The organism is Janthinobacterium sp. SUN073 (assembly GCF_030397665.1).
GTDB lineage: Bacteria > Pseudomonadota > Gammaproteobacteria > Burkholderiales > Burkholderiaceae_D > Janthinobacterium.
The window spans coordinates 113767-157282 of record NZ_JAPUBT010000002.1 but is presented as its reverse complement, the minus strand read 5'-3'; the positions used below and the strand labels follow the sequence as shown (position 1 = coordinate 157282).

At 65.1% G+C, this 43516-nt stretch carries 31 protein-coding genes (1 of these 31 cut by a window edge); 10 read left to right on the top strand and 21 right to left on the bottom strand.

Annotation, left to right across the window (positions count from 1 at the left end; translation table 11 throughout):
- The 4 genes from O0882_RS08645 to O0882_RS08630 all read left to right on the top strand — a co-directional run.
- Positions 1 to 2082: YDG domain-containing protein (locus tag O0882_RS08645; protein ID WP_289947039.1), on the top strand; the 2082-nt coding region annotated here is incomplete at its 5' end.
- A gap of 7 nt (positions 2083 to 2089) precedes the next feature.
- Positions 2090 to 3784 carry a ShlB/FhaC/HecB family hemolysin secretion/activation protein gene (locus O0882_RS08640; protein WP_289947038.1) on the top strand — a complete coding sequence of 565 codons (1695 nt, stop codon included), beginning with the start codon at positions 2090 to 2092 and terminating at the stop codon, positions 3782 to 3784.
- Positions 3785 to 3908: 124 nt separating this feature from the next.
- Complete coding sequence (locus tag O0882_RS08635) at positions 3909 to 5306, top strand: HAMP domain-containing sensor histidine kinase (protein ID WP_289947037.1); 1398 nt, start codon at positions 3909 to 3911, stop codon at positions 5304 to 5306.
- Positions 5307 to 5313: 7 nt separating this feature from the next.
- Positions 5314 to 6015, top strand: coding sequence for a response regulator transcription factor (locus O0882_RS08630; protein WP_289947036.1), 702 nt, complete (start codon positions 5314 to 5316; stop codon positions 6013 to 6015).
- An 84-nt stretch (positions 6016 to 6099) separates the two neighbouring features.
- Here the strand turns inward: O0882_RS08630 and O0882_RS08625 are convergent, their stop codons facing one another.
- From O0882_RS08625 to O0882_RS08570, 12 genes are read right to left on the bottom strand one after another with little or no spacing between them, the layout of a single operon-like run.
- Positions 6100 to 8535 carry a glycosyltransferase gene (locus tag O0882_RS08625; protein WP_289947035.1) on the bottom strand — a complete coding sequence of 812 codons (2436 nt, stop codon included), beginning with the start codon at positions 8533 to 8535 and terminating at the stop codon, positions 6100 to 6102.
- Positions 8532 to 9758 (bottom strand): TIGR04063 family PEP-CTERM/XrtA system glycosyltransferase, encoded by a 1227-nt coding sequence (locus tag O0882_RS08620; protein ID WP_289947034.1) that lies wholly within the window; start codon positions 9756 to 9758, stop codon positions 8532 to 8534. Before O0882_RS08620 ends, O0882_RS08625 begins: the two co-directional genes overlap by 4 nt.
- A gap of 3 nt (positions 9759 to 9761) precedes the next feature.
- Positions 9762 to 11747, bottom strand: a complete 1986-nt coding sequence (locus O0882_RS08615; RefSeq protein WP_289947033.1) for an XrtA/PEP-CTERM system amidotransferase — start codon at positions 11745 to 11747, stop codon at positions 9762 to 9764.
- 10 nt (positions 11748 to 11757) lie between these two features.
- Complete coding sequence (locus O0882_RS08610; protein WP_289947032.1) at positions 11758 to 12960, bottom strand: TIGR03088 family PEP-CTERM/XrtA system glycosyltransferase; 1203 nt, start codon at positions 12958 to 12960, stop codon at positions 11758 to 11760.
- Positions 12950 to 14542 (bottom strand): exosortase A, encoded by a 1593-nt coding sequence (gene xrtA / locus O0882_RS08605; protein WP_289947031.1) that lies wholly within the window; start codon positions 14540 to 14542, stop codon positions 12950 to 12952. Before xrtA ends, O0882_RS08610 begins: the two co-directional genes overlap by 11 nt.
- On the bottom strand, positions 14539 to 15828 hold the full coding sequence (locus tag O0882_RS08600; protein ID WP_289947030.1) for a TIGR03087 family PEP-CTERM/XrtA system glycosyltransferase: 1290 nt from the start codon (positions 15826 to 15828) through the stop codon (positions 14539 to 14541). The genes xrtA and O0882_RS08600 overlap by 4 nt, the downstream gene beginning before the upstream one ends.
- 15 nt (positions 15829 to 15843) lie before the next feature.
- Positions 15844 to 16935 (bottom strand): FemAB family XrtA/PEP-CTERM system-associated protein, encoded by a 1092-nt coding sequence (locus O0882_RS08595; RefSeq protein WP_289947753.1) that lies wholly within the window; start codon positions 16933 to 16935, stop codon positions 15844 to 15846.
- Positions 16935 to 17786 (bottom strand): XrtA system polysaccharide deacetylase, encoded by an 852-nt coding sequence (locus O0882_RS08590; protein ID WP_289947029.1) that lies wholly within the window; start codon positions 17784 to 17786, stop codon positions 16935 to 16937. Before O0882_RS08590 ends, O0882_RS08595 begins: the two co-directional genes overlap by 1 nt.
- Complete coding sequence (wecB, locus tag O0882_RS08585) at positions 17783 to 18943, bottom strand: UDP-N-acetylglucosamine 2-epimerase (non-hydrolyzing) (protein WP_289947751.1); 1161 nt, start codon at positions 18941 to 18943, stop codon at positions 17783 to 17785. Before wecB ends, O0882_RS08590 begins: the two co-directional genes overlap by 4 nt.
- Positions 18944 to 18964: 21 nt before the next feature.
- Entirely contained in the window at positions 18965 to 20494 is a 1530-nt protein-coding gene (locus O0882_RS08580; RefSeq protein WP_289947028.1) for a TIGR03016 family PEP-CTERM system-associated outer membrane protein, read from the bottom strand.
- The gene (locus O0882_RS08575) at positions 20478 to 21329 is read right to left on the bottom strand and encodes an XrtA-associated tyrosine autokinase (protein WP_289947027.1); all 852 of its coding nucleotides are present in this window, start codon (positions 21327 to 21329) and stop codon (positions 20478 to 20480) included. The genes O0882_RS08580 and O0882_RS08575 overlap by 17 nt, the downstream gene beginning before the upstream one ends.
- A gap of 19 nt (positions 21330 to 21348) precedes the next feature.
- Positions 21349 to 22878 carry an XrtA system polysaccharide chain length determinant gene (locus O0882_RS08570; protein WP_289947026.1) on the bottom strand — a complete coding sequence of 510 codons (1530 nt, stop codon included), beginning with the start codon at positions 22876 to 22878 and terminating at the stop codon, positions 21349 to 21351.
- Positions 22879 to 23130: 252 nt separating this feature from the next.
- Between O0882_RS08570 and O0882_RS08565 the strand changes: the two genes are divergently transcribed.
- Both O0882_RS08565 and O0882_RS08560 read left to right on the top strand, forming a co-directional pair.
- Positions 23131 to 23754: an XrtA/PEP-CTERM system exopolysaccharide export protein gene (locus O0882_RS08565; protein WP_141169290.1), complete on the top strand. Its 624-nt coding sequence runs from the start codon at positions 23131 to 23133 to the stop codon at positions 23752 to 23754.
- Positions 23755 to 23953: 199 nt separating this feature from the next.
- Entirely contained in the window at positions 23954 to 24700 is a 747-nt protein-coding gene (locus O0882_RS08560; protein ID WP_289947025.1) for a long-chain N-acyl amino acid synthase, read from the top strand.
- A gap of 1 nt (position 24701) precedes the next feature.
- Here O0882_RS08560 and O0882_RS08555 read toward each other — a convergent pair whose 3' ends face one another.
- The 3 genes from O0882_RS08555 to prsT are packed head-to-tail and all read right to left on the bottom strand — an operon-like array spanning position 24702 to position 30775.
- Positions 24702 to 25469: a serine protease gene (locus O0882_RS08555; protein ID WP_289947024.1), complete on the bottom strand. Its 768-nt coding sequence runs from the start codon at positions 25467 to 25469 to the stop codon at positions 24702 to 24704.
- 11 nt (positions 25470 to 25480) lie between these two features.
- On the bottom strand, positions 25481 to 27988 hold the full coding sequence (locus O0882_RS08550) for a hypothetical protein (RefSeq protein WP_289947023.1): 2508 nt from the start codon (positions 27986 to 27988) through the stop codon (positions 25481 to 25483).
- 3 nt (positions 27989 to 27991) lie between these two features.
- Complete coding sequence (gene prsT, locus O0882_RS08545; protein WP_289947022.1) at positions 27992 to 30775, bottom strand: XrtA/PEP-CTERM system TPR-repeat protein PrsT; 2784 nt, start codon at positions 30773 to 30775, stop codon at positions 27992 to 27994.
- Positions 30776 to 30994: 219 nt separating this feature from the next.
- Between prsT and O0882_RS08540 the strand changes: the two genes are divergently transcribed.
- Both O0882_RS08540 and O0882_RS08535 read left to right on the top strand, forming a co-directional pair.
- Positions 30995 to 32299, top strand: coding sequence for a nucleotide sugar dehydrogenase (locus O0882_RS08540; RefSeq protein ID WP_289947021.1), 1305 nt, complete (start codon positions 30995 to 30997; stop codon positions 32297 to 32299).
- Positions 32299 to 33504: an SDR family oxidoreductase gene (locus O0882_RS08535; RefSeq protein WP_289947020.1), complete on the top strand. Its 1206-nt coding sequence runs from the start codon at positions 32299 to 32301 to the stop codon at positions 33502 to 33504. Before O0882_RS08540 ends, O0882_RS08535 begins: the two co-directional genes overlap by 1 nt.
- A gap of 233 nt (positions 33505 to 33737) precedes the next feature.
- Here O0882_RS08535 and O0882_RS08530 read toward each other — a convergent pair whose 3' ends face one another.
- From O0882_RS08530 to O0882_RS08520, 3 genes are read right to left on the bottom strand one after another with little or no spacing between them, the layout of a single operon-like run.
- Positions 33738 to 35273, bottom strand: a complete 1536-nt coding sequence (locus O0882_RS08530) for a SpoVR family protein (protein WP_289947019.1) — start codon at positions 35271 to 35273, stop codon at positions 33738 to 33740.
- Positions 35270 to 36454, bottom strand: a complete 1185-nt coding sequence (locus O0882_RS08525; protein WP_289947015.1) for a DUF444 family protein — start codon at positions 36452 to 36454, stop codon at positions 35270 to 35272. The genes O0882_RS08530 and O0882_RS08525 overlap by 4 nt, the downstream gene beginning before the upstream one ends.
- 2 nt (positions 36455 to 36456) lie before the next feature.
- Positions 36457 to 38436, bottom strand: coding sequence for a serine protein kinase (locus tag O0882_RS08520; protein WP_289947012.1), 1980 nt, complete (start codon positions 38434 to 38436; stop codon positions 36457 to 36459).
- Between the two features lie 267 nt (positions 38437 to 38703).
- On the opposite strand from O0882_RS08520, the gene O0882_RS08515 reads away from it, so the two are divergent.
- Positions 38704 to 39885, top strand: a complete 1182-nt coding sequence (locus O0882_RS08515; protein ID WP_289947011.1) for a hypothetical protein — start codon at positions 38704 to 38706, stop codon at positions 39883 to 39885.
- Between the two features lie 170 nt (positions 39886 to 40055).
- Positions 40056 to 40391, top strand: a complete 336-nt coding sequence (locus tag O0882_RS08510) for a hypothetical protein (protein ID WP_289947010.1) — start codon at positions 40056 to 40058, stop codon at positions 40389 to 40391.
- A 70-nt stretch (positions 40392 to 40461) separates the two neighbouring features.
- On the opposite strand, the gene O0882_RS08505 is transcribed toward O0882_RS08510, so the two are convergent.
- From O0882_RS08505 to O0882_RS08495, 3 genes are all read right to left on the bottom strand, one after another.
- Complete coding sequence (locus tag O0882_RS08505) at positions 40462 to 41898, bottom strand: catalase (protein WP_289947009.1); 1437 nt, start codon at positions 41896 to 41898, stop codon at positions 40462 to 40464.
- A gap of 264 nt (positions 41899 to 42162) precedes the next feature.
- Complete coding sequence (locus tag O0882_RS08500; protein WP_289947008.1) at positions 42163 to 42855, bottom strand: tetratricopeptide repeat protein; 693 nt, start codon at positions 42853 to 42855, stop codon at positions 42163 to 42165.
- Between the two features lie 55 nt (positions 42856 to 42910).
- Positions 42911 to 43516: the 3' end of a bifunctional 2',3'-cyclic-nucleotide 2'-phosphodiesterase/3'-nucleotidase gene (locus tag O0882_RS08495; RefSeq protein ID WP_289947006.1), read on the bottom strand. The gene runs 1491 nt beyond the window's last position; 606 of the gene's 2097 nt are visible here — the last part of the coding sequence; the start codon falls outside the window, past its right edge; its stop codon occupies positions 42911 to 42913.

The following is a 43516-nucleotide window of genomic DNA, read 5'->3' as shown; positions in this document are numbered from 1 at the left end:
AACGTGGCCTACTCCGGCATGATCGCGGGGGACAATCTCAGCCTGGGCGGCCAGGGTGTCGGGCGCTTCGACAGCAAGGATGCGGGCACGAATAAAACGGTCAGCGTGTCCGGTTTCAGCCTGGGCGGAGTCGATGCCGGCAATTACGTCGTCACGCAACCGTCAGGCTTGACGGCGACGATCAGCAAGGCTGACCTGGTGGTATCTGGCATCAGCGCATTGAATAAAACCTATGATGCGAGCGCCGGCGCGACCTTGAGCGGCACGGCCGCAGTGAGCGGCTTGCTGAGCGACAACGTGTCCGTCGTTGGCACGGGTAGCGGCAGCTTTGCCGACGCCAATGCCGGCAGCGGCAAGAGCGTCGCCGTCAACGGCTATGCGCTGACGGGCTTGGACGCGGCCAACTACAACGTGGTGCAGCCGATCAGCGTGACGGCCACCATCCACAAGGCCGATCTGATCCTGTCGGGCGGCAAGACCTATGATGGCAACACTGCGGTGGCGGGCGGCTCGCTGACGGCCACGGGCGTGGCCGGGCAAACCTTCAGCGTCGGCGGCGTCGGCGATGTGTCCAACCTGGCCAGCAAGAACGTGCAAGCCGGCACGGCGCTAGGCAGCACCACCGGCCTCGTGCTGGGCAGCAGCGGCAACGGCGGCCTGTCCGGCAACTACAATGTGCTGGGCACGGCCGGCAGCAGCTATACGGTGACGGCCAAGGGCATCACCTTGAGCGGCATCGGCGCCGTGGACAAAACCTATGACGCGACGACGACGGCCACCCTGAATACGGCAAACGTGGCGTATTCCGGCATGATCGCGGGGGACAATCTCAGCCTGGGCGGCCAGGGTGTCGGCCAGTTTGCCAGCAAGGATGCGGGCGCGAACAAGACGGTCAGCGTGTCCGGTTTCAGCCTGAGCGGGCTGGACGCCGGCAATTACGTCGTCACGCAACCGTCAGGCTTGACGGCGACGATCAGCAAGGCTGAGCTGGTGGTATCGGGCGTCAGTGCTGCCGATAAAACCTATGATGCCACGACCACGGCGACTCTGAATGCCACGCATGTGGCTTACTCCGGCATCTTCGCAGGGGACAATGTCAGCCTGGGAGGGCAGGGTGTCGGCCAATTTTCGAGCAAGGATGCGGGCGCGAATAAAGCTGTTGCCGTGTCTGGCTACATCTTGACGGGGGCTGATGCCGGCAATTACGTCGTCAGGCAGCCGACTGGCCTGAGCGCCACCATACGCAAAGCCGATCTGTCACTGGCGGGCCTGACTGCCACCGACAAGATCTACGACGCCACGATCACGGCTGCACTGAGCGGTTCCGCCAGTCTTTCTGGTGTCATGGGGAGTGACATCGTTTCGCTCGGTGGTAAGCAAACTGCTACCTTTGCCGATAAAAATGTTGGTAAAAATAAATCGGTGACTGTCAGTGGCTACACGCTGACCGGTAGCGATGCCGGCAACTACAATATCGTCGATCGCAACGTGCTGACCGCCAGCATTACACCGGCATCGATTACGGTCAGTGGCATCACTGCAGCCGATAAAGTGTATGACGGCAGCACGGCGGCCACGGTCAATGCCGGCAATGCCACGCTGGTGGGCAAGTTGGGTTCGGACGTGATTACGATAACCTCGACCGGCCTGTTCTCTGACGCCGCCGTTGGTGGAAGCAAGACGGTTAATCTGAGCAGCGTCTATGGCGGAGCCGATATCGGCAATTACATCATTGCCGGACAATCGCGCGCAGTCGCCAGCATTACGGCAGCGCCTGTCGTCGCGCCCACCACGCCACTCGTGAGCACCACGCAGATGCAGCAAATTCAGAGCGCGGTAACGCAGTTGCAGTCGTCCGTGTTGCCGCCGCAAGCCCTGGCGCAGCCGCAGGCATTGAACCTGTCTTCCACGCTGCTGGTGCAGCAGACTGACGCCGGCACTGCCAGAACCGAGCCTGCGCAGGAAACGGTCGACACCCGCTTGTTCAATACCAGTACCGGATTCGGCACGCCTGCCCCGACGCTGCGAATTCAAAATGGCGGCATGCAATTGCCGCTCGTCGCCAACAGCATCACAGAATAAGACATACATGACCACCATAACCAAGCAGTCCTTCTTGCTCAAGCCCCTGTACGCCGCCTTGTTGCTGGTGCCACTCGATGCGTATGCCGCTGATCCGCAAACGACGCCCAATGCCGGGTCGATTTTGCAACAATTGCAACCGGCAATTCCTGCTGTCGCCAAGCCGAACGCGCCCACGCTGGAGGTCAAGCCGAAAAGCGATGCCAGCTTGCCGTCGTCACAGCCGATGCACGTGACTGCGCTGCGTATCACTGGCAATACCGCTTTTCCCACACAGACGCTGCATGCGCTGGTCGCCGATCAGGAAGGTAAAAGTCTGACCTTGCCGCAGCTCGACGAACTGGCAGGGCGTATTACGGCGTACTACCAGGGCCGTGGATTTCCGATGACGCGCGCCATCATCCCCGTGCAGACGATCACCGACGGCGTCATCATCATCCAGGTCGTCGAGGCACATTACGGCAAAGTCCGGCTCAACAACAGCAGCGAAGTCAGCGACGCTTTGCTCCATGCCAGCCTGGTTCCGCTCAGTGGAGGGGAATTGATTGCCGAGGCCGAACTCGATCGTGCCTTGCTGTTGCTGTCCGACGTACCGGGCGTGCGCGTGAACGCGGTTCTTAAACCAGGCTCGGCAGTCGGCACGGCTGACATGGATGTCGAGACACGTTACAACCGCCTGGCCCTGGCGAACGTTTCGCTGGACAACTACGGCAATCGCTATATCGGGCGCGCGCGCCTGAGCGGCAACTTTAATATCGTCAATCCGTTCCACCACGGCGATATCCTGAGCGCCAACATCATCAGCACGGGTGAGGGCATGAATTATGGCCGGGTGGGCTACGACACCTTGCTCAACGGCCAGGGAACCAGGGCAGGCGTGGCTTACTCGGCATTGCATTACAAGCTAGGCAGTACCGCCAGTGCGCTCGATGCCAATGGGACGGCGACGGTTGCCAGCCTGTGGGCGAAACATCCATTGGTTCGCAGCAAGCGCTACAACATCTATGCCCAATTGCAATACGATGCTAAAAACCTGCGCGATCATATCGATGTCAGCAGCCTGCGTACCGACCGGCATCTGGACAACTGGATCGTGAGCGTGAACGGTGACCTGCGCGACAACCTGCTGGCGGGTGGCATGAGCATGGCAAGCCTGGGCTGGACCAGCGGACGTGGTAGTTTTGATAACTTCTCTGCTGCGGCATCGGATGCCGCTACTGCGCGCACGAGTGGGGGATTTTCCAAGTGGAATGCCAATATTGCCCGTTTGCAGGGGCTGACGCCGCGCGACTCGCTGTACTTCAACTTGAGTGGGCAATGGGCTGACGGCAATCTGGATTCCGCTGAAAAGATGAGCGCCGGTGGTCCCTATACGGTGCGTGCCTATGATATCGGCGCCATTTCCGGCGACAGCGGCTATGCAGGCACGGTGGAAATGCGCCATGATTTGGGCGCGCTGCTATTTGGAAATTGGCAGGTGCTGGCATTTCTTGACACTGCTTATGTCAAAGTCAACCGCCATCCCTGGACCAAGGCAGAAAACAGCGCGACCTTGTCTGGCGCCGGTATCGGCCTGAACTGGGCCGGTCCCGACCAGTGGCGCGCGAGCATGTCGGTGGCAACGCGCCTGGGGGCGGCACCGTCATTGTTGCCCAAGCCGTCGTCGGTGCGTGCCTGGCTGGTGGCGAGCAAGGGCTTCTGATTTTTGCTCATTGCCGATCTGGTAAGATATGCAAAATACTGGTTTCTTGGAAATGTTTGTTGCACGTTAAGCTGGTGCGTTTGACCGGCAGCCCTCTCTTACGCTACCCGAACAGACTGGACCCATGGATCATCAAACAGCCAGCATTGCATTATCCGTGACACAGTTATGTATTTCGGCAACGATGATTGGCGTCTATTTTGCCGCGCCCACGGAACGCTATACGCGGCTGTGGGCCATGTCCGGTGTACTGACCGCCGTTGGCATGACGATCATCATACTGAATGCGTTCCGCCCGCCAGGCTTGTTATTGATGGCGGGAAATGTTGCATTGTTTGCTGGCTGTATCGTTGTGTGGGTCGGATTGAGAGCGTTCTTTGGGACAAAAATAAGCCACTGGGCGTATTTTCTTGTCGCTTTGTTTGCATGTGCGTATTTTTTATTAATAGAAAACAAGGCGGAGTTTTCCGCCCGTGCCTGTCTCAGCAGTGCCAGCCTGATTCTGGTTTTTGTACTGTGTTTGCAAACGCTACTGGCACGACATCCGGAAACGGCATCTGGCAAGCTTGGCTATGCGCGTGAAATGGCGATTGTCGGTCTATTGATGTTGATTACTGCGCATGGCTTGCGCATCGCCGTTTTACTCTATCAACCGGTCGGATTGAGTTCTGCGTTGATGTCCCAGATGAATATAGTGGTTGTCTACCTGGTCCCCTTGGCCGGAACCCTGCTATTTTTCCCGGCCTTGCTGCTGCTGTATTTTGAGCGTATCAAACATCAGTTGCTGCTGTCATTGGAATCCAAACAGGAAGCGCTGGAAAACCAGACCCGATTCGTGGAGATGTTTTCACACGAATACCGTACACCGTTGGCTGTCATCCGGACCAATCTGGATATTCTGCAAAATAAGGAACCGAGCGGCGCTCAGCACTTCGGTTCCAACCTCGAAAAAATGCAGCGCGCCGTATTGCGACTGGTTGAAGTGGCAGAAACCGCACTGCAGAGGGATCAAAATAGTGACGGGAAAGCTGATATCCTCTGCGAAGCGATCTTCATGCCGGATTTTCTGCGCAGTGTTATCGAAGAAGCCTCCGATTTCTGGCGTGAGCGTGCACCACAGCTTGAGTTCCACTATACGAAACCCATCGTCTTTCATGGGGATCGCAAGTTGCTGAAGACGGCATTCCTGAATGTACTCGATAATGCGATCAAATATGGGCCTAAACAAGGGACGGTCCGTGTCCAGTTGAGCAAAAACGATGGCGCATTGCTCCTCACAGTAGACGACAATGGCACCGGTATTCCGGAACATGAGCTGGCTCTGGTGTATGGCAAGTATTTCCGTGGCAGTCGCACCGGTTTTGTCGCCGGCAGCGGCATCGGCCTGTATATGGTACAGCGTATCATTGCTCAACATGCAGGCAGCATACTTCTGGTTAACCGTCCTGAAGGAGGCACTTCAGCGACAATCACCTTACCATTGCCTGTAGAGGAGGCGCAAAGCGGTGCCATCAAAAATTAGAGTGTTATTGGTCGAAGATGATGAAGATTTACGCGATAGCGTGGTGGAATGGCTCGAACTGAATGGCATGCATATCATCGCCGTGCGCAACGCGGCTGAGTTTTATCAGGCTTTGCCAAAATGCGATTGTCAGATAGCCGTGATCGATGTTGGCTTGCCGGATCAGGAGGGTTATGTACTGGCCGAATATGTGCGCGCCAATAGCAATATGGGTATCATTATCCTGACCGCCCGCAGTGCGATAGAAGATAAGCTCAAAGGTTATCACTCTGGCGCGGACCAGTATCTGGTCAAACCGGTGGACTGCCGCGAACTGTCTGCGGTGATTGGCAGTATCGCGCAGCGCGTGCGGAAAACCACCGTAGAGTTGATCGACGTGCCGGATCGATGGACTATTTTTGCTACGCAATGGGAACTGCGTCTTGCCCAAGAGTTTCAGGTCGCACTCAGCCTGAAGGAGTTGATGTTTCTCGAATTGCTGGCAAGCAAGCCTGGTCTGCCGGTACAAAAAAAGACGATTCTGACGAAGCTGTATCAGCGCGATGACTACCATAGCGGCCGCTCGCTCGATTCACTGGTGCGTCGCTTGCGTGCAAAAATCGTCAGCCAGACCGGTGTTGATATCCCGATCCGTACCGTGCATTCATTCGGATATTGCTTCGCAGGCGAGATTGCTCTTGTTGACGGCGAACCCACTTCAAGTGATTAAGCAAGCTGCGTGTAGCCACCATGGAATCGACTGAATAAGGCCCCGGTCGGGCGGATGTCATTCATCGTGCTGCAGGCTGCCCGCCTACGCCACCTCGCTCACCACGTAGCGGTACTTGCCCGACGCTTCCGCCGCGATCTCGTCGACTTCCTCGATGACGATGTCCACCTGCGCGCCCAGCCTGGCCTGGAAACCGGTCACGATGGCGCTGCGCGTGGCGTCATCCAGGCGCGCCACGCAGACCAGCAGCACGCGCGTGCGCAGCAGGCTTTCCTGGATGATTTTAAAACCGCGCACTTGCGGCAGTTCGCGCACGATGTAGACGAGCGCCAGGCCGTGCATGACGGTGCCGTCGACCGCCGTGAGGAAATCCGTGCTGCGCCCTTCGATCTTGTGCAGCAGGGGCAAACCGCGTCCGCAGGCGCAAGGCTGCGTGCCCAGCGCGCCCACGTCGCCCGTGGCGTAGCGGATGAAGGGGTAGTCCCGCGTGGCCAAATGGGTGACGACGATCTCTCCTGTGGCACCAAAGGGCAGCGGCTGGCCCTGGCCATCGACAATTTCCACGATGATGTCTTCGGCCGTGATGTGCATGCCGCCGTCCGGGCATTCGTGGGCGATGAAGCCCGCGTCGCGCCCGCCGTAGCCGTTGGCCACGGGGCAGCCGAAGGCGGCGGCGATCTGCGCGCGCTGCTCGTCGTACAGGCGCTCGGCCGTGACGAACGCCACCTTCACGCCCAGGCCGTCGAGCGGCAGGTCGCGCGCGCCGGCATGGCTGGCGATGCGGCACAGCGCGGACGGATAGCCGAACAGCATGCGCGGACGCCAGCGGCGCAATTGCGCCACGTAGCCGTCAAGGCGCGCGGGCGACATGGCAAACGCGGGCAGCAGGGTGCTGCGCAGCAGCGCATCGCGCAGGCGGCGCAGGCGGTCTTGCGCCTGCAGCTCGATGGGCGAGCCCCACAAGACGGCTTCGCGGTCGCCGATATCGACACCCCACCAGCGCGTGGCGCGCCACTTGGCGGCGATGTCGTGGCTGATCCTGCGCCGTCCCAGGAAAAACTGCAGCGGCTCGCCGCTCGAGCCGCCCGTGGCGAACGGGCGCAAGCCCACGGCGCGGGCGGACTTGAAGCTGTCGCGCGCGCTGGCGATATCCGCCTTGCGCAGCAGCGGCAGGCGCGATAAATCGGCCAGTTGGCGCACCTGTTGCGGGTCGAAGCCGCTGCTGGAAAACAGTGCGCGGTAGTAGGGCACGTGCGCGTCCGCGTGGCGCAGCAGCGCGCGCAGGCGCGCCAGCTGCCACTCTTGCAGCTGCTGGGCGCTCCACCACTGCGAGCGTTCCAGGCGGCGCAGCAGGCGTACGCTGTGGTGGCCTTTGAACCATTCATGCAGGGGAAACAGCCAGCGGGCCACGCAGCGCGTGTAGGCGCCCGGGCGCGGCGCGGCGCGGACGCGGCGGTAATGCGCGGCCAGGCCGGGCGCGATGCCGGGCCAGCCGAAAGTGGCGGCGTGCGCCAGGCCCGCGTCTGCCAGCTTTTGCGCGCGGCTCGGGTCGCGCAGCAGGGCCAGGATGGCCTGCGCCATGGCGGCCGGATCGCCGGGCGGCACCAGCAATGCCGTCACGCCGTCTTGCAGCAGGGCGGGGATGCCGCCCACGTTGGTGCTGACGACGGGCACGCCGCAGGCCAGCGCTTCGAGCACGGAAATGGGCATGTTGTCGGCCAGGCTGGGATTGAGGACGATGTCGCTGGCCTGGTACAGGGCCGGCATGGCGGCATTGTCGACGGGGCCGGCGAAGCGCACGGAGGCAAGAACGCCGAGCGACCTGGCCAGGCGTGCCAGCGCCGCGCGCTGCGGTCCGCCGCCGGCCAGCACCAGGCGCGCCCCGGGATAGCTGTGGCGCACGAAAGCAAAGGCGCGCACGGCGCTGGCATTGTCGTACAGCGGTTCCAGGTGGCGCGCCACGAGGATGCACGGGCCATCCGCGGATGGCACACGCGGTACGGCCGGTGCAAAACGCTGCAAGTCCACCACGTTCGGCACGATGTGGGCCGTATGGCCATATTGTTCGAAAATGCCGGCCAGGTAGGCCGAGGGCACGACGATGGCGCTGGCGCGGCGCAGGCTCAATGCCACCAGGCGCGGCGAACGGGCGAAAAAGGCGGCCGCTTCGCCGCCCCGGTAGTTGAGCAGGGCCGGCTTGCCTTTCAGGCTGGCGATCCACAATGCCGGCGCCGCGTGCAGATGCCAGGACCAGCCGGAATTGGCCATGATGTGGAACAGGTCCACCGTATTGGCAGTGCGCCACAGGCGCCACAGGTGCACGGGCAGGCGTAGCGCCGCGCGCAGGTAGCGGATGCGCGCCAGCCAGGGCGGCAGCACCGGGCCGTTGACGGCCAGCAGCTGCACTTGCGCGCCGTCCTCGCGCAGTAGCCGCGCCAGTTGCGCCGTCTGGTTCGCCATGCCGCCGGCCGGCGGCGGCAGCGGGCCGACCAGCGCGATGCGCAAGCCCGTGAAGATCATGGCACCACTCCCGCCCTGCGCGCCGCGGTCAGGCGCGCATACACGGGCGCATAGCGGCCCACGCTGGCGCCCCAGCTGCGCTCCGTCTCGACAAACGCGCGCGCCTGGCGCCGCAGCGCCGGCCAGCTGTCGGGCGCCAGCAGCAGGTGTAATACCGCCTGCGCCAGTGCCTCGGCGTCGCCGGCGCGAAACAGCATGCCCGTCTTGCCATGTTCGACCAGTTCGCGGTGGCCGCCCACGTCGGACGCCACCACCAGGCGGCCCTGCGCCATCGCCTCTAACGGTTTCAAGGGCGTCACCAGCTCCGTCAGGCGCATGGGCAGGCGCGGATACACGCAGATGTCGACCAGCTGATAATACGCGGCCACCTGCGCGTGCGGCACTCTGCCCGCGAAAACCACGGCGTGCTCCAGGCCCAGCTGCGCCGCCAGCGCGCGCAGCGCCGCTTCCTGCGGCCCGCCGCCGGCCAGCAGCAGCCGCAATGCGGGCTGCGCCGCCAGCAGGCGCGGCATGGCGCGCAACAGCAGGGCCAGACCCTCGTAGGCATAGAACGAGCCGATGAAGCCGATAACCAGGTGACCATGCAGGCCCAGTTTATGCGCCAGCCACAGGTCGCCGGGCGCCGTGACGCAAAAGGCGCCCGCATCGACGGCGTTCGGGATGACGGTGATTTTATGCGCGGGCACGCCGCGCGCGCACAGCTCGCGCCGCAAACCGTCGCAGATGGTGGTGATGGCGTCGGCGCGGCGCAGCGCGTAGGTTTCCAGCGCCCGCGTGAGCCGGTAGCGCAGGCCGCCGGGCCGGCTGCTGCCATGGTCGGCGGCCGCGTCTTCCCAGAAGGCGCGCACTTCATATACGACGGGGATGCCCAGCGCGCGGCCCGCGTTGAGGGCGGCAACGGCATTGAGTGCAGGCGAATGCGCATGCAGGATGTCCGGCCTGGCTTGCCGCGCCAGCTGGCGCAGGCGCACGGCCAGGCCGATGATGACGGCCACTTGCCGCAGCACGGGCAGGCGCGCCCACCAGCGTGCATTCGGCGCCGTGCGGTAGAAATGCCAGCCGTCGACCAGCTGCTGCGGGGCATCGGACGGCCCCTGCTTGGCACTCGTGAGTTGCGTCGTGTGCCAGCCCAGCGCGCGCTGCTGCCGCAGGATAGCCAGGGTGCGAAACGTGTAGCCGCTGTGCAGGGGCAGCGAGTGGTCGAGGATGTGCAGGATGCGCATGGATTAGCCTGGGACAGATGTTGGGGTCAGTCCCTGCGGGAGCGGAATACGGCCCATTGGGCCATATTCCCGCGACGGGTCTGACCCCGTTGCAACCTGGCGCAGGAACGCTTCGAACATCAGCAGCGCCCACAGGGGCGCGCTGTAGTCGCGCCGCCCGCTGGCATGCTGATCGAGCAGCAGGCGCACGTAGTCCATGTCGAACAGGCCGCATTGCGCCAGGGTGGGGCCCAGCAGGCGCTGTTGCAGGCGCTGGCGCAGCGGGCCGCGCAGCCAGTCCGCCAGCGGCACCGAAAATCCCATCTTCTGGCGGTACAGCAGGGTGTCGGGCAGCAGCGGGCGCAGGGCTTTTTTCAGCAGGTATTTGCCTTCGCCGCGCCGCAGCTTGAATTGCGGCGGCAGGCCGGACATCCACGCCACCAGTTCATGGTCGAGCAGGGGTGAGCGCACTTCCAGCGCATGCGCCATGCTGGCCCGGTCCACCTTGGTCAGGATGTCGCCGGGCAGGTAGGTTTTCAGGTCCAGGTACTGTACCTGCGACAGCGGATCTTGCGCGGGGCTGGCCAGCGCGTGGCGGCGCAGCACTTCGACGGCGCGGTAGCCATGCAGGCTGCGCCGCAGCTCGGGGCTGAACAGGCGCGCGCGCATGGCGTCGCCCAGCAGGCTGACGCCGTGAAAATACGCGTCCGTCGTGTCGCGCGCCAGGCCCTCGAAGGTGGTCTTGGCGCGCAGGAAGCGCGGCGCCCAGTCGGCCTTCGGGTACAACCGCCCCAGGGTGCCGAACAGCGACTGGCGCAAGCCGGCCGGCAGCAACGGGTCCATCGCCTTGCGCACTCTTTCTTCGCGCGTGTGCAGGCGGTAGCGCCGGTAGCCGGCCAGGCTTTCATCGCCGCCGTCGCCCGACAGGGCCACCGTGACGCGCTGGCGCGCCAGCTGGCAGACCCGGTACGTGGGCATGGCGGAACTGTCGGCGAACGGTTCGTCGTACAGGTTCGCCAGCAGGTCGATCAGCTCGAAGTCGTCTTGCTCGACCTGGCGCGCGTGGTGCGCCGTGGCGTAGCGGCGCGCCACCAGGTCGGCGTAGCGCGCTTCGTTGTACGCGGGGTCGCCGAACGAGATGGAGCAGGTGTTGACGGGCGTGGCGCTGGCGCCGGCCATCAGCGCCACGACGGCGCTGGAATCGACGCCGCCGGAGAGAAAGGCACCGAGCGGCACTTCGGCCACCATGCGGATGCGCACCGCTTCGCGCAGGCGCGCCAGCAGTTCGTCGGCCGCCTGCGCCTCGCTGGCGGGCGGATTCGGCGTGAATGGAATGTCCCAGTACGCTTGCGGCGCGGGCAGCGGCTGGCCGGCGCGAATCGACAGGGTATGCCCGGGCGGCAGTTTGCGCGCGTGCTGGAAGATGCTGCGCGGCTCGGGCACATAGCCGTAGGCGAAATACTCTTCCACGGCCAGCGGATCGAGCGTGCGCGGCATGGCCGGATGCGCGAGCAGGGCTTTGAGTTCGGAGCCGAACAGCAGGGTGCCGTCCTGCGCCTCGCCGTAGTACAGGGGTTTCACGCCCAGGCGGTCGCGCGCCAGGAACAGCAGATGGCGCCGGCGGTCCCACAGGGCGAAGGCGAACATGCCGCGCAGGCGCCGCACGCAGTGTTCCCCCCATTGTTCCCAGGCGTGGACGATGACTTCCGTGTCGCTGCTGGTGCGGAACTGGTGGCCGAACTGGCGCAGTTCGGCCATCAGGCTGCGGTAATTATAGATTTCGCCATTGAAGACGATGGCGATGCTGCGGTCGGCGTTGAACAGCGGCTGCTGGCCGCTGGCCAGGTCGATCACGGACAATCGCCGGTGCGCCAGGCCCAGTCCCGGCTCGCGGTGCAGTCCACCTTCGTCCGGTCCCCGATGGAGCAGGCTGTGGTTCATGCGCGCCAGCAGCAGCACATCGATGTCGCGCTGGCCCTGCAAATCAAAGATGCCGCTGATGCCGCACATGGGAGGCCTTTCAGGGATAAGTGGACAGGGGAGAGGGCTGGCGCGCGCCCGTCAGGCGGTCGTACACTGCCAGGTAGGCACCGGCCATGGCGGGCAGGCTGTGTTCGGCCAGCACCTGGCGCCGCCCGCGCGCGCCGTGGCGCGGGCCCAGTTCGGGCATGCTGTAGTAGTCGAGCATGGCGTCGGCCAGCATGTCGGGAGAACCGGGTGGCACCAGGGTGCCGCTCCAGCCCGACTGCACCAGTTCCGCATTGCCGCCCACCTGCGTGGCGACGATGGGCAGTCCCGTCGCCATCGCTTCGAGAATGGTGTTCGAACTGCCTTCGGCCAGCGAGGGCAGCACGAACAGGTCCATGGCGCGCAGCAGCTGCGCCACGTCGTCGCGGGCGCCGGGCAGCCAGGCCAGGTGCGCCACGCCGGCCTGCTGCAGCAGGTCCAGGCAAGCCTGGCGGCACGGCCCGTCGCCGACGATGAGCAGGCGCAGGCGCGCGCGGGCACCCGGCTGCGCCAGCAACAGCAGGAACGCCTGCACCAGCGAGGCATGGTCCTTGACGGCGGCCATGCGGCCCACGCTGCCGATGACGAAGGCGCCGTTGCACAGGAAACCGGGCGGCCCGACGGCGGCCGGCGGCCCCAGGCGCGGATGGAATTGCACGCTGTCGACACCATTGCCGATGTGCGATACCTGCGCGGGCGCCGCGCCGATGCTGTCCACCAGCCAGTGGCCCAGGTCGGTGCTGACGGCGATGAAGTGCTGCACCAGCGGCAGCATGCATTTGCGCAGCAGCCGGTATTTGCGGCGGGTGCCGTGCAAGTCGCTCATGTCGCGCCCGTGTTCGCCATGCACGCGCAGGCGCACGCCGGCCAGCCAGGCCAGCAGTTGCGCTTCGAGGCAGCCCAGGTTGCGCGTGTGCACCAGTGCCGGGCGCAGCTGTTTCAGCACGCGGTACAGGCGCAGGTAGTGGCGCCAGTCCTTGCCTTCGAGCTTGTCCAGGCTGATGACATCGACACCGGGCGTGGTCAGGCGCTGGCGAAATGCGGTGGCGTTCTTCAGACAGACGATGGCGTGCCGGTAGCGTTCAGGCGGCAGATGGTTGATCAGGTTCACCAGGCCGTTTTCCAGCCCGCCCACGTCGAGCTGGTGGATCACGTGCACGATCAGCGGGGCGCTGTTGGCCTCCCGTGTGCGGCCAGCATCCGTGTCAAGGGCCATGCGGCAGCTCCTGCAGGCGTTGTTCGATGACGGGCAGCGCCGCCTGCAGGAAGGCGTGCAGGCGCGCGCGCGGCGGCGGCGCCAGCTCGTCGTAGGCGGCAAAGACGAGGATGTCGGCGCCATCCTGGCGTCTGCCCAGCAGCTTGGCTTGCGCCAGCAGCAGCTTTACCAGCACGGGCCGGGCCGTGACGATGCCGCTCTGGCGGTAGATGCGCCACACCAGCAGGCGTTCGCCACCGTGCCCCAGCACGCTTTCGCGCACGGCCAGGGCACGGCTGGCCAGGGAGATGTCTTGCACGCGTTGCGCCAGCGCCATCCAGCGCGCGCCGTATGGCGAGGACTGGTGCGTCAGCAGTTCGGCATCGCGTGCCTGGCGCGCATACCAGCGCAGTTGCAGCCCCACCGGCGCACCGTCGCCGTCCTGGCGCGCATACGTGGCGGCAAAGCGCGCGGGCGTGCCCGCATACGGCGCCTGCCAGGCGGGTGCCACATCGTGCAGGCGCTGCCAGGCGGGCGGATCGGGCAAGGCCAGCACAACGGGGGAACCCGGCGGCACGGCGCCGGCGTCGCGGTGGCTGGCCAGCGCGAGTGCCGGCCACAGCGATGCAAGCAGCAGGCAAGCCACGCTGGCGCGCACGACGGCGTACGGGCTGGCCGCAGCGGCGCTGGCGCCGGGCCGGGCTGATAGGGTGGGCGCTAAGGCGGCGCGCGCCAGCGGCAATTCGCGCCAGCGCGCGGCCAGCCAGAACAGCAGCAGTACCACCAGGCCGAAGAACAGCCAGCCATAGATCAGGTGGTCGACGCCCACGGCCAGGCGCATGTTGCTCAGGTGACCCAGCATCACGATCAGGTAGGCGCGCACGCCATTGGCCAGGATGGGCACGATCAGGGCCGCGGCCATGATGGCCAGGCGCCGCCGCGCGCTGTGGAAGTGCACATGGGCGTACAGGGCACCCAGGGCCAGCGCGGCGATCAGGTAGCGCAAGCCGCTGCACGCTTCCACCACCGACCAGTTACCGGTAGGCAGCGAAAAATTGTTGCCATCGCGAAACACAGGTACGCCCGTCCATTGCAGCGCCGTCACCGTGAAGGCAGCCGTGAAGTCGATCAGGGGATCGAGGAAGACTTCGCCAAACGGCACGGCCAGGAACAGATACGCGAGGGGAAAGGCCAGCAGGCGTATGGCCGGCCAGCCGAGGATGGCCAGCACGCAGGCGGGCAGCATGGCCGTGGCCGCATATTGTTCCACCACGGGCACGTTGGCGGCGTCGGCCAGCAGCCAGGCCAGGCCCAGCGCCCCCAGCAGCAGCAAGCCTAGCCGCGACGGCTGAGGCGCCAGCGCGGCCAGGCGGGCGCGCTGGCGCCAGGCCAGCCAGCAGCTGATGGGCACGATCAGGAAGCCGTGCGCGAAGGTCTGCGAGCGCGACCACAGTTCCAGCATCGACCAGAAGGTGGCGTGGTACAGCAGCACGACGGCGGCCAGGGCCAGCAGCAGGAGCATCATCGCTTGCTGCTGGCCATGTCCGTGTGGCCAGACGGCCGCATCCGGCAAGCGGGCGACCTGGTCGAGCTGCAAGCTCATGTGGATGGCTCCCGCACGGGCAGCGTCGGCATGGCGGCAGTGCTGGTTCCGGCACCGGCCTCGGCAGGCAGGCCCAGCATGGCGCCCAGGCTCCGCAGGTTGCGTTCCCAGTCGTAGTCCTGCAACACCAGCTGGCGCGCCGCCGCGCCGATGGCCGCGCCGCCGCCTTCGGTCCCGCCGCCCCGGGCGTTGCGCAGCACGCGCGCCGCATGGTGGATGAATTCGGCATCGTCGCGCGCCAGCAGCAGTTCCAGGCCCGGCTGGGCGGCGATGCCTTCCAGCGCCTGCGGCGTGGCCAGCACGATCTTGCCCATCGCCATCGCTTCCAGTACCTTGTTTTGTACGCCACGGGCGATGCGCAGGGGCGCCACGGCCAGCGCCGCGCCGGCCAGGTAGGGCCGGATGTCGGGCACCTTGCCCGTCACCACCACGCCTGCCACCCTGGCCAGCGCCGTCACGGCGGGCACGGGCGCGCTGCCGACGATATAAAACTGCACCTGGGGAAACTGGCGCCGCAGCGCGGGCCAGACGTGGCGCACGAACCATTGCACGGCGTCGATGTTCGGCCAGTAATCCATGGCGCCCGTAAATACCAGCGCCTGCACGCCGGGCGGATAGATTGCGCTCTGTGCCGGCATCGGCGCGAAATAGTCCGTGTCGACGCCGTTATTGAAAAATCCCGTCTTGCGCCGCGCCATCGGGGCGCACTGGCGGAACAGGGCCGCTTCGGCGGGCGAGACGAAGCTGGCGGCCGTGAACTGCTGGGCGATATGGCGCTCGTACTGCAGCAGCAGCTGCGCTTCGCGCCGGTACAGCAGCGACAGGGGCCAGGGCTTGCTGTCGCCATACTGGCGCCATTTGTCGGAATCGACGTCGACGAAATCGATCACGCGGTGCAGGGCGCGGCCCGCGCTGCCGTCGATGTATTGGGCCATGGGCCCGGAAAAGGCCAGCGCGTGGCGCACCTTGCCGCTAGACACCAAGCCATCGACCCATTGCAGCAGGCGTGCATCGCGGTAGTACTGCACGCTCATGGCTTGCCGCGACAGCAGCGCCTGCAGGGCGCGCCAGCGGGCCGTGCCGCGCCGCAATTCAATGAAGCGCGTGCTGGCACACAGGGCGGCCACGGTTTTCGCGTGCTGCCAGTCGTCGTCATCGTCGATGAAACAGCCCAGGTGCACGCGGAAATGCCGGCTCAGGTACTGCAGCATGTGCCACGAGCGTATCTTGTCGCCCTTGTTGGGCGGATACGGCAGGCGGTGGGTGAGGAAGAGCAGTTCGCGCATGGTGTGTCCCCTTGCTTAGCCCAGTTGCCGCACGATGTGCGGCCCCAGCAGGTTGGCCAGCGGCAACGGCAGGCGGCGCCAGGCGCGGATGAACAGCGCGTATTTGGGATTCAGTGGATTGATTTCCGGCAAGGCCTTGGCGCGCACCAGCTGGTAGGCGTATGGCAGCGGCTGCGGCGTAAAACCCCAGTTCTTCTTGAAATCCCAGGCGCCCGTGCACAGCTTGCTGCGGCCGAAATCGAACAGGCGGTAGCCGCGCGCGCAGGCGCGGCGCATCGATTCCCAGTACATGAAGTCGTTGGCGCCCGTGCTGCGCGCCAGCGGCGTGCCGCCGCCGTAATACGGCAGTACTTCATCGCGGAAATAGAACAGCAGCACGCTGGCCTGCGCCTGCTGGCCGTGGTACACGGTGAGGATTTCGCAGGCGTCACCAAACACCGCGCGCAGCAGGGCAAAATGGCGGCGCGCGAAGACGGGCGTGCCCAGCCGGTGCACGCTGGCCGCATAGATCGGGTAGAAGCGCTGCAAGTCATAGTCGATGGCGCTGTGCAGGCCGCCGGCCATGGCCTTGCGCACGACGGCGCGCTGCTTGCGGGGAATGGCCAGCAAGTTCTGTTCGGCATCGGGATGCAGGGGGCGGCGGAAGGTCGCGTACAGGGGTTTGTGCAGCCAGCACGCGTTCGCATTTTCCGACGCGTCTTCCTCCACCTCGCGCCAGCGGTATTCCAGGTGCCCCACGCCGAGGCGCCGCGCCAGCGCCAGCGCCGCTTCGTCGAGGGCCAGTCGCACGGCCGGGCTGCCGCCGGCGATGCCGCCGTACACGCAAAACGGCAGCGAGACGAGGGACGAGCCGAACAATCGGCTGCGCACATGCGCCAGCGGCAACACGGCGGCGATGCGCCCGTCCTGTTCCGCGTACAGGAAATGGCTGTCGTGCCTGAAGCCCTGTTCCATGATGGTTTGCCAGCCGGCGCGGTGAAAGAAGGTGGCTTCGGGACAGGCCTCGACAAAGGCATCCCAGCGTGCATGTTCGTGCGCCTGCAGGGACCGCACGGCAATGGCGGCGCTGGACGGCGCCTGGTCGACAGGAAGGCTGGCCTCGTGCATCATGTGCTTTCCAAAAAAATGCGGTCCATGCGGTCCCAGGTGAAGTCGCCCGTCAGGCGTGTCAGCCGCGCTTCCATGCGCCCCAGGTTCAGGTAGTGGCGAAAGCGCGTCTTCGCGCTCAGGCCTGGCGGGCGGGGCTGGCCGGGATCGAGTTCCCAAGGATGAAAATAGAATATGCCAGCTTGCCCGTCGCGCGAATTGATGCGTCGCAAAAGCCAGCGCGACAGTGCATACGGCATCAATCTGAAGTAACCGCCGCCGCCGGCCGGCAGGTTGCGCCCGCGCAAGCGCACGGTGCTGACAGGCAATTCCAGCATGCCGTGCGGCCCCCGTGGGCGCCAGGCGAAGCGGGGAGCATCGGGCATGCCGTAATGGTCGTGGCGGATCGGGTAGATGCTGGAACTGTAGCGGTAGCCCGCTTCCTGCAGCACGTCGAAGGCCCACAGGTTGGCCACGCCGATGGAAAAGCTGGGCGCCCGGTAGCCGTGCACGGACAGCCCCGTCAATTGTTCGAGGATGGTCTTGCTGCGGCGCACATCGTCGGCGAACTGGGGGGCCGGCTGGTCGCACGCGCGCAGGTGCGCATAGCCGTGGCTGGCCACCTCGTGCCCCGCGTCGGCCACGCGGCGCAGCATGGCCGGATAGCGCTCGGCAATCCAGCCCAATGTAAAAAAGGTGGCGTGGATGCGCCGGCTTTCCAGCAGCAACAGGATGCGCTCCATGTTCGCCTCGACCCGGCATTCCAGGCGGGGCCAGTCGGCGCGGGCGATGTGCGGCGCGAAGGCGGACACCTGGAAATAATCTTCCACGTCGATGGTCAGCGCGTTGCGTAAAACCACAGGCGGCGTCATGGCGTGCCCCGGCGCGCCGCCAGCCAGGGCACGATGACGGCGGCGATGCGCTCGGCTGCGTGGCCATCCCACAGGGGCGGAATGCGGCCCCGCTTGCCGCCCGTCTCCAGGATGGCGCGCGCCAGCGCCAGGATGGCGGCCGGCTGCGTGCCGGCCAGGGTATTCGTGCCGGCGCTGACGGTGACGGGGCGCTCCGTATTGGCGCGCAGGGTCAAACAAGGCACGCCCAGGGCCGTGCTTTCTTCCTGGATGCCGCCGGAATCGGTCAGCACCAGGCGCGCGCCTTGCATCAGGCCCAGCATTTCCAGGTAGCCCAGCGGCGGCAGGCAGATGATGGCCTGTCGCGCCAGCAATGGTTCCAGGCCCGCCAGGCGCAAGCCGGCCAGGGTGCGCGGGTGGATGGGAAACAGCAGCGGCAGCTGGCATGACAATTGCCCGAGCGCCTGCAGCAGCGCTGCGAGCTGCGCCGCATCATCGACGTTCGACGGTCGGTGCAGTGTCAACAGGCCATACGCGGGCGGACAGGCGTGGCCGTGGGCGCGCAAGGTGGCGGCGGGCTTGACTGCGCGCGGCAGTTGCTGCCGCAGGCTGTCGATCATGACGTTGCCCGTGAAGTGGATGCGTTCGGGGGCGATGCCTTCGCGCAGCAGGTTGGCGCGCGCGCCTTCCTCGCTGGTCAGCAGCAGATCGGACAATTGATCCGTCAGCACGCGGTTGATTTCCTCGGGCATGCGCCGGTCGCCGCTGCGCAGTCCCGCCTCGACGTGGATCACGGGAATGTTCCGCTTGGCCGCCACCAGCGCGCACGCCAGGGTGGAATTGACGTCGCCCACCACCAGCACGGCGTCGGGCACCAGCGGCGGATGCGCGTCGAGCACGGCGTCGAAGCGGCGCATGATCTCGGCCGTCTGCTGCGCATGGTTGCCGGAGCCGACGTCGAGGGCGATGTCGGGCGCGCGCAGGTCCAGATCCGTAAACAGCTGGCTATTCATGGCCGCATCGTAGTGTTGGCCGGTATGCAATAGCGTCACGCGCACGGCGGGCGTCTGCCGCGCCAGGGCGGCCAGGATGGGCGCCATTTTCATCAGGTTGGGGCGCGCGGCGACCACGCATAGCAGGTGCGCGGGCGCGGCGGACGGTGGCGAAGGATGGGACATGCTGGACATGCTGCTACCTCCTTAGAATTGCATGGTGAGCGTGGCGCTGACGCCGTTTTCGCGGTAGTCTCCACCCCGGTTGCTGGCGTGCCGCATGTGCCGCACATCGATGCTGGCCGTCATGTTCGGCTGCAGGACGCGGCTGTAGCCGGCCGTCACGGTGATGTTGTTGTCGCGCCGGGGCACGCTCAGCGAGCGCACGCCGGCGTAGCCGGCATTGACATTCACGCTGGTGCGCGAACTGGCTTGCCAGTTCCAGCCCACGTTGGCGCCGAACTGGCGCGTGCGGTCTTCGCTGCCGAACTCCATGCCGGGCAGCAAGGCGCTGTCGATGCCGCTGGCCGTTTGCGCCGTACGGTCGACGGCCGTGACGCCGACGACCATCGTGCTTTTGGCCGTGGCGCGCGCCATCGTCAGCTTCAGCTGCTTTTGCAGGAAATAGCGGTGGCTGAAGTAGTTGATGGCGCCCCGTTCCGGCCCCAGGCTGTTGGCGTAGCGCAGGAAGGCATTGATGCGCAAGCGCCTGTCGCGCGCGTTGGGAAAGATGCCGCGCCATAATTGATCGAGCAGCTGGCCCGCGTCGCGGTCGCCCAGGCGCGCAAACTGCGTGGGCATGGTGGTGATGTCTTCGCTGTAGCTCAGTTGCCAGTTGGTATGGCGCTGCAGGAAGTTGGCATCGAGGCTGTAGGTGTGGCCAAAAAAGCGCTTGCCCGTGCTGAAGGCCATGCTGGTGCGCGGCGACGGCGTCCACACGCCGCCCAGCGACCAGAAGCGGCCTTCCGGCGCCTTGCCGCTGCTCGACATATAGCCTTCCTTTTCCATGCCGCCGCTGGCCGTGGCCGCCCATTTTCTGCTGAACGGATAGCGCAGGCCCACGCTGCTGCGCTGCATGCGCACGGGCGCCAGCTTGCTGTCCTGCGTGCGGCGTACATCGTGGCTGGCGTTCCAGGTCCAGCCCTGGCCGCGCGGTTCGCCGCTGAGCAGCAATTCCATTTCATCGCTGTGCACGGACAGCAGATCGCCGCCGCTGGCTACCGTATTGCGCGTGTAGCGCAGCTCGGCCGTGGCCAGGCCGCGGAAGCGGTGGCGCAGGTAGGGGCTGATGCCGGTGGTGCGCACCGTGCTGGTATTGTCCGTGTCGGGCAGCTCATCGATCAATTGCGGGCCGAACGGCGAGATATTGCGCCGGCTCACGCTGGCGTTGGCATCGATGAAGAACCAGTCCTTGACCAGCTCGGCGTCGGCCGAGGCCTGCAGGTCGTGGTTGTCCGTATCGGCACGCTGTCCCGACAGGTATTTATGCCAGCTGTAATCGAGGTGCACGCGCAGGCGCGGGCCCGTGCCGATGAGGGCGATGGCGGGCGCGATTTCCGTGATGAAGTCCGATTGCGCCTGGCTGGGCGGCGCGCGCGTGGCATTGTCCGAATAGCTTTCGCGCAGGCGCAGCGAGGGCTTGACCAGCCAGTCGACAGCAAAGGCCGGCAGGGGCAGCAGCAGGGACAGCAAGGGCAGCAGCGGCAGCGGAACCCGGCGGCTAATCGTAATAGCCATAGCCGTAGTAGTCGTTGCCGGGGAACGATTTGGTCTTGTTGTAGATCAAATGTATGTGTTCGCACGCTTCGATCTGGCGCAGCGCTTCCTTGACGGCGTGCTGGGTCGTCGTTTCCGCCTCGACCACCATCACCACTTGGCCCATCTGCCCCACCAGCGCGTGCGCTTCGCTGGTAATCAGCAAGGGCGGCGAATCGAAGACGACGACGCGGTCGCTATAGCGGCTGGCGATTTCGGCCAGCAGCCGGCTCATGGCCCGGCTGGCCAGCAATTCCGTTGCGTGCTTGTTGCTGCGTCCGGCGGGCAGGATGCGTAGGTTGGCCACGTTGGTTTTCAGGATCACGTCCCCCATCGCCAGCTGCGGGTCGAGCAGCACGTCCATCAGTCCCGGCTCGGGCGGCAGGCCCAGCACTTTCAGCACGGACGGGCGCGCCACGTCGGCATCGACCAGCAGCACCGTGATATCCATTTCCATGGCGATGCTCATGGCCAGGTTGACGGCGCAATACGTCTTGCCTTCGCCGGGCATGGCGCTGGTGACGACGATCAGGTTGCCGTGGCGGATGGCCTCGGCGCCGCTGGCGCGCGCCTGGCGCAGCAGCGGGCGCTTGATGATGCGGAAATCTTCGGCCACCGAACTGCGCCCGCCTTCCTGCGTGAGCATGCCTTGCTCCGCCAGCCGGGCCAGGTTCAGGGGACGGTACCGGGGGGCGGCGGCCGCCGCCGCGCCATCCGCGCCATCCGCACCATTCGTACTATCTGGACCATAGGGCACGCCGGCCTCGGCCACGCCCAGGATCGTGGGTTCCTGCTTGCCGCTGTCCTTGCTGCTCATCGTCGCTCCCTTGGTGGCTCTAGAATTTCAGCAGCGCGGCCGTCATGACCCCGCCGTACAGCAGGAACAGGCTGCCCAGGCAGCCGGCAAAACCATAGCGGGCGCGGCGGCGGCGCACCTGCTGCAGCGGCGTCCAGTTCATCGATACCGTGCCCAGCACATTCAAGCCCGTGGCATCGCGCAGTTCGGCGGGGCTGAGGAAGGTGGGGCGCACCTGGCTGATCAGGAGGGCCGTGGCGACGCCGGCCACCAGGGCCGCGCCCAGCGCCGCGGAAAACAGCAGCGGACGGTTCGGGCCGACAGGCGCATATTGCACCGTGGGCGGGTCGATGATCTTGAAGGCCATCATCTCGGTGGTGGAACTGAGTTCGCCCGACAGCTTGGCCGCTTCGCGCCGGCCGATCAGCTTTTCATAGTTTTCCTTGTTGATGATGTAGTCGCGGTTCAGTTGCGCCAGCTGCGATTCCACCTCGGGTACGGCATTGCTTTGCGCCAGCAGGCGCTCATTGCGCGCGTTGTATTCCTGCACGCGGGCGCGGATGGCTGCCACCTTGGCGTCCGCGTCCGTCAGCGCCACCTTCAGCTGCTGCAGCATGGGGCTGTAATTCTTGCCCGGGTCGCCGGACGCCGTTTTCAGCTTGCTTTCCTCGATCTTGCGCTCTTCCAGCTGGGCAATGAGGCGCTTCGAGGCGATGATGTCGGGATGCAACTCCGTAAATTGCATGCGCAGGGTGTCCAGATTCTTGTTGAGCGAGGCGATGCGCTCATCGAGTTCCGGGTTCGTGATGGCCGCCGCGTTCGGCTCCAGGTCGAGCACGGGTTCGTCGCCTTCGATCTGGCTCAGGATGGCCTTGCGCGCCTGTTCCGCCTCGACCAGTTCCAGCTTGGCATTGTTCAGGCTATCGGATGACATCAGCAGCTGGCTGCCATAGTCGATGCCCTGGCGCGGCAGCAGCAGGTTGTTGCGGATCTTGAATTCCTTCACCAGGTTTTCCGCCGCGCTCAGCTTGTCCTCGTAATTCTTGATCTGCTCGTCGATGAATTGCACGGCTTTCTGCGAATCGCCCTTTTTTCCCTGGAAACTGCCTTCGACAAAGATGGTCAGCAGGCTCTGCACCACGTCGCGCACCAGCTTCGGGTCGCGCCCGCTGTAGCTGATGGTGTAGATATCGTAGGCGCTGGTGCCGCTGATCTTGATGCGGCTCATCAGCTCATCGAGCCGGGCTTCGTGTTCGCGCACGGTCTTCGAATCGAGGTCGAGGTCGACCATGCGCATGACGCGCTCCACGTTCGGGCGGCTGAGCAGGGTGCGGCTCATGATGGCCACTTGCTGTTCCGTGTTCGGCACGCTGGTCATGCCGGCCAACAGCGGCTTGAGAATGGTTTGCGTATCGACAAACACGCGCGCCGACGTCTGGAAGTCGTCGGGTAGCGTAATGACCTTGATGAAGCCACCGATCGCCACCAGCCACGCTACCAGCACCGCATGCCAGCGGTACTTCCAGATGCCTTTCAGGCTGGAAAGCAGTTGCTGTATCAATTCCTCCATGTCGCTTCCTTCAGGTGACGGTGCTGCACGGTCGATGGCTGGGCGGCGCGGACAACGGCGTCTTGCAAGAAATGCTTGCCTGTTGAGTAAGCAAAGTATAGGGCGCTTGTGGAGCAAGATTTCCCAAGATGATTGCTTCTTGATACGCCTCAAGGTTCACTTGCCGGGTTTTAATAATCATAGGAAGTTCGCGGCCCAGGCTGGTTCTGCGGGGCCTGCCATGGACGCGCCATCGACTCGAAGAGGCCCCGCATGAATCCGTTTCGCCGTGCTTTTGTATGCCACACGCTGCTCCTGGCGGGTAGCGCCAGCTTGCTGGGGGGCTGCCGCACACGCTATCCGCTGGCGCCCGCCGACGACAGCGCCCCCATGCACGACTATCTGATCGGCCCGGGCGACTCCGTCAACATCATCGTCTGGCGCAATCCGGAAGTGTCGCTGACGGTGGCCGTGCGGCCCGATGGCAAGATCACCACGCCGCTGGTGGAGGATCTGGCCGCCAGCGGCAAGACCTCGACCCAGCTGGCGCGCGATATCGAGCAAGCCTTGGGCAAGTTTATCCAGCAACCGGTGGTGACGGTCATCGTCACCAATTTCTCGGGCCCGTATGGCGAGCAGATCCGGGTCATCGGCGAGGCGGCCAAGCCGCAGGCGCTGCCGTACCGCCTCGGCATGTCGCTGATGGACGTGCTCATCGCCGTGGGCGGCATCACTGACTTTGCCGCCGGCAACAAGGCCAGCATCATCCGCATGCGCGACGGCAGCCAGCAGCAGCTGCGCGTGCGCCTGGACGACCTGCTCAAGAGTGGCGATATTTCCGCGAATGTCATGATGCGGCCGGGCGACGTGTTGCTGATACCGGAGAGCTTTTTTTAGCAGCGGGCTCGGCAATATTAAAACAGCATTTATATTTGCCTTTTTGTACTTTTTGGCAAATTTCAGCATGCAATTTTGCTATTGAATAGCACTTTCTTCTGTTTTTTTTGCCTGACGCGGGAACTTCTCTGCTTTTTATCTTGTCACAAGGCATTGGCTTCAGTCCGTCTCGACGGCTGCCGATGAACGTGAGGACAAGATGAGCTTTGAAGATGAACCTATTATTTCCTTCGACACGCCCGGTACGTTCAGTGACCTGGTGGTGGGCGAGGGCCAAATTGACCCGGCCATGGAGCACGAGCTCGACCTGCAGCGCTTTCATATCCGCATGGCCAATTCGCGTGGCCGGCGCGAGGCGGCCAGTTTGCTCATCCGCAAGATGTACGGCTGGCGCGGCTATGCCGTCGATCCCGGCATCGCGCATGCGCTGAATAAAATCACCCTGTTTGCGGAAACGGCAGGCGCCACCGTTGGCACCATGACCCTGTGTCTGGACAATGACGAGACGGGCTTGCCCGCCGATGAAAATTTCCGCGACAAGCTCGACGTGCTGCGCGAGGAAGGACGGCGCCTGTGCGAACCGTCGCGCCTGGCCATCGACAAGGGCGTGAGCAAGCGCGTGTTTGCGGCACTGATTCATATTTCTTATATCTATGCCCACAATATTCATGGCTTTACGGATTACGTGATCGAAGTCAATCCACGCCATGTGGTGTTTTACAAGCGCATGCTGGGTTTCAAGGATTTTGGCGGCGAGCGAGAGTGCACGCGCGTGGGGGCGCCGGCCGTCTTGCTGCGCCTGGACCTCGACTACATGGGGGCCCAGATCCGCAAATACGGCGGCATGATGGAACAGCATGGGGGTGAACGGTCGTTTTACCCCTTTTTTTTTCCGACATGGGATGAGCCAGGGATTACCGACCGGCTGCGGCAGGGGCGCAACTGATTCATTTGTTTTTCAGCAAGATCGCCTGCATGTGGCTGCCCGGAATCGCGTAGGTGATGCCGCTGGGCGCGGTGATGGCCGCCTCTTTCAGGCCCTTGACATACACCATGTTGACGATGCCATAGACGAGACCGGTCTCGGGATCGAACAGGGGGCTGCCGCTGCTGCCCGGATACGCCGTCGCGTCCAGCTGGAACACCGTGTACGGCGCTTTTTGCAGTTGCGCCAGGCGCCGGGTGTCGAGGCGCTGCGCGGTGGCGCTGGGCCTGACCACCGGCGTCAGCGACGATACGGTGGCGCGGTGCGTCACGTGGTGCAGACCCAGCAAGGTACCCAGCGGAAACCCGGTAAAGGCCATGGCCTGGCCTTCGCGCACCGTGGCCGCGTCGCCCAGCGCCAGGGCCGGCAGCGGTGCGCCAGCCAGGCGCAGCAAGGCCAGGTCGTGTTCCGTGTCCACCGCCTGGATTTTGGCGGGGCGAAATTGCGCCGCCTCGCCCTGGCCCGTGAGTATGCCGATGGATTCGTCCGGACTGGCGTCGAGCAATTTCTGAACCACATGGGCGCAGGTCAGCACGCTCAAGCCGTCGCCCGCCACGAAACCCGTGCCGAGGAAATTCAAGGGCGGCGTGCGCGTCGCCTGCAGGCTGCCCACGCCGACGACGGACGGCTTCACGCGCGCAATGACTTGCGCCAGGGCTTGGTCGGCGCGGCAGGGCGCGCTGGCCACAGCCAGGACCAGGCAGGACAGCAGGGCAGAAGAGAATGTCAACGGCGGAGATTTCATGGCGGCAGGCTTTCAAGGGGAGGAGGTAACGGGGGCGGCAGCAATGCGCACAGCAGCATCAGATAGCACAGCAGGGCGATGCGCGGCACGTCGAGCAGGCTATCGAACAGGCCGACGACGAGAAAACCCAGCAGGGCGGCGGCGCAGGCCAGCGCGCACTGGTTGCCCGCTGTGGCCTGGCGCAGCAGGCGCAGGCCGGCCAGGGATAACAGGGCCAGCAGGGACAGTGCGCCGCACCAGCCCGTTTCCACCAGCACATGCAGCGCCAGGCTCTTGATATGCCACGGCAAGTGATGGTGGTCGCTGCTGAAAAACCAGTAATTGTTGGCCTGCGTAAAGCGCCCGTTGGCGATCAATTCCTCGCCGCCAGGCGCGCGCAGGCTCAGATTGTCGACGTCGATCACGGACGAGGTGGCCGTGCCGCTGGCCGCCAGTTCCAGCTGCACGGGCGGGCGCAGCAGCCAGGCGCCCGCGCCCAGCCATTTGCTGTCGAACGGCACTTCGTAGTGCTGCCAGGCCGGTACGGGACTGCCAGGCGGTGGCGCTTGCAGGCGCAGGGGAATAGGCACGCAAGCTTGTGCGTACAGCAATTGCCGCTGGCACAGGCGCACCAGCAGCACGGGCATGGGGCCACTTCGGCGCACGTCCAGCGCCAGGGTGTAGTGCGTGTCCGGCTGCAGCGGCAGGCGTTGCAGCAGCCGCAGCAGTTCGCCATAGCCGGCGCTGTAGCCGGGGCTGGCCAGGCGCACATAGGTGTTGGGGGAATTGCCAGGTTGGCCATCTTCTTGCGCATAGGCGATGCTGGCTGGCACTTCGCGCCCCGGATTGTGCCAGTAGTACGTGGCAGGAAAGCTGCCCATGCCCATGCCGAACAGCTGATCGCCCCAGTCGGACTGCTGCATGGCCAGCACTTGCCGCCAATGGCGCAAGCGGCCTTGCATGTCGAAGGCCGTGGTGGCGAAACGTTCGGTGGCGTAATAGCTGGCCGAGACGGGGATGGCCAGCAGCAGCAGGATGCCGGCCGCACCCGCGATGCTCAGGCTGGCCCGGTCCAGCCGCCATAGTGGCGCGCGCAAGCGTCCATTGCACAGCATCAGCATGGCCAGCAACACGACCAGCCCGGCTGGCGCCAAGGCGGGAGCACCGGCCCAGTGCCAGCCTATCCAGACGAGATTGCACGCCAGCATGCTCCACGCCATCATCGCCAGGACCAGCCTGGCCGGGCCTTTGCCGGCAGCGCTGCCCGGCCACAGGGTGCCGGCCAGCAGCGCGCCCGCCAGCAGCACGGTGGCCAGCAGGAACAGGAAATACGGGCCTTTCAGCCAGCCCGCAGCCGGCTGGTAGGCCCCTTCCGGCCACCAGCTGGCAAGCAGCCCCTGCAGGCACAGCGCGCACAGCAGGCTGGCCGGCGCCAGGCGCCACGGCAAGGGCCGCGCCGCCAGCACGAAGCTGGCCGCGAGCAGGACGACGGCGGCGAGCAAGCCCCGGTAGCCGGCCACGCTGAACATGGTCACGAGCAGGACGGTGCCCAGGCCGGCCAGCAGTAGTATCAGCAAGGGTTTGCGCATGGGTCGCCTGCCCGTCGGGCGCCGCGTCGCGCCGGGGGCCGTGCGCAAGGTCTGCCACATGGCCAGCAGCACGGCCAGCAGCACCGCCGCCGCCAGGGCCGCGTACAGGCCCCGTGAAAAGGTGGTACATGCCGCGTGCAGGGCCAGTGCCAGCAGCAGCAAGGCCAGCGCCGCTTGCCAGCGGCTGCGTGCGCGCGCCAGCCACAGGCCTGCAAATGGCAAACTCAGGGCCAGATAGCCGTCCAGCGCGGCGCCGCCCGTGTGCATGGCGGAAAACGGCGCCGTGATGCGGTAGTCGCTGGACAGGTTCGTCAAACCGGGAAACACGGCCCGCTCCCACAGCGCGAACAGCGATACCATGGCCAGCCCGGCCAGCATGCCCGGCAGCGCGTAGCGGCGCAGGGCGGACGGCTCCCCGTCGCGCAGCAGCAGCGGCAGCAGCAGCATGCTCCAGGCCCAGGCCTTGCCCAGTCGCAAGCTGTTGTAGGGGCTCAGGTAATTATCCCAGGCATACACATCGAGGGGCGGCAGCGGCAGCACGCCGCGCAGCAGCGCCGCCAGCCAGGCCAGGCTGCACAGCAGCAGGCAGGCGCGGGCGGCGGGCGAAAGCTGCGCCTGGGCGCTGCGAGCCGGTTCGCCCAGGCGCCAATAGCCGCAGGCTACCGTCAGCAACAGCAGCACGTCGATTTCTTCGAGGAAGAACCAGCCCGTCCACGGCGCCAGGTCGAGCACGGGCAGCAGGGCGGGCACGCAGAACAGCCAGCAGGCAGGACGCCAGCACAGCAGCAGGAAATAGGCGGGCAGCAGGGCGGCAAACAGCAGGCCGGGCCAGCCGTGGCCCAGCGGATAATGGCGCAGGGCCAGCATGCAGGCCGCGCCCGCCAGCAAGGCCAGCAGCCGTGCTGCCAGGCCGGGCGGGGCCGTGTGCGCCGCCATGGCCTAAAGCTGGGTCAGCAAGGCCTGCGCCTCGGCCCGCTGCGGGAACTCCTTGTTGGCGGCAAGCAGCTGTTCCAGTTGCTTGCGCGCCCCCGGCTTGTCGCCCGATTTCGCCAGCGCCGCACCCAGGTGGTACTGGATTTCGGGCAACTTCGGCGCCAGGCCGGCCGCCTTGCGCAGCAGGGTGGTCGCGCGCTTGACGTCGCCCTGTTCCAGCACGATCCAGCCCAGGGTGTCGAGCACGATGGGGTTGTCCGGTACCAGCTTGAGCGCCTGCTCGGCGGTCGCCAGCGCGCGCGGATCTTTTTCCTGCTGGTACGCCCAGGCCAGGTCGTTCAGCGCCGCCACATTGGCCGTATCCTTGGCCACGATGTACTGCAGCTGTTCGATGGCCGCGCCGTATTGCTTTGCCGCCAGCCTCGCGCCGGCCAGGTAGGTGCGCACGCCCAGGTCATCGGGCTTGTCCTTCAGCCAGGCCGCCATGCGCGCATCGGCCTCGCGCACCTGGCCCGCGGCCAGCATGGCGCGGTGCAACTGCACCTGCATGGGGCCGATATTGCTGAGCTGGAGGGCGTGTTGGTACAGCTTGACGGCTTCCTGCGGCAGTTTCTGCGCCATCAGCACGTCGCCTTCGAGCTTGTAGCCGGCCGCCAGTTTCGGCTGCTGTTGCTGCACTTGCCGCGCTACGGCCAGTGCATCGCGCTGGCGGTTCAGGCTCAGCAGCATGGCCACTTCGACCACGCGCGCTTCGAGCAGGGCCGGGTCAAGCGCTTGCGCCCGCTTGACGGCTTGCAGCGCATTGTGGCCGTCGCCAAGTGCCAGGCGCAAGCTGGCGATGCGCATCTGCAGCGGTGCCGACGTCGTCTGCAGACTGGCCAGCTTGTTGTAGCTGTCGAGCGCCGCCTGCATCTGGCCGGCGCCGTATTCGACCTGCGCCCGCAGGGCCAGCGCATCGGCGTCGTCCGGGTGGCCCGACTGCAGGGTGCGCGCCAGTTCCAGCGCCTTGTCGGGCGCGCCCGTCTGCAGGTAAAAGTTACTCAGCAGCAGGGCCGGCGCGACGGCGTCGGGATTGTCGCGGTGGGCCCGCTCCAGCCAGCGCCGCGCCTCGTCCGTCTTGCCTTGCGAGGCGGCCAGCTTGGCCAGCGCCGCGCACAGGTCGGCATTTTTCGGCGCTTTCGCCAGCGCCCGCTCGAAGCGCTGTTTCGCTTGTTCCGGCTTTTTCCCGGCCAGATCGAGTTGCGCCAGGTTGTTCAGGGCGGGTAGATAGACAGGGTCCATCCCCAGCGCCTGCTCGAAACTGGCGCGCGCGGCGGGTACGTCGCGCAAGGCCATGTAGACGCCGCCTTTCAGGTTCAGCAGCAGGGGATTCGTGCCTTTCTGCTGCTGTTCCAGCATCTTGACGGTGGCCAGGGCCTTGTCGTTCTGTTTGTTGCGCAGCAAGGTCAGCACCAGCATGGTGCCCACCTGCGGCGTGCTCTTGTCGAGCATGCTGGCGCGTTCCAGTTCGTCGATGGCACGGCTGTTCTCGCCCAAGCCCAGGCGGGTGATGCCCAGCGCCGCATGCAGCCTGGCCGTGTCCGGCGCCAGGGTATTGGCCTTTTCGAAATACGCCGCGGCCTTGTCGTAGCGGCGCGCGCGCAAATGCGCCTCGCCCGCCAGCGACAGCAGTTCCACGTCGTCGGGAAAGGTGGACAGCACGGGCAGCAGCAGGTCGAGGGCGGCATCCGTCTTGCCGCGCATCAGTTCGATCGACGCCATCATCTTGAGCGCGTACAGATGTTTGGGATAGACGGCCAGGAAGCGCTGCAGATAGTTTTCCGCCAGTTGCGGCGAGCCCAGCTTCAGCTGCACGGCTCCGGCCAGCAGGATGGAGGGCATATGGTCGGGCGCCGCCTTGAGCACCAGTTGCAAGGATTGCAGGGCCGCCTTGTTCTTGCCCTGGCGGAAATCGAGCAGCGCCTGGGCCTGCAGCAAGCCCAGGCTGTTGGGTGCCGTCTTGCGCGCCGTGGCCAGCTGGGCCGCCGCTTCCAGGTAGCGGTTTTCCAGGAGATCGAGGTTGGCCAGGTCGATGTGCGCCTGGGTATTGTCCGGCTTGAGCTTGAGGATCCGCATGTAGGCGAGGCGCGCCGCGCCGTTCTTGCCTTGCAGGCGCTGCAGGTCGCCCTGCAGCCGCAAGGCGTCGAGGTTGGCGGGCGCGCTTTTCAACGCCTGGGCCAGCAGCAGCTCGGCCGCCGACACCTGCTGCTCCAGCGCCGCCAGCCGCGCCAGGCCCAGCAAGGCCTCGACCTGGCCGGGATGGTCTTCGAGCAGGCGCGCAAACACGGCGCGCGCCTCGTCCTGGCGGCCCAGGGCCAGCAAGGCATCGCCGCGCAGGGCCAGCACGCTGGCGGGCTGCGCCGCATCATCGGCGATCTCGGCCAGTACCTTGTCGAACTGGCCCAGCATCAGCCAGGCCTTGCCCAGCAATGGCATCACTTGCTGCGCCGCCAGCCCCAGCGACTTTGCCCTGCGCAATTCTTTCTCGGCCGACAGCGCTTCGCCCGTGTCGATATAGATGCTGCCCAGCAGCAAGCGCGCCGCTGCATTGTCCGGCTCCTTTTGCAGCAGGTTCTTCAACTGGATGATGGCGGCGCGCGCCTCGCCCTTCTGGCGGTACTGCTGCGCGTCGGCCAGCAGGGATTCGCTGCTCTGCGTGCCGTGGCACCCCGTCAGCAAGGGCAGCAGCAGGGTGCAGCACAGCGCGGCAGCCGGCAAGCCGGGGAAAGGGCGGGGCAGGGTACGGGCCATGGAAGTCTCCGGTAGCGGCGTGCGTGAAGGATGGGCATGGCCTAGCTTAAAAAGATGGGCGCCGCTCTCCTTGATTGCGCTCAACAAGCCGCCGATTCTCCGCGCGCCTGCCTGCCGCCGCTCCGTATTCCTTGTTCCTGCTCAAGAATGGCCGGGCCGGCGACCGTAGAATTTCCCGGACGGCGATGCTCAGGCCGCAACCATTGGGAGCACATGCATATGGACAGCAAGGTGGATGGCACGGCGGACGTGGTGGCCGTGGTGGGGCTCGGTTATGTCGGCTTGCAGCTGGCTGTGGCGTTCGGCATGCGCCAGCGCACCATCGGCTTTGACCTGTCGGCACGCAAGGTAGAGAGTTACCGCAAGCATGTCGATCCCACGGGTGAAGTGAGCACGGAACAGCTGCGCGCGGCGCAGTGGCTGAGCGTGGGTTGCGATCCGGCCGAGCTGCAACTGGCCGATTTCATCGTCGTGGCCGTACCCACGCCCGTCGACAGCGCACACAATCCCGATTTCTCCGCCCTTGCCGGCGCCAGCGCGGCCGTCGGCCGCCACATGCGGCGCGGCGCCACCGTCATCTACGAGTCCACCGTGTATCCGGGCGCCACCGAGGAAATCTGCATCCCCATCCTCGAGCGGCATTCGGGCCTGCGCTGGAAGGAAGATTTTCATGTGGGCTTTTCGCCCGAGCGCATCAACCCCGGCGACAAGGACCACACCCTGCACAGCATCCGCAAGGTGGTCTCGGGCGACGACGACGCCACGCTGGACAAGGTGGCCGCCCTGTACGAAGGCGTGGTCGCGGCCGGCGTGCACCGGGCGTCGAGCATCCGCGTGGCCGAAGCGGCCAAGGTCATCGAAAACACGCAGCGCGACCTGAACATCGCGCTGATGAACGAACTGGCCATCATCTTTGACCGCATCGGCATCGATACCCTGGAAGTGCTGCAGGCGGCGGGCACCAAATGGAATTTCCTGCCGTTCCGTCCCGGCCTGGTGGGCGGCCACTGTATCGGCGTCGACCCGTATTATTTGACGCACAAGGCGGAAATGCTGGGCTACCATCCGCATGTGATCCTGGCCGGGCGACGCATCAACGACGGCATGGCCAAATTCGTGGCGGAAAAGACCATCAAGGAAATGGTGCGCGCCGGTTTCAAATTGAAAGGTTCGCACGTCAACGTGCTGGGCCTGACCTTCAAGGAAAATTGTCCGGACTTGCGCAACTCGAAAGTGGTCGACATGATCCATGAACTGCAATCGTACGGCGTGCAGGTGCATGTGCATGACCCCGTCGCCGATGGCCGCGAAGCGCTGGAAGAGTATGGGTTGACCCTGGAAAGCTGGGAACAGCTGCCGCGGGCCGAGGCCATCATCAGCGCCGTCTCGCACCAGGCCCTGCTGGCCCGCCCGCTGGCCGACTTCCAGGCCAAGGTGCTGGAGAGCGGCTGCTTCATCGACATCAAGTCGCATTTCGACCCACGTCCGCTGGCGGACGGCGGCCTGCACGTGTGGCGGCTGTGATGGCGGCCGACGCGTTTGATGCCGCAGCAGATATGGCGCAGGGGTCAGCCGTCGGCGTGGCAGGCCCGGCTGCCGGCGCCTACGCGCACGCGTGTGCGCAACTGGTCAGCGAACCGCGCCGCTGGCTGGTGACGGGCGTGGCCGGCTTCATCGGCTCGCACCTGCTGGAAACCTTGCTGAGCCTGGGACAGGAAGTGCGCGGCCTGGACAACTTTATGACGGGCCACCGCCATAACCTGGAGCAGGTGCGCGCCAGCGTGTGCGAAGCGGCGTGGCGGCGCTTCACCTTCATCGAAGGCGATATCCGCGACCCGCAGGCGTGCGCGCGCGCGTGCGGTGCGCCGGCGCCGGCCGCCCGCAGTGGCGACGGTGAGGCAGATGAGGGCGGCAGCGGCAGCTTGGGCGAGCACGGCCGTGCCGATCCGGGCGGCCCCGTCGCCGTCGATTTTGTGCTGCACCAGGCGGCGCTCGGTTCCGTCTCGCGTTCGCTGGAAGACCCGCTGTTGTGCCATGCCGTCAATGTCAGCGGTTTCCTGAACATGCTGGCCGCCGCGCGCGACGCGGGCGTGCAGCGCTTCGTGTATGCCGCGTCCAGCGCCACCTATGGCGACCATCCGGCCTTGCCGAAAGTGGAAGAGCACATCGGCGCGCCCCTGTCTCCGTATGCCTTGAGTAAATATGTCAATGAACTGTATGCGCAGGTGTACGCGCGCTGCTACGCCACGCAGACGGTGGGACTGCGCTATTTCAATGTCTTCGGCCCCAGGCAAGACCCGCTGGGCGCCTACGCGGCCGTCATTCCTCGCTGGATCGCCGCCATGCTGGACGGCCAGGCCGTGCACATCCATGGCGACGGCGCCACCAGCCGCGATTTCTGCTTTGTGCACAATGCCGTGCAAGCCAATATCCTCGCCGCCACGCGCACCGACCCGGCAGCCGTCAACCAGGTCTACAACGTGGCCGTCAACGCCCGCACCAGCCTGACGCAGCTGCATGCCACGATGCAGCAGATGCTGCTGGCCGCGCGCCCGCAGCACGTGCCACGCGCGCCCCTGCATGGCGAGTTTCGCGCCGGCGACGTGCGCCATTCGCAGGCGGACATCGCCAAGGCGGCGCGCTTGCTCGGTTATGTGCCCACGCACGACCTGGCGCAAGGCTTGCGGCACACCATCGACTGGTATGTGGCGCAGGCGGGCCTGGCGTGAGGGGGGCATCAGATACGCATCAAATGGGCATCAAATACACATCAGATGTAGATCAAATGCGTATTAAATGCACGTCAAGCCCACATCAAGTACGCATCAGCTGCGTATCAGCTGCGCATAGTTGCGCATGATGTCCGCATGAGGAGCCTGCCAGGTGCCCGCACTGAGGGCCGGCGTCCATGCTGCGCCATGCCTGCATCGATACTGTACCGGGCCTGCGCCGGGTTCGCCGCTTAACGCTGCACGGGTGCCGCTGTCTGGGCTGGCGGTGTTGCTGGCTTGGGCGGTTCGGGCACGCCGTCGCTCTTGCTGTGCAGGGCACGGGGCGTGCCTCGGAAATCGGCCGTATGCAGGGTGACGGGGCGGCGCCAGATGCGGGCGATATACGCCAGCACCTGTTCCGCCCGCTCCAGGTCGAGGCCGCGCCCATCGCGCTGGTGATCGTGGCGCAGCACCAGGCTGCCGTCGTCGTTGAGCAAGGTGACGGCGATACACGGCGCGCCATAGTTGTATTTGGGCGCCAGGATGGCTTCGCGGATAGCCCGCAAGTCGCGGCTGGCCAGGCGCGTTTCACCGTCGCGGCGGCTTTCATGCACGAACAGGCCCAGACGGTCAGCCAGCTCCCCGTCCAGATAGTTGCGGATGAAACTGCAGTCATCGTCGTCGCGGCAAATCTGGCGCGCCCGCGCCAGTCCTTCGCGCTCGATGATGTGTTCCCACATGCAAAAGCCCAGGTGATAGGGATTGACGGCCAGCGCCTGCTGGTGCTCGCCCGCGTAAGGGCGCACCACGTCCGAATGCGACTTGATGGCGGACAGATACAATGCGGGGGGCAGGAAGTCGGCTTCGCGCAGCAGCCGCGCATGCCAGTACGAGGCCCAGCCTTCGTTCATGATCTGGCAGGCGTACACGGGATAGAAGTAAAACGACTCTTCGCGCACGGCCAAAAAAATGTCGCGTTCCCAGTCGGCCAGCTCCGGCCCATGCTGTGCGATGAACCATAATAAATCGTACTCGGCTTGCGGCGGCAGGAGCGGACGCTGCGTCACGCGTGCCCGTGCCGCCTCGCGCGCCGCCAGCGTGGCGGCCTCACCGGGCAAGCGCCGGTAGCGCCGGTCAAACGGATCGTCTGCGGCGGCTTTGCCTGGCGTGCCCGCGCCGCCGGCTGGCCCCGATGCCGCAGCATAGGGCGGGCGGTGCAGCTCGGCATGGATGTCGACATGCTGCTCCAGCGCCAGTGCCGCGTCGAGCACGGCTTCCACCTGTTCCTGGCCATGGCGGTGCAGCGCCGCTTCAAGACGCTGCGCCCGCGCCGCGCTTTGTTGCAGGATGTGCTGGCCCGCCATGGCGCCGAAGCGCAGGAACAGGGCATTGCGGCTGGCAAAATCGGCGTGTCCGAGCACATGCGCCGTGACGAGGGTGTTTTCGGCCACGGAATTGTGTTCCGCCATGTAGGCATGGCAAGGGTCGCCGGGAAACATGACTTCGAAAATGTGCGAATTGCCCATCTTCTGATGCACGAGCTGGTGGATGTAGCGCACGCCGAACGACCAGTGGCGCATGCGCACGGGCAAGCCATAGATGGCGATCTCGTTCATGAAATTGTCCGGCACCAGCTCGAACTCGACGGGCGCAAATGCCAGGCCCAGCTCGCGCGCCAGTGCTTCGATGCGCGCCGCGTAGCCGTCCAGGCCCATGGTGTCGACTCTGTCGGCCTTGTCGGCCTGGTCTGGCGCACCGCCGTGGTTCCGCGCGTCAGGCCGCGTCATGATGCGGCCTCCGTGTCGGCCGCTTCGTGCTGGAAAAAGGTGCGGATGGCCGCCCACACATCGTCAGGCTTGCTGAGGATGCTGCTGTGCAAGGGCAAACCCTGCCGTTCCTGCTCGGCGCACAGGCTGTGCATTTCCGTTTCCAGGCTGCGCGGCACGCCGGGCAAGGTTTCCACATAGCCCATATAGCTGAGCAAGGCGGCCAGGTCGCGCAAGGCCAGGCTGGCGGGCGCCCGGTCTTCGCTGAAATTTTCGCCATCGGAGGCATAGAACAGATAGGCGTTATAGCGCCCCGGCGCGTAGTGTTCCTGCAGCAGTTCGCGGCTCAGGCGAAAGGCGGTGGACGCCATGGTGCCACCCATGCCATTGACCTGGAAGAATTCGGCTTCGGAAAATTCCCAGGCCCGCGTCGTATGGGCGATGAAGCGCGTTTCCACGCGCGCATACCTGCGCCGCAAGCCCTGCAAGGCAAAGAAAAAGAAGGATTTGGCCAACTTGCGCTCGGCTTGCGCCATGCTGGCCGACACGTCCAGCACGAAAAACACGACGGCATTCGTGCTGGGCCGGGGCTGTGCCAGCACCTGGCGGTAGCGCAAGTCATCATTGGTGAAGGGCACGGGCTGGGCTTGCAGGGCGCGCCGCTTGATCGCTTCCTTGACGGTGCGGCGCCGGTCCAGGCGCGAGCGGGCGCCATGCCGGTCCAGGCCGCTGCGTACCAGCCGCACGTCGTCGATCGCGCCCAGGTGGCGCGGTTTCAGGTTTGGCAAGGCGAAGGCTTCCCATAGCCAGTCTAGGATATCGTCGATGGGAAACTCCAGCAGCAGGCGCACCGTTCCCTCGCCATCGCCGCCTGGCGCACCGGCCTCGCCCGTGGCGGCTGGGCGCGCCGCGCGCAGGATATCACCGGGCTGGCCTTCACCCTGGCCTGCGCCCACATGGTTGCGCGCGGGCGCCAGGCGGAAACGCGCATGGTCGAGCAGGCGCATGGGCACTTGTACCGTGCGCTGCTGCGGTCCGCCGATCAGGTCAGGTGTGGCGATCAGCTCGGGCAAGTGCGCCTGCACGGCGTCGCGTACTTTCTGGTTGTGGCGCAGCCAGTCGCGCGCGCCGCGCGAGAACAAGCCGTACCAGGGCTGGGCCAGGGCAGGCGCGGTGGACACTGGCGAAGTCGTGGCGGCCATGATTATTCCTGTGCCAGCAAGGTGGTCACGTAGTTGAGCGCTTCGCGCGCGCTATGCGCGTCATAGCCGTATTCGTCCACCAGGCGCTGCTCGACGGCGGAGATCCTGGCCCGCACGTCATCGTCGGGGCGTTTGGCCGAACCGACCAGGCGCAGCACGTCGCGCCGCTGCTCGAACAGATATTGCTGGATAGCATCGTGCAATTGCGCGTGGCTGCCCAGGCCAAAGGGCTCGCCTCGTTTGAAGGCGCCCATGGCCTTGCGCACCACTTCTTGGCGGAACGACTGCTTGCCCGAGTCGCTGATATGGATTTTTTCTTCCACGGCGCGCAGGAAGCGCTCGTCGGGGCGGCGTTCTTCGCTGGTGATGGGATCGCGGATCTGGCGGTTGTCGAGCATGGCTTCGACTTCATCCAGATACTTGCTCAGCAAGTCTTGTGCTTCTTGCTCGAACGACACGAACAGGGCCTTGTGCACGTCGGCCTTGACCCAGCGGTTATAGAAATCCTTGCGCGTGAGCACCAGGTAATCGACCCACTGGCGCTTGCGCCGCGGTTCGATGCGCGCATCGCTTTCGATGCCATCCTTCAGGGCCAGCAGCACATCCATGGTGGAGAGACTGTTGCGCTGAGCGGAAATGATGGCGTGTGACAGGGCATTGATGACGAAACGGGGCGACACGCCCGACAAGCCTTCGTCGGGCGCCTTGTCGCGCTCGCGCAAGCGGCGGATGTCGGCATGCTGCAAGTCGTCGACGTCTTCGTCCGCATACACGCGCAGTTTCTTGACCAGCTCGGCTTCCTTGGCCTCGCCTTCGGGCAGACGGCTGAGGATGGCAAACACGGCCGCCGCATGCAGCACGTGCGGATCGAGGTGCACGTCGCGGAAGGCGGGCGCGGCCGCCAGGATCAGCTTGCGGTAAATGCGCGCCTCTTCGCGGTAATTGAGCGTATACGGCACTTGCACGATGACCATGCGGTCGAGCAGCGCCTCGTTTTCACTTTCTTGCAGGAATTTGCGAAACTCGGCCAGGTTCGTGTGCGCGAGGATGGTTTCATCGAGGTAAATCAGGGGAAAGCGCGACACCTTCACATTCTTTTCCTGCGTCAGGGTGAGTAGTAAATAGAGGAATTCGCGCTTGACCTTGAGGATTTCGATCATTTCCAGCATGCCGCGGCTGGCTGCATACACAGCGCCGGACCAGGACCAGGCGCGCGGATCGCCTTCGTCGCCATACTGCGCCACCTTCGACAGGTCAACGGAACCGACCAGGTCGGCCAGGTCGGCCGTGGTGGGGTCGTGCGGCGCATACGTGCCGATGCCGCAGCGGCCCGCCTCGGACAGGTGGATGCGTTCGACGGGCATGCGCAGGAAGTCGCCCGCGTACTGTTCTTCCAGGCGGGCGCGGCAATGGGGACACAGTTCGCCATGCAGCTCGGCATCATAGCTGGCGCGAAAGTCGGCGCGCATGCTGTGCGGCACCAAGTGCAGCGGTGATTCATGCACGGGACAGCCGGCGATGCCGTACAAGGCGCCTTCGCTGCTGTGGCTGTATTCTTCCAGCCCCCTCTTGAGCAGGATCACCAGGGTCGACTTGCCGCCCGACGGCGGGCCCAGCAGCAGCAGCATGCGCCGGCCCACTTCGGAACCGGCGGCAGCCGCCTTGAAGTAGGCGGCCACGCGGTCGATCGCCTCGTCGATGCCGAACAGCTCGTCGTCGAACAGGCGGCAGCGGTAGCGCCCGCTCTCATCGGTCTGGCCGTTCCAGCGCATCATGTCCCACAGGTACTGGTGCGCGCTGCGCGTCAGCAGGGCCGCGCGGCCGGGCAGGATTTGCTCGATAAAGTCGGCAAAACTGCCGCGCCAGGGGCTGATGCGGTGTTTTTCCGCCCAGGCCGCCATGCCTTGCACAAAACCGGCATGCTGGCCAGCTTGCTCGCCCGCAGGCGCATCGTCGTGGCGTGTCGTACCAGGGCTCGTCATTGTTTCCCCATCCATGCCGTTGCTGGCATTGCTGTTGTTGCTAACCTTGCTGCCGTGGAGCAGGCCCGGTTCCAGCCTGTCGGCCCAGTATACGGCGGCACCTCTGCCCGCACGCCTGATCTCGCTCAACCTTGACGAGGGAACTATTTTTGCCCGCTTGGCCCCGTTGGCGCAGGGCGGTCACGCGCCTGCGCAATTCAATCCAGATCAATACCGGCCGGCGCGGCCCGTCCACACTGGATATCCGGAGCACCCCACGAGGAGAACATGATGATCGGCAATGATAGCGGTTTCAGCGCCCCACCCGGCAGCAGCGGCCAGGGACAAAGCGCGGACGATGAAGAGGCCATCGGCCAATTCTCCGCCCCCGGCGCAGACGACAATACGATCGAGAGCGCATCCGTCTCGGAGGTGCCCGACGCCTTGAGCGGCGTCAGCATGGAATTGCTGGAAATCAAGCGCAGCATCGAAGACGGCATGCGCCAGTCCATTTCCCATGCGGGCGGCGTGCGCGCCGCCGACGCCTTCAGCGACGGCGGCAATATCCAGGGTGTGTCCATCGGCCTGGGCGAGGGCGCCAGCGACAGTTCGTCCGGCGAGCCGGGCTTGCCGGCCCTGACCCTGTACGTGGCCGAACCCACTTCCGTCGACCGCGCCAAGGCCGCCATCGTGGGGGCCATGGGCGTGCGCGCCGTGGCCAGCGACAGGGTGCCCGTGAATATTGTCGTCACGGGCGTGATCGACGCGCAACCGCACCGTTTCCGCTTGCGTCCGGCGCCGGGCGGCGTGTCGGTCGGGCATTTCCGCATCACTGCCGGCACCATCGGCTGCCTGGCCGTGGGGCGCAGCGCGCCGCGCAACAGCCGTTTGATGATTCTGAGCAATAATCACGTGCTGGCCAATTCCAACGGCGGCGCGTTCAACGACTGCATCGTGCAGCCGGGCCCCATCGATGGCGGGCGCTGCCCGCAAGACCAGGTGGCCGTGCTCGAACGCTTCGTGCCCATCAATTTCAGTGGCGGCGTCAATTTTGTCGATTGCGCCACCGGCTGGGCCTGGCCAGACCGCGTGCGTCGCGAACTGGTCTACCTGAGCGGTGGCGTGCCGGCCTATTTTCGCATCAGCAACGCGCTGGCAGCGCCCGCGCTGGGCATGCTGGTCGGCAAATCCGGACGCACGACGCAATTGACGCAGGGCCGCATCACGGGCCTGGGCGCCACCATCAACGTCAATTATGGCGGCGGCAGGATCGCACTGTTCCAGGACCAGATCGCCATTACGGGCGTCAGCGGGGCATTCAGCGCGGGCGGCGACTCCGGCTCGTCCATCTGGACCTGGAACCAGCAGCGCAATCCCGTCGGTCTGCTGTTTGCCGGCGGCGGCAATATCACGTTTGCCAACCAGATGCGCAGGGTGGTGGTGGCGCTCGACATCAATTTGTACACTTGAGCAGGGTCACAGAAAACGGCGCGCCGGCGTGATGCTTCCTTGCACTGCGCCACCTTTTGCACGATGATGATAGGGTCAGGCGTCGCTGCCATGCATGGCCTGGCGGGCAAGAGGCGCTGCCGTGCCTCCGTGTTCCACGCGTGCCATGGGCAGCATCAGGAGGATGTGTCATGTCAAACAGCAAATTTGTAACAGCGCCTTACGCCGTCTTCGAGGATGCGGCCATGCCGTATGTACCTGACGAGGCGAGTAGCCACGCGGTGGCGGGCTTCGCGCATGCCGCACCGCCGCCCGGCCGGCTGGAAGCGGCAAAGCGGCGCAACGAGCGGGCCCTGATGGCGATAGATGGCGTCGAAGGCGTCAGCCTGGGGCAGACTGCCATCGGCGGCGAAGCCCTCGTCGTGTATTTGCGCGATGCGTCCGTCAAGCGGCGCGTGCCGTCGCAGGTCGACGGTTATCCGGTGGAAACGAGCATCACGGGTCAGATCGATATCCAGCGCTGGTAGGGCGTGGCGGCGTATATGGAAGGAAAGAAAAGCCCGCTTGCGGGCCTTCCTTGCCATGCTTGCGTTGAGCCTATTTGCTCAGGCGGGCTATCGCTTCGGCCACACCCGCACCATACGCGGGGTCGCACAGGGTGCAGTTGCCGATGTGGCGTTGCTTGACTTGCTCCGAGGCGCCCGAGATGGCGCGCGCCGTGTTGTCGAACAAGGCTTGCTGCTGTGCCGCGGTCATCAGGCGGAACAGGGCCCGTGGCTGCGAATAGTAATCCTCGTCGACCCTGTGGTTCCAGTGATCGGCCGCGCCTTCGATACTCAGCGGCGGTTCGCGGAAGTCGGGCTGCTCGGCCCATTCCTGTTCGCTGTTCGGTTCATAACCCAGGGTGCCGCCCTGGTTGCCGTCGACGCGCATCTGGCCGTCGCGGTGATAGCTGTGGAACGGGCACTTCGGCGCGTTGACGGGAATATGGCTGTGGTTGACACCGAGACGGTAGCGCTGCGCGTCACCATACGAAAACAAGCGGCCTTGCAGCATCTTGTCCGGCGAAAAACTGATGCCGGGCACCACGTTGGCCGGGTTGAAGGCGGCCTGTTCCACTTCGGCAAAGTGGTTGTCGGCATTGCGGTTCAGTTCCAGCACGCCCACCTCGATCAACGGATAATCGCCGTGCGGCCACACTTTCGACAGGTCGAAGGGGTTCAGGTGATACGTGCCTGCCTCTTTTTCCGGCATGATCTGCACGTACAGCGTCCAGCGGGGGAAGTCCTTGTTTTCGATGCTCTCGTACAGGTCGCGGTGCGAGCTTTCGCGGTCCTTGCCCACCAGCGCCTCGGCTTCGGCGTCCGTCAGGTTTTGTATCCCTTGCTGGGTTTTGAAGGTGAACTTGACCCAGAAACGCTCGTTTTGCGCATTCAGGAAGCTGAAGGTATGGCTGCCGAAGCCGTGCATGTGGCGGAAGCTGCGCGGCAAGCCCCGGTCGCTCATCACCACCGTCACCTGATGCAGCGCTTCCGGCAGCGAAGTCCAGAAGTCCCAGTTACTGTTGGCGCTGCGTAAACCCGTGCGCGGGTCGCGCTTGATGGCGTGGTTCAAATCGGGGAATTTCAGCGGGTCGCGCATGAAGAACACGGGCGTGTTGTTGCCGACCAAATCCCAGTTGCCTTCTTCCGTGTAGAACTTCAGGGCGAAGCCACGGATATCGCGTTCCGCGTCCGCCGCGCCCCGTTCGCCGGCCACCGTGGAAAAGCGCGCAAACATGGGGGTTTGCTTGCCCACGGCGCCAAAGATTTTTGCCCGCGTATAGCGCGTGAGGTCGTGCGTGACGGTAAACGTGCCGTGCGCGCCGGAACCCTTGGCATGCATGCGGCGCTCGGGGATGACTTCGCGGTCGAAGTGGGCCAGCTTTTCCAGGAACCACACATCTTGCAGCAGGGCAGGGCCACGGGGGCCGGCCGTCTGGATGTTCTGGTTGTCGACGACAGGTGCGCCAAAGGCGGTGGTCAGCTTTTTCATTGGACTCTTTCTTATAGGGAGGTCAACGGACGAGCCAGGGCCTACCCAAACACTGGCTGGGCTGAGCAGTACGACGCTCACCTTGGCGGGTCCAGAGTAACAAATTTCTAAAAAGCAAATTCAGCGTGCAATTTCGAGGCTGGCAACAGCCCGCCGCCTCCACGGAAGCAGCTAGACCATCATAGCCTCTCGGCAAGGTCCAGTCCAACACGATTGACCCAGCGCAAAGCGTAACGTGATTTTCTGGCGCGCTAGCGCCTTGGCTTAAAACTTGTTCCAGTTATTGTGCCGGTGTTCCGTCGCTTCCTTCATCAGGTGGCCTGCGCGCAGGGCGTCGTCCGCCTGCACCGTCATGGCCAGTTCCTGGATGGCGGGCGGGTACTCATGGTGGGCCGCTTCTTCCAGCAGTGCATGGCCCTTGGCCAGGTCGCGCGGCACGCCGCGGCCTTCGCGGTAGGCGTTGTACAGCAGGAACATGGCATGTGGATTGCCCAGTTCGCTCGATTTTTCCAGCCAGCGTGCCGCTATCACGGGGTCTTGCGGCACGCCTTCGCCGTTGGCTGCCAGCAGGCCGAGCATCAAGGCCGCCTTGGCATGGCCTTGATGCGCCGCTTGCCGGTACCACAGCCAGGCCTGGCCGGGCGTGGCCGCGCGCCGCATTTGCCCCAGTTCGAAGGCCGCTTCCGTATCGCCGGCACGGGCCGCCTGCTCAAACAGACTCAGCGCTTCGGCGCGGCGCTCGGGACGGGCCTGGTAAATCAGCGCCAGTTCGCGCTCGGCGACGGGCATGTCCTTGCCGGCCCAGCTGCGGACCTTGCGCTCGGCCTGCTGATCGCCCGCCTGGCGCGCGTGCATGGCGACGGCTTCGATTTCCGCCGGCGTAGGTGGCGGCGATGCCTGGCAGGCGGCCAGCACGACGGCCAGCACGACGGAGGGGAGGGAGAGTGCGTGTTTCATCTGGACACCTTTCATCAAAACAGGCCAGCACATCCTTTGTGCCGGCCCCTGGACCTTATTTGCTCAGGTCGATGCGGTACTTGGCGAAACCGCTGGCGTCGAGCCCGCCTTCGGCCGCCACGTTGGCGATGCCGCTGCCTTGCGCCAGCGCCAGGTGACCGGGTGCCGAGCGCAGGATCACGGGACCGGCCGTGGCCGTCTTGACGAAGCTCCAGCTGCGCGCGCTGCCATTGCTTGCCAGGGTCACCTTGCCACCCTTGGTGCTCAGCGACGCCAGATAATTGCTGACCACGGCCTGGTTCGCATCGGGCGACTTGATGATGGTCTTGCTGCCATCGATGCCCGGTACGGCACCGCCGCCACCGGCGCGGTAATCGTTGGTGGCGACGATGAAATCATCACCATCGGCCACGGCTGCGCCCTTGTAGGTGAGGTTGACGATGCGGCTGCCCGGCTTTTTCGTCACGTCGATCTGGTACGTGAGCGCATTGTTTTCCGCATAGAACACGTCGTAGTTGTAAATCGTGCCATACGACGGTACCAGGTCCTGTTCGGCCGTGGCGCTTGGGTCGATCTGGCCAAATTGCTTGGCCGACGTTTCCAGCCACGCCTTCAAGTCCGCGCCCTTGATTTTCACGGCTTGCAAGTTGTTGTTGCTATA

What these genes read in the sequence shown, in the direction of transcription:
- O0882_RS08640 (WP_289947038.1), top strand. Translation starts at nt 2,090, where the DNA reads ATGACCACCATAACCAAGCAGTCCTTCTTGCTCAAGCCCCTGTACGCC.
- O0882_RS08635 (WP_289947037.1), top strand. Translation starts at nt 3,909, where the DNA reads ATGGATCATCAAACAGCCAGCATTGCATTATCCGTGACACAGTTATGT.
- O0882_RS08625 (WP_289947035.1), bottom strand. Translation starts at nt 8,535, where the DNA reads ATGATCTTCACGGGCTTGCGCATCGCGCTGGTCGGCCCGCTGCCGCCG.
- O0882_RS08620 (WP_289947034.1), bottom strand. Translation starts at nt 9,758, where the DNA reads ATGCGCATCCTGCACATCCTCGACCACTCGCTGCCCCTGCACAGCGGC.
- O0882_RS08615 (WP_289947033.1), bottom strand. Translation starts at nt 11,747, where the DNA reads ATGTGCGGCATCAGCGGCATCTTTGATTTGCAGGGCCAGCGCGACATC.
- O0882_RS08610 (WP_289947032.1), bottom strand. Translation starts at nt 12,960, where the DNA reads ATGGCCCTTGACACGGATGCTGGCCGCACACGGGAGGCCAACAGCGCC.
- xrtA (WP_289947031.1), bottom strand. Translation starts at nt 14,542, where the DNA reads ATGAGCTTGCAGCTCGACCAGGTCGCCCGCTTGCCGGATGCGGCCGTC.
- O0882_RS08600 (WP_289947030.1), bottom strand. Translation starts at nt 15,828, where the DNA reads ATGCGCGAACTGCTCTTCCTCACCCACCGCCTGCCGTATCCGCCCAAC.
- O0882_RS08595 (WP_289947753.1), bottom strand. Translation starts at nt 16,935, where the DNA reads ATGCACGAGGCCAGCCTTCCTGTCGACCAGGCGCCGTCCAGCGCCGCC.
- O0882_RS08590 (WP_289947029.1), bottom strand. Translation starts at nt 17,786, where the DNA reads ATGACGCCGCCTGTGGTTTTACGCAACGCGCTGACCATCGACGTGGAA.
- wecB (WP_289947751.1), bottom strand. Translation starts at nt 18,943, where the DNA reads ATGTCCCATCCTTCGCCACCGTCCGCCGCGCCCGCGCACCTGCTATGC.
- O0882_RS08580 (WP_289947028.1), bottom strand. Translation starts at nt 20,494, where the DNA reads ATGGCTATTACGATTAGCCGCCGGGTTCCGCTGCCGCTGCTGCCCTTG.
- O0882_RS08575 (WP_289947027.1), bottom strand. Translation starts at nt 21,329, where the DNA reads ATGAGCAGCAAGGACAGCGGCAAGCAGGAACCCACGATCCTGGGCGTG.
- O0882_RS08570 (WP_289947026.1), bottom strand. Translation starts at nt 22,878, where the DNA reads ATGGAGGAATTGATACAGCAACTGCTTTCCAGCCTGAAAGGCATCTGG.
- O0882_RS08565 (WP_141169290.1), top strand. Translation starts at nt 23,131, where the DNA reads ATGAATCCGTTTCGCCGTGCTTTTGTATGCCACACGCTGCTCCTGGCG.
- O0882_RS08560 (WP_289947025.1), top strand. Translation starts at nt 23,954, where the DNA reads ATGAGCTTTGAAGATGAACCTATTATTTCCTTCGACACGCCCGGTACG.
- O0882_RS08550 (WP_289947023.1), bottom strand. Translation starts at nt 27,988, where the DNA reads ATGGCGGCGCACACGGCCCCGCCCGGCCTGGCAGCACGGCTGCTGGCC.
- prsT (WP_289947022.1), bottom strand. Translation starts at nt 30,775, where the DNA reads ATGGCCCGTACCCTGCCCCGCCCTTTCCCCGGCTTGCCGGCTGCCGCG.
- O0882_RS08540 (WP_289947021.1), top strand. Translation starts at nt 30,995, where the DNA reads ATGGACAGCAAGGTGGATGGCACGGCGGACGTGGTGGCCGTGGTGGGG.
- O0882_RS08535 (WP_289947020.1), top strand. Translation starts at nt 32,299, where the DNA reads ATGGCGGCCGACGCGTTTGATGCCGCAGCAGATATGGCGCAGGGGTCA.
- O0882_RS08530 (WP_289947019.1), bottom strand. Translation starts at nt 35,273, where the DNA reads ATGACGCGGCCTGACGCGCGGAACCACGGCGGTGCGCCAGACCAGGCC.
- O0882_RS08525 (WP_289947015.1), bottom strand. Translation starts at nt 36,454, where the DNA reads ATGGCCGCCACGACTTCGCCAGTGTCCACCGCGCCTGCCCTGGCCCAG.
- O0882_RS08520 (WP_289947012.1), bottom strand. Translation starts at nt 38,436, where the DNA reads ATGACGAGCCCTGGTACGACACGCCACGACGATGCGCCTGCGGGCGAG.
- O0882_RS08515 (WP_289947011.1), top strand. Translation starts at nt 38,704, where the DNA reads ATGATGATCGGCAATGATAGCGGTTTCAGCGCCCCACCCGGCAGCAGC.
- O0882_RS08510 (WP_289947010.1), top strand. Translation starts at nt 40,056, where the DNA reads ATGTCAAACAGCAAATTTGTAACAGCGCCTTACGCCGTCTTCGAGGAT.
- O0882_RS08505 (WP_289947009.1), bottom strand. Translation starts at nt 41,898, where the DNA reads ATGAAAAAGCTGACCACCGCCTTTGGCGCACCTGTCGTCGACAACCAG.
- O0882_RS08500 (WP_289947008.1), bottom strand. Translation starts at nt 42,855, where the DNA reads ATGAAACACGCACTCTCCCTCCCCTCCGTCGTGCTGGCCGTCGTGCTG.